Origin of the sequence: Rhodococcus sp. IEGM 1305 (assembly GCF_030058635.1) — a bacterium.
In the GTDB taxonomy this organism is placed as follows: domain Bacteria; phylum Actinomycetota; class Actinomycetes; order Mycobacteriales; family Mycobacteriaceae; genus Rhodococcus_F; species Rhodococcus_F opacus_D.
Window position 1 is genome coordinate 575,452 of the sequence record NZ_JASHKX010000002.1, and the last position, 57,671, is coordinate 633,122.

The window sequence follows — 57,671 nt, forward strand, 5'->3', positions numbered from 1 at the left end:
ACCAGGTCGTACGCGGCGTCGGCCGAGGCGGCCGGGTAGGTGGGGGTGTCGGCGACGTCCTCGATCCAGAACGGTGCCAACCGGGTGCGCCGGAGCGCATGGTCGACGACCTTCGCGTTCGGTTGATTCTTCTCGAACACTGTCTGCAGCATGGAGCACCTTTGTTGGTGGAATGACCGAAAGGCGGCGTGTGAGGCACGTCACCGTGGCTCCCATCCTGACCTACGCCTGCCACTATTTCAATAGCAATAGGCGAGAAATGTTGCGGATTCAGTTGTAGAAGTAGGAATCGGACACCGAATCGGTTGTTCCTTGCCGGCTGGCCTCGTCAGCGCGCGACCGTGCCGAGGTGCAGCGACACCGAGCGGACCGGGCTGATCCTGGCCTCGTCGCCGGACTTCACGGCGTGAACGGTGCCGAACTCGACGGTCTCGTCGGGGAAGGTGCCCGCGAAGGCGTAGGCGTAATAGGTCCCCGCGACCGCATCTCCCGGCACCGTGTAGGCGATGGCGTCCTCCAGGACCTCGCCGGGCTGCAGGTCGACGTCGATCGGCCCGAAGAACGGATCGCTGGTCTGGCCGTCCGGGGAGACCGCGCTGACCCACACCTGCCCTGCATAGGGACGGTCCTCGGGTGCCTCGACGAGCATGGTCGTGTCGACGGTCCCGCCGCCCGCGGGCAGTGTGGTGTCGGAATCCGCGCGCAGCGTGACCCGCACCGGCAGGTCCGTGTCGGGGTTCGCCGGCCCGGTCGACGCGGGCGAACCGTCGCCCACCTCGGGCCAGCCGTTCGCCCACACGATCCGGTCGATCATCCCTTCGCGCCGGCGGGCTCCGCTGGGCAGATCCCGGTTGTCGCGCGGAATGGCGTGGTACACGATCCAATCCGAGCCCGCGTCGTCGGAGACCACCGTGTTGTGGCCCGGCCCTGCCCACGGTTCGCTGCCGGCGAGGATGAGGGCGCCGCCACCCTCGTTCAGGTCCTGGCCCTTCCGGTCGAGGTACGGCCCCGTCAACGACTCCGACCGGCCGACGAGGACGCGGTAGGCGGTGTCGGCGCCGTTGCAGCAGTTGCCGGCCGAGAGGAACAGGTAGTAGTAGCCGTCGTGGAATTCGACGAACGGGCCTTCGAAGCGCTCGTCCGCGACGCGTACGGGTTCGCCGGCCGCCGCGGTGCCGTCCGGGCTGAGCGGGATGGCGTGGACGCCCTGGAAGTTGCCGACGAACATCGTCTTCGTCGTGCCGTCGTCCCACACGAACGGGTCGATGGTGCCGCCGACGCCGACGTCGTGGGCGCAGAACACGGGGCGGCCGAGATCGGTCCACGGTCCGGTGGGCCGGTCGGCGGTGGCGAGACCGATGCACGGGTTCGACTCGTCGTAGAGCGAGTAGTACAGGCTGAACTGGCCGCCGGACTCGAGCACGTTGGGCGCCCAGGCGAGCTTGCCGTCCGGATGCCACGCGGGCCGGTCGGGGAAGACGTCGCCGAGGTACATCCAATCCATGAGGTCGGCGGACTTGAAGATCGACATGTTGTGCATGCCCTGGCCGTCGCCCCAGTCGTCGGCGGTCGTGTACATGTAGAACATGCCGTCGGATGCGCGCACGACGCTCGGGTCGGCGGCCACCGGTTGCACGATCGCTTCGGCCGTCGCCGACGGGGCAGGCGCACCCATGAAGACGAGAAGCGTCAGAGTCGCCACGATCCACCCGCGCCGCGGACGGTGTCGGGTGCCGGACTTGCGCAGCGCAGCATCGTCAGTGTCCACGTCACTCCCAACCTCGCCCGCCCGGAACCCGCAAATCTATAAGGGTGAGGTCGAGGTTAAGGGTGGAACCGGCTCACGGCGCCGGACTGCAACCGAACCGTGTTCTGCCGGCGGTGACCGGCGTCAGGTCGTCGGGTCGAGCAGTACCAGGGGGATCTCGCGGTCCGTTTTCTTCTGGTAGCCGGCGTATCCCTTGTATGCAGCCGTCACTTTCGGCCACAGACGGGCCCGCTCCTCGGGCGTTGCCACGTGAGCGCGCATGGACTGCGCGGGGTTTCCCTGCAGCGACAGCTGAACCACCGGGTTGGCCTGCAGGTTCAGGAACCACGCGGGGTGGCGGTCATCGCCACCACGTGAGGCCACCACGACGAGCGTGTCACCGTCCCGCACCGGCACCGTCAGCATGACGCTGTGCACCTTCCCGGTCTTGCGGCCGACGGTGGTCAACTCCACCGCAGGCATCTTGCCGAAACTCCGCCCCACCCGCCCACCGGTAATGCGCAGCAGGGCGCGGTGGGCGGCGTTCATGAACTTGAGTCCGCGGTCCGTCGGCATGGTGTCAGCCTAACGGTTGATTCCTCGAAGGGTGTCGCTACAGGACGGGCACACGGAGGGTTTCCAAGATCAAAGTGTGACAATTGAACGGGAAACCCTCCTGACCGAACCGTCGCGGGCGGTCTGACTACAAACGAACGTGGCGGGGCCGCACGAGGGTTGCTGTGCAGGCCCATTCAGACTCTGGCGCGGATCTCACGAAGTCAACAGTGCCGGATCACCGCAGGTAGGGTCACAATGCGCTGGTGTCCCACTCAGTGGACCCCTTTCGGGGGTCAGTTGGGCGGGGCGGCAGTAGCATCGGGCAACCATCACCTATCGGCGGCAAGCGGAGGTCGGGTCTAGAATACGGCGATGAGGCGTCCGTCAGGTGCGCCCTGCTTGAGGCGGTGAAGGCCTTCGGGAATTTCACCGAAGCGGATCTGCTCGGTCTTCGGCTGCACTGCCCCTTTGGCTATCAGCGCGAGTATTGCGCTCGCTTCGGCTTTGGTGCCGTTCGATGCACCGACGATATGTACTTCTTTCATAGTGATGCTGGGGATCGAAACGGATGTGGCTTCGACGCCCAGCCCAACCTCGACGATGCGGCCGCCATGCCGAATGGCTCCGATTGCGGAGTCGAGAGTTCCGTCCGCGCCCGCGAAGTCGATGATCACGTCGAGATCCTCGGATTCGAAGACGCGGATGTCCTTCGAGCACGACTCGACACCCAGATGGCGTGCGAGTGGCCACCGTGCCTCATTGACGTCAGCAACGAACACGGAAGCTCCTGCGGCCTTGGCGATCTGGACACCAAAGTAGCCGAGGCCGCCGAATCCGACTATACCGACCTTCATCCCGGATTCGATCTGTCCAGCTGTGTGCACTGCCCTGTACGCGGTGCGACCCGAACAAGTCGCCGACGCCGCGTCGCGAAACGACAACCCATCGGGTAAGGCTACGGGGAGGTGGGACGGAACCCTGACCTTCTCGGCGTAGCCGCCGTCCATCGCGGTCCCTGGGCCGTCCGTGGTTGCAGGTATCCCAACACGGTCACCGAGGACGAACTCGGAGACGTTCGATCCGACAGCAGAGACGGTGCCGACTATCTCATGGCCGAGTGTGATGGGGACGTGTCCGAGTAGGTGCGTGATAGTTCCGTTCATGAACCCGATGTCGGAGTGGCACAGGCCGACCGCTCCGGTGTCGATGACGATGTCTTCGGGGCCGGGCACCAGTTCGCCGACTTCTTCGTGTCGCAGTTTTTCGTTGACCGCGGTAAATCGCCATGCCTTCATTGCTTCGATCCTTTACGCTATGCCGTCGATGGCGGCTTGTGGTATATCGAAAAGTGTTGTTGCAGTTAACCACAGCTGTGCAACTATCATCAACGAAGTGGACGACTCGGTCCGTGATCCGCCTCGGGCAGCATTCGTTATCACGCTTGCCGGGAGCCGAATTCAATCTGAAAGAAGTCAGCATGCAACTCGAAGGAAAACGCATCCTGGTCACCGGTGGCGCCCAAGGTATCGGTGCTGCCATCGTAAAGGCATACGCCATGGAGGGTGCGACCGTGCGTTCGTACGACCTGAACGAGGAGGGCGGTAGAGTCGTCGCGAAGGAAGCGAGCGACGCTGGGCCCGGAGTGGTCGAGTTCTCGCGTCTCGATATCACCGACGGTGATGCTACCGAGTCGTTGTTCCGCAGTGCTGCAAGAGAACTTGGTGGAATCGATGTCCTGGTGAACATCGCCGGTCTGCAGCGCTCCGCGATGGCCGAGGAGATCACCGATGACTTGTTCGAGAGCATCTACCGTGTGAATGTGCTGGGAACGATTCATACCAACCAATCCGCGTACCGGATCATGCAGTCGGCAGGCACGGGGGCGATCATCAACTTCGGGTCGATGTCCGGATTTACCGGGGAATTGGCCAACGCAACCTACGGCTCGTCCAAGGGTGCCGTGCATACGTGGACCAGGACTGTCGCCCGTGAATGGGGTCCATCCGGAATCCGCGTCAATGCTGTTCTGCCCTATGTAAACACACCGATGTTCGACAAATACACCAACTCGCTGGGGCCGGAAGAGCTTGCCGCTTATCAGGAACAGCTCCGGAAGGACATTCCGCTCGGTGGAACGTTCGGAAACGCCGAACGCGATCTGGCTCCGGTGCTCGTATTCCTGGCGAGCGACGCGTCGCACTTCATCACCGGTCAGCTGCTTCCGGTCGACGGAGGATTTGCAGCCGTACGGTAGCGGAAAAGCTCTGTGCCCCCTGGTCCAGTGGACCAGGGGGTGCGACCTTCGTCAGAGCTCGAGTTCCTCGCGGTGTTGCGAGCGTTGTGCGCCACGAATCGTCAATAGCGCAACAACACTGATTGCTGCACATCCAAGAGTGTAGTAGGCCGCCGACAGCGGATCACCTGTGGTGGATGCAAGCCAAGTGATGATGTACGGCGCCGTGCCGCCGAAGATCGCCACCGACAGCGCGTAGGTCACGGATACGCCGGTAGCACGGTTGCGGGTACGGAAACGTTCGGACAGGAATGCCGGCATCGGGCCACCGACGACGCCGATGAGCAGACCGGCGATCACGAGTGCCACCAGTCCGCCGCCGAAGCCGAGATTCAGCATGAAATAGAGGGGATAGGAAAGGACCACCACCGCGACCGATCCGAACATCAGCACCGGGCGTCGTCCCACGCGGTCGGACAGTGCACCGAACACCGGCATCGACAGCCCGGCGATGAGTCCGGTGACGAGTGCAAGGAAGTAGGACCGCTCGAAGGTCATGTCGTAGCTGGTCGACAGGAAAGTCGGCATTCCGACCATGAAAGTGTTGCCGACTGCGTTGTACACGACCACGACGCCCATGGTTGCCGCGAGAAACGTCAGTGGTCGTCGCTCGATGGGTTCCCAGACGGCAGGTTTGCCTGAGTCGACCTCGACCTGGATCTGCTTGAAGTGCGGCGTCTCGTCGACCTTGAGCCGTAGGTAGAGGACGATGAGGCCCATGGGAGCCGCAATGAGGAACCCGACCCGCCAGCCATAGGAAGCCATGGCGTCGTCGGAGAGAAGGACTGCCAGAAGTGTCGCGACACCGCCGCCGAGCACGAAGCCCAAGGTGGTTCCGACGAACGACCAGGAGCCGTAGAGCCCGCGTTTGCCGGAGGGAGCGGACTCGACCATCAGGGACACCGCTCCGCCCATCTCGCCGCCCGCGGACAATCCCTGGGCGATGCGGCACAGCGTCAGCAGCAGGGGCGCGAGGATTCCGATCGAGGAGTGCGTAGGCAGAAGGCCAATGCATGTCGTGGCAATGGTCATCAGCACAATGATCAGCGCGAGTACGGGCTTACGTCCCAATCTGTCCGTCATCCGCCCGAAGATCACTGCCCCGACAGGGCGCAGGAAGAAGGCGAGGGCGAAGAGCAGGAACGTCGAGAGAATCGACGCAGTCGGGTCGTCCGACGGGAAGAACAAGGGCGCGATGATCGGCGCCATGTAGGCGTAGATCGCGAATTCGTACCACTCGATGAGATTGCCGAGCGAACCTGCGGCAAGTGCCTTTCGCGACTTCTGGACGTCGAGCACCACCTCGGTGCGCGGCGTGGAGCGGACTGTGTTCGGCATGGTGATGTCCATTCGGGTGAGTGGCGCCAGAGGCGTGTGCCCCGGGTCCGACGTATGTATGTGACGACTGACACACGGAAATCAACACGAATGTTGCCCGCCTGGGCTGACGTTGTCAACGTTTGTGTAGATGGGCGCATCTTCTGCAACGCGGGCGTTGACAACTCTCCGCGACGGCTGCCACCATGAGTCGAAGGCTTTTCAACGTCCATGTTGAAAGTTCTTGATCTCGGCGAGGAGCGACTCACAGCTCCGGACGCCGCACTCGACGCGAGAGGTGCTCAGATGAAGGCAGCGCAGCAGGTCCAGGAGGCAGGCGCAGCAACCGACGATCGAATCAATCCCGATCGGCTCACCGAATCCGAGATTCGAACCGCGGTTGCACGGGCAAATGTGCCCTCGCTGCTCATGGTCGTGTTCCAGACGACGGGTGACGAGAAGTGGCTGGCACCGCCATACAGGCCGACGAGAGGCAAAGGTCTCGGCGACCACGACTCGGGCGGTCTCGACGAGCCGGTTCAGGATGAGATCAGGGAGGCCGCGGTCAAGGCCATCCTCGACTTGCAGAACGGCGCTCTTCCCGCGGTGGAGACTCCCTCTCCGGAACTGACGGTGCGGATGATCAGTGTCTGCACGGGCGAAGAAGTCGGGGAGGAGTACGGACCCATGCTCTCTCTCGAGCTCGCTCGCCGTGCCGCGCCCGATGCTCCGAGCCTCGCACTGGAGCCTGTCGATGCACCGGAAGGATACTCGGTGGTCGTCATCGGTACAGGCGTTGCGGGAATAGCTGCGGCGCAGCAGCTCGAGGACATGGGCATCGACTATGTCATTCTGGAGAAGCAGCCGGAGGCCGGCGGAAACTGGTGGCAGAATACGTATCCCGGCGCGGGTGTCGATACCCCCAGCCACCTGTACTCGTTCTCATTCGCGAAGAACGACTGGACGACACACTTTGAACTCCGCAACGAACTGCAGGCCTACTTCGGAGCCGTGCTGAAGGACCTCGGTGCCGGTGAGCGTGTTCGTTATGGAACCGAGGTGCGGTCGACGCGGTATGACGAAGCCGCCGCGCAGTGGTCAGTCGACGTGATCAATCCCGATGGCTCGTCGGCGACGCTGAGGGCCGATGTGGTGATCAGTGCGGTGGGAGTATTGAATCGTCCGAAGACGCCGAACGTCCCTGGGATGGACAGCTTCACCGGAACGAGTTTCCATTCGGCTGCGTGGCCCGACGATCTCGATCTGGATGGCAAGCGTGTTGCTATCGTGGGCACGGGTGCCAGCGCCATGCAGATCGCACCGGCCATCGCGGACCGCGTCGCCCATCTCAGTATCTACCAGCGCTCGCCGCAATGGGTCGCGCCGTTCGAGAAGTTCCGCGCCCCGATACCCATGGAACTGCGCCGCCTCATGCAAACTTGCCCGATCTACCACAGCTGGTACTGGATTCGCTTGTTCTGGCAGTTCGGCGACAAGGTGATCGAGTCGCTGCGCGTCGACCCGGAATGGGAGCATCCCGAACGCTCGGTGAACGCCCGCAACGATGCCCATCGAGAGTACTTCACGCGGTACATCACGGCGCAGGTCGGAGATCGAACGGATCTGCTCGACAAGGTGATGCCCGACTACCCGCCGTTCGGTAAGCGGATCCTGCTCGACAACGGCTGGTACTCGACTCTGCGCAAGGACAACGTCGACCTCGTCGACAGGTCCGTCACCGCCGTCCGCCCCGAGGGCCTGGTCGACGATCAGGGCGCTGAGAACGACGTGGACGTGATCGTGTGGGCCACCGGATTCGAAGCAGCACGATTCGTGAGTTCCATGGACGTCGTGGGAACGGACGGCCGAACGCTCCGCGAGGTCTGGAACGACGACGACCCCAAGGCCTACCTCGGTGTGTCGGTTCCAGGGTTCCCCAACTTCTTCATGCTTGGTGGTCCCAACTCGTTCCCGGGTAGCGGCAGCTTCATGTTCTTCATGGAGGTCCAGATGCGCTACATCCGTGGGCTACTGACCGAGATGTTCAAGAAGGGAATCAAGGCGATCGATGCGCGCCCCGAGGCGAACGACGAGTACAACGAGCTGGTGGACTCGACTCATGCGCGCACGGTCTGGACGCATCGTGGAATGTCGACGTACTACCGGAACTCGCACGGACGGGTGGTGTTCGTGATGCCGTTCCTCAACGTCGAGTACTGGCAGATGACGCGGCGCCCTGATCTGGAGAACTACACTGCGCGATAGCGCACCGCGAATTCTGCCCCGGAACCGAATCGGTTCCGGGGCAAATTCGTTCGAGAACGACCGTTACCACGCGTCGATGCGCCTGCGAACCTGAGTCGGGCGGTCGGGACGCGGAGCGGCGAGGACATCGACGATCCGTGAGCGAGTCGAGGCGGGATCGATGACGTCGTCGATCTCGAACACGGACGCCGCATTGACGGCCTTGCCCTGCGCCACGTAGTCCTCGAGGTGCTGTTGGTAGACGCGCTCCCGTTCCTCGGCGTCCTCGATCGCAGCCAGCTCACGACGATAGCCGAGACGGACGGCCCCCTCCGGGCCCATGGCACCGAGTTCGGCCGACGGCCATGCCACGATGGTGTCCGGGACGCGGAAGCTTCCGCCTGCCATGGCCTGGCCGCCGAGCCCGAATGCCTTGCGGACGATCACCGTACAGAACGGAACGGTGAGAGCAGGCGCTGTGACGAAAAGCCGGCTCACATGACGTACCGAGGCGGTGCGTTCGGCGTCGGGTCCGACCAGGAAACCGGCTGTGTCACAGAGCGAGAGAACAGCGAGGCCGTACGCCTCGCACAGTTGCAGGAACCTGGTCATCTTGTCGGCTTCGGCGCTGCCGATCGTGCCGCCTGCACGGCTGCCGTCGTTGGCAACGAGCCCAATGGGATGTCCCTCGATCCGGACCAGCGCAGTGATCAAGCCGGCGGCGAATCCGCGTCGGAGTTCGAGAACGGATCCCTCGTCTGCAATGGTGTCGATCAACGTGCGGATGTCGAACGGCCGATTGCGTCGTTCGGGGACGATGTGGCGCAAGATTCGCTGGTCCGCGGCGGTCCACTCGATCTTCGGGCCGGCGAAGTATCCGAGATATCGCCGTGCGACGTCGATTGCCTCAGATTCGTCGGCCACGACGATGTCGATGACCCCGTTGGCCTCCTGGACGGACACCGGCCCGATGTCGTCCGCGGCGAACACTCCGAGGCCGCCCCCTTCGATCATGGCGGGCCCGCCGAGGCCGATCGACGAATCACGAGTCGCGACGATGACATCGCACGATCCCAGCAGCGCAGCATTTCCGGCGAAACAGCGACCGGACGCGATCCCCACGGTCGGAACCGAACCGTTGAGCCGTCCGAGTGCGACGAAGGTCCCGAGATCCATCCTCGTCGCCCGAGACATGTCGTCGGTGTCCCCGGGGCGGCCCCCGCCACCTTCGGCGAACAGAACTACCGGCGTTCCTCTGCGGCCTGCCAGCTCGAACATTCGCTCGGCCTTCTTGTGGCTCTGAAGGCCCTGGGTTCCGGCGAGCACCGTGTAGTCGTACGCGAGCACTGCCACTGGCCGTCCGGCGACCCTTCCGAAGCCCGTGATCAGGCCGTCTGCCGGAGTTTCGGATTCGAGTTCGTCCAGAGACCGCCGTCGTCGCTGCGCAGCCACGACCAGAGATCCGTGCTCGTGAAAGCTCCCTTCGTCGACGAGATGGTCGACGTTTTCGCGCGCGGTGCGTTTGCCGCGCTCGTGCCGACGCTCGATCGCCGCCGGACGCGACTCGTCCAGTGTTCGGCGCTGCCGCACTTCGATCTCGGCAAGGTCCGTGCGCTCGGCCGTGACGTTCACGCCGACGGGCTCTGTCGATGCGTCGTCCTGACTCACATCGAGCCTCAGGGTCACGAGCAACTGGCCGGCTGTCACGGTATCGCCGACCGCAATCCACACGTCGGCGACGCGCCCTGCTGTTGTCGCGCTGACGTCGGTCTCCATCTTCATGGCTTCGAGCGTGATCAGCGCGTCGCCGTTTTGCACGACCTGTCCCGGCACCGCGGCCGTCGCGACGACGGTGCCCGGCGACGGGGCCCGCAGATCGAGTTGTGTCACCAGCTCCGCCGGTGCATCCGGTATCGAGAGTGTTGCCAGATGATCGTCGATCGTTCGTGTCGTCACCGTGCCGGACCGGAACTCGTGACTGCCCAGCAGCCACGCCGACGTCGTGACGTCGGTATCCATGTCGTCCAGGGTCAGATCCGAGAGTGCCTGGATCAGTTCTGCTGCGGCTGAGTCGAAGTGGCCGTCGTCCCGGTGCACGATGACCTTTGCCAGCAGTGGGTCGTATCCGGTTCCCACTCGCATTCCTACGTGTGCGTGAGAGTCGACGCGGATCGAAGATCCGGACGGAAACCGAACGTCGGTGAGTACGTCGGAGCCATCGGGTCTCGGGCTGCCGGTGACCCGCGCCTCGATCGCGACACCGTTCGGTTCGCCGAGCGTTGCCGGTGAGAGTTGTACGTCCTCGAGCGTGCGTCCCTGTGCGACGTCGAGTTGCAGACCGACCAGGTCGAGGCCGGTGATCGCCTCGGTAATTCCGTGTTCCACCTGGAGGCGTGGATTGGCCTCGATGAAGTACCACCGATCGAGATGGTCGGACTCCACGAGGAACTCGAATGTGGCAAGTCCCCTCAGCCCGACTGAGGACGCCAACGTCAGTGCTGCGGAGTAAAGTTCCTTGCGAGTGGAATCGGGAAGGTTCTGCGCGGGTGCGATCTCCACGACTTTCTGGTGGCGGCGTTGCGCCGTGCAGTCGCGGTCGAAGAGATGCATCGGTGTGCTCACGCCATCGCCCACGACCTGGACTTCGATGTGCCGTGCGCGCGGTAGGTAGGCCTCGACGTAGACATCGGACAGGCCGCAACTGCGTTCCGCCTCGGAACGGCATCTGTCGATGGCACGATCGAGTTCGGTGAGATCCTCTACTATTCGCATACCACGACCCCCGCCGCCTGCGGTGGCCTTCACGATTACCGCGCCGGCAGGAAGTGACTGCGCGAACTGACGTGCGTCGGTTTTCGATGTGGGACCTGCGGTGGCAGCGAGTACGGGTACTCCGCAGCCGGTCGCGAGTTCACGTGTGGCGGACTTGTCCCCGAGAGTTCTCAGCGTGTGAGCGTCGGGTCCGACGAAGGTCAGCCCCGCCTCGGCGCAGGCCTCGGCCAACTCGGCGCTCTCGCTGAGGAATCCGTATCCGGGGTGGACCGTCGATGCCCCCGACGCCAGTGCCGCGTCGCGAATGGCCGTGACATCCAGATACGCGGCGGGGCCCGTTTCTCGAAGCGGACGTGCGTGGTCGGCAGCAGCGACGTGCGGGGCATCGTGCTCGTCCTCGCTGTACACCGCAATCGTCTTGATTCCGCGTGCTGTGGCGGTACGGATGATTCGAAGCGCTACTTCACCGCGATTGGCGATCAGAATGGACGTCATACCGCTTGCCGGTCGGCGGCGAACCCGCCGTAACCGCCCTGGAAGAAGATCAGCGGCGACTCGGGTGTGTCGAGTTCGAGGTGTCGCACGCGGCCGACGACGATGTGGTGATCGCCGGCGTCGTGCACGGCATCGATCTCGCAATCGATCCACGCCAGCGCACCCTCGATGCGAGGCATACCGGAGGGCGTGGGGGCCCACTCGACGTCCGCGAACTTGTCGGTTCCCTTTCGGGCGAGGCTGCGGCAGATCTGTTGTTGCTCGGAGCCGAGCACGTTGGCGCAGAAGCGTCCGGCCGTGCGGATCTTGGGAAAAGTGGACGACGACTTGTCGGGCAGGAACGCGACCAGTGGCGGATCGAGCGACACCGAGGTGAAGGACCCGACGGCCATGCCCGTCGGGTTGTTCTCGGCGTCCATGGTGGTCACCGCTACGACTCCGGTGGGGAAGTGGCCGAGAACGTTTCTGAAGCGCATGGGGTCTATCGTGTGAAAGTCGTCGACGATCACGCCGTCGGGGACAGCGGTGCGCGAGTCGGATTCGTGTGTCTCGACCTTGCCCTCCATCGTGGAGCCCATGGTAATTCCTTTCGTCTGTGAAGCCGGGTCCGGCGTCGAGGCCACCCGACACCTCATCCGGAGACTGATTGCAGCTTCCCCCTCGAGCCGGAAATCTGTCAACTATCTTGTTGAATGAATCTACGTGTGTGTAGATTTTCCGATTGCGGCCGCAGGATTGAAGGTTGACATCTGTGGCGCAGGGCACAATGATCGAGACACCGATCTACACTGACGTTGATCGAGGACTTCGGGGTTCGGCCCTTTGGTCGAGTCGCCGGATTTCCTTCACTGCGCAAAGGAGTGCACATGTCCGACATCGAGAGCAGGGTGCGTCGACTGGAGGACAGGGCGGAGTTGGAAGACCTTGCGGTCCGCTACTTCCTTGCTTCGGATTTCGACGATTTCGACGCCATTGCCGATGCCTTCGCGGAGAATGGGACGTTCTCGGCTGGGGGATTTCCCGGCGCGAGTACCGGCAGCGGGATCGCGGACATGATCCGCCAAGCGCGTGCCGCGTTCGGAACCACCATTCACACCCCGCACTACGTCCTGATCGATTTCGTGGACGACGATCACGCGACAGGGTTGGTGGGCGCGCACCTCGAGATCGCAACTGGAGGGACGACGGTGTTCGGCGCCGTGCGTTACGAAGACGAGTACGTCCGCGAAGATGGACGTTGGAAATTTGCGTCTCGCAACATGCGTACCGTGCATCTCGGTCCGTGGGACGAAGTGGCTACGTCGCTCACCTCGGACCTGCCTGTTCGGTGGCCGGGTGCCGAACCTGCGTCCTCCGACTACGCGGTGCGCGTCTGACGGAATGCGCCCGTCGCCGACGGGTGCGCTCTGTCCTCAGAATCTACATCAATGTTGATTTCCCGTCTCGTGACCGAGGCGGGTGATCGAACCGTACATCAAGAAATTCACACCCGGAGGAGATCGATATGACTACAACCCATGAGGTATCCACCAGAGAGCTCGCCGAGCTCGTGGAGGCCGGCAAGATCGAGCGCGTCCTGATCGAGTACGCCTACAACCTCGACATGAACCGCCCCGACGATCTCGTCGAATTGTTCACCGAGGACTGCTACGTCGCATATGGACCCAACTTCGGTGCCGAGGGTCGCGCCGCCTATCGCGAGACCCTCGACGGCATCGGTACGTTTTTCACGGCAACCAGTCACCACGTGTCCAACATGGTCGTCGACTTCTCCGATGATCTGATGTCGGCCAAGGTCCGTTCGGTCCTGTATGCATGGCATCGCTATAGCAAGGAAGGCAAGGCCGACGGGTACTTCTTCGGCCAGTATCACGACGATTTCGTGCGGGACGACGAGCATGGTTGGCGCTTCTCGCGCCGCGAGTTGCGCGCGTCCGGTGTCGTGGACTTCCACGTCAAGAAGCAGATCCCGATCGGGCGGTCATGACGGCGATCGCGGACACGCCTGCCGAGACCCGCTACGAAAATCTACGCATTGAGCACCGGGGACCGATCAGTTGGATAGTGCTGAACCGGCCGGACAAGGCCAACGCGCTCTCGAACGAGATGCTGGACGAGTTCAGTGCGGCGTTGGCCGCTCTGGCGACCGACGGCGGCCCGATCATCGGAATTCGTGGAGCAGGCAAGGGATTCTCGGCAGGCTACGACATCGGTCAGGTCGGAAAGGTCGTCGCCCAGCCGGACCCGGTTGCAGACCGAGAGCGATTGGCTCGCAACGTCAACCGATTTCTCGCGATCTGGGATCACCCGAAACCGGTGGTTGCTGCAGTACACGGGTACTGCATCGCGGGAGCCACCCAGATGTGTGTCTTTACCGACGTGACTCTTGTGGCGCGCAATGCGAAAATCGGTGAGCCGGCGATCCCGCTCGGTGGTGGGTACATCGCGCCCTTGTGGGCGCCCCTCGTCGGCCCGAAACGGGCCAAGGAACTCGCGTTCATCCCGGGCAATTCGATCGACGGCGCGACTGCGGTCGAGTGGGGTTGGGCCAATCACGCGGTGGCCGAGGAAGATCTGATCGCCGAGACCGAGGCACTTGCCGCTCGTATGGCGCGCATGCCGTCGGACATCCTGCGGATCAAGAAGCTGTCCATCAACAAGACGATGGAAGCAATGGGCGTGCGTACCGCCGCCCAAGGCGGTGCGGAAATGGATGCCCTGCTCCATCTGTCGCCGTCGGTGGCCGAGGTGCGCAAGTTCGTTGCCGAGGTGGGACTGAAGGCGGCGATGGCTGCCTACCGCGAACCCGTGGCGTTATCCGATCATGCGGTCGCAGAACAACTATGAGAGAGGACCTACCGTGAGCAGCGGAATCTTGTTCGAGGTCGACAACCATATCGCGCGGGTGACACTCGACCGCCCCAAGGCGTTGAACTCCATCGATCCCGAGATGGACGCGGCACTGTTCGAAGCCTGGACCGAGATCAACTCGAATCCGGACATCTGGGTGGCCGTGCTCGGTGCTACGGGGGAGAAGGCGTTCTGCGCCGGCGCCAACGTGAGCGGTGGGACCGAAGGCGACGGCCGCAGGATGGCGCTCGGCGGCGGTCTCACCGGTGTCGGCGGGCCGATGCTGACGCTTCGTAAACCATTGATCGCGGCAGTGCAGGGATACGCAATCGGCGGTGGATTCGAACTGGCGATGTGCGCCGACATCATCGTCGCAGCCGACAACGCTCAGTTCGGCATTCCGGAGACGAAGGTCGGCATCATCGGCGAGGCCGGCATCATGCATCGCGCGATACGGCAGCTGCCTCATCACATCGCGATGGCTTTGATTCTCACCGGAGAGCGCATCGACGCCCAGCAGGCAGAGCGCTACGGACTGGTCAACGAGGTCGTGCCGTACGAGAAGCTGCTCGAGACCGCGTGGTCGTGGGCGGATCGAATCGCGTCGGCGTCACCGCTTGCTGTCCAAGCAGCAAAGGACGCAGTTCTGTCGCGTGCAGGATGGCCGCTGGATATCGCGTTGGCAACTCGCTACGAGCCCATCGAGGCGTACGCGAACAGCGCGGACCGCATCGAGGGACGTGCGGCGTTCGCAGACAAGCGTGCTGCGCGATGGAGCGGTCGCTGACACTGCTTGTTGTCTGGGCGCTGGGCCCGGCGTCCGCGTCGCGGTTCCAGCGCACAGCACTTGCACCCGGCGCCGTGAACGGATGGCCGCGTGATTCCCCGGCGAGCATCCGACCTGGTCGCCGACAACCTGAGATTGTAAGGAGCACTTGGCTATGCAGCTGGACGGAAAGAAGATCATTGTCACAGGCGGATCCATGGGCATCGGCGAGTCGGTCGTCCGGGCCTACACATCGGAGGGTGCTGACGTCGCCTCTCTGGATCTCGCTGACGAGCTGGGTGTTGCGGTAGCGCAAGAAGCGAGCCGATGCGGACCTGGCAAAGCAACCTTTCACTCGTGCGACGTGCGTGATCGCGACCAGGTTGAGAAAGTCTTCGAGACCGCTGCTGACCAACTGGGAGGCCTCGACGTAGTCGTGAACGTGGCTGGTGTACACAAGCACTGCGATCCCGCTGGAATCTCCGCTGAAATCTACAGATTCATTTTCGATGTCAATGTGTTAGGGACAATCAACACCAACGGTGCCGCACATCGCCTGATGAAATCGAATCGTGTCGGGAACATCATCAACTTCGGTTCCGAGTCGGGACTGACGGGTGAGATCAACAATGCTCTGTACGCCGCGTCGAAGGGTGCGGTCCATACATGGAGCCGGAACGTCGCCCGTCAATGGGGGCCGGATGGGATTCGGGTAAATTACGTACTCCCGTACATGTGGACAAAGATGTACGACGAGTTTCGCGCCGCCTTGTCTCCAGAAGAGCTGAAAGCGCACGACGACCAAACCGCTGCAGACATACCTCTCGGTGGGGCTTTCGGTCGAGCCGACCGGGACTTGGCTCCGGTCATGGTTTTCCTCGCCAGCGATGCTTCACACTTCATCACTGGACAAATGTTCCCTGTCGACGGAGGGCTGATCTCGGGACGGTAAAAGTGCGGTGACAGGGCGCTGTGTGCTGGGTCCGACCTCGCGTCGCGGCCCAGCACACTGTCAGTTCTGCGTCCGCGCACCGTCGAAGAACAGAGTGCAGAAGGCTTCGGTGGTCTGCTTGGCGTCCACGCTGCGCATTCCCGGCTTGAGCCACCGATGCGTCCAGTTGACCATGCCGAACAGTGCCTTGGACATCAACTGCACCGACACGTCGCTGCGTAGAGTTCCGTCGTCGACTCCCTGCTGCAGCACGTCGAGGACAATGGTTTCGAAGCGTTTGGTCTTTCGTGCCATGTCCTTGCCCCAGGACGTGGTGTCCAGCTGTAGCTGCGCCATGTCTTCCTGGATGTAGAGGTAGACGAAGGGGTAGTTCTTCTCGTACGAGTTCATCTGTTGCTCGACGAGGCGGCGAAGCTTCTCGGGTGCGTCGTCGTCGCCGGCGAGGATCTCCTCTGCGACCGCGATGTTCTGATCCAGAACATCGACGAGAACGTCGTGGAAAAGAGCCTGGAACAGTTCCTTCTTGCTCGCGAAGTAGTAATAGATCGACGCTCGGTCGGTCCCGAACCGCTCGGCGATATCGTTGAGGGTCGCTCCTTCGAAGCCCTTCTCCTTGAAGACATCAGCTGCTGTCCGCAACAGTTCCTGGCGCTTGGCCTGGTAGTTGGGGCTGCTGTCGTTCTGAGCGCTGCGACGGCGTCGGCTCATGCCGCTGTTGGCTGCGGTCGAAGTTGGCATTGTCGGATGATACCTCCGGATCGAGGGCATTGATCAACGTTGACGTCGATCGACCTCGGCGTCGATCGAGGTCGAGGTGGGGACGGGTAAGGCCCCGGGAAGTCGCTGTTTGTCGACAACTTCCCGGGGCCCTGTTATCGGTGGGGTCAGCCCACTGCGACGGTTTCGTGTGTTCCTTCGACCGGAACGTTCGGTACGACCTCGGTGGCGAAAAGGCGGAGGGATTCGATCCACGGCTCGGGATCGTCCATGGCGTCGTGAGTGTTGACGGCAAGCTGTCCGTACCTGAAGCCGGCCAGGTCGAAGGTCTTCTCGATCTTCTCGATGACGGTGTCCGGGCTTCCGCAAAGCCACACGTTGTCGGCCAGGTAGTCGAGATCGACGTCGTCGATGTCGACCTTGTGGTCGGCGTCGTCGATGAAGCCCTGCAGGATCCGGTACTTCTGGTAGACCGGCATCAGGTACTTCTGCCAGGCGAGTCCCAGTGCACCGTTCTTTGCCTTCTCCTTGGCCTCTTCGTCGGTCTTCGCCACGAACACATCTCGTGCGATCTTGAATCGAGATCCCTGCGGGGTTCCGCCGATGGACTTGACCGCCTCCGAATATGTGTCCCACTGCGATCTCAGCAAGGCCGAACCGCCGTAGAACGAGATTGGGGTCCAGCCTCGTTCGCCTGCGAGGCGATGCGACGGCGAGTTCTTGCTCAGGCCTGTGACGGCAATTTCGAGGCCGTCCGCGCCACCATGGGGTGAGTGATCCGCGGTCAGGTGGTACTCCTCGCCTTCCTTGACCTTGAACTCTCCATGGGACGCGACACTACCGGGATCGATCTGTCCGTCGAGGCGGGCGGCCTTGTAGTACTTGCCTTCGAAGTCGAATGGCTCCTGGCGCCACACTTTGTCCATCACCTCCAGTCCCTCCATCAGGCGGGGGTGAGCTTCGGACAGGTCACCGGGCTGGCCGCGAAGCACTGCCTCGTTCTCCCACGATCCGGCTCCGACCCCGAGGAAGTACCTGTCCTCGAGCAACTGCGAGGTGTAGCCGATCTGAATGGCGAGCGTCGACGGGTTGTGCAGGGGCACGATGTGCGCCATGGGCGCGAAGCGCATGCGCTCGGTGATCTGTGCTGCCGCGACGATCAGCAACTCGGGATTCGGAATATTCTCCCATGCCTGCATGCCGTGCTCGCCGACCATGAAATCGCGGTAGCCGAACTTGTCGCATGCTGCTGCAAGCAAGAGTGAGTATTCGAAGGTGTCCTTGTCCTTGCGACCGGGACGCATGTACGGGGTGTGGAAAACGCCGCATTCCATTTGTGAATCTCCAGCTTCTGGTCGTTGTGAAGGCACTCTGCTGCGGTGTCCGACACGAGCCTGACAGTGGTTGTGGACAGCCCCTGGAAAGCGAGGGTGGGTTCGTGGAACGTGCATGAAGGGCTGTTCTGTCCGATCGATCCGTCACATGTCGTGGCGGTCCGCCAGGCGAAATGCTCGCGTCGGCGCATTCCCAACGTAGGGTGATCCGGGTCACTTTGTCAACTGCAACGTTGACGTTGAAGTTGGGTTTAATCAACACTCGTGTAAATCAACTTCAGCGTTGACAGTGTGACGTGAGTCGCTTAGCGTCTACGTCGACACGTTCCCCTGGTGCGCGCGGATCAAGCGCCGCTGATCAAGACAACTTCGGTGGCGCATCCGCTGCCGACGATCGATGATTGAGGACGAGATGACTGACATCGGCGACTGGTGCAACGTAACCCCACTCGGCGACCTGCTGGTGCGCGGTGCGCACCTGTGCCCTGACCGCGACTTGATCGTATTTCCCGAGGCGCGGTTCACGTATGCCCAGGTGCTCGACGGCGCGATGGCGGTCGCGCGAGGTCTATTGGCCATGGGCGTCGGGTCCGGTGATCACGTCGCGCTCCTGGCGCCGAACGGTATCGAGTTCGTCGAGGGGCTCTTCGGATCGGCCTTGATCGGGGCGGTAGTCGTACCGCTCAACGCGCGGCACAAAGCGAAGGAGCTCGGCTACATCATCGAGAACGCGGACATCACCGCGTTGCTGACGGTGTCCGGTCCCGACGACTACGTGGACTTCGTGCAGGTGCTGCACGAAGCGCTACCCTCCTTGGCCGCGGCGGCCTCGGGTGATCTCGATCTTCCCGAAGCACCGCGGCTGCGTCGAGCCGTATTGCTGAAAGGAACCGAACGGCCCGGTTTCACGCCCAGGGCGGCCCTGGATGCGGCAGCAGAGACCGTCGACGCGACTCTCGTGCATCGTCATCGCCGCCGGGTGCGGACGAGGGACATCGCCGCAATCCTGTACACGTCGGGGACCACCGCCAACCCCCGTGGATGCCTGCTCACCCACGAATCGATGACGCGTGGCCCGGTGGAGCGCGCGACCGGCCGCCTCTCGGCAGGAGAGCGCCACATCAGCTGGGCCGGCGGACCGCTGTTCCACATCGCTGCGCTGGCCCCCCTCATCGGCGCAATCGGTGCCGGGGGAACGTTCCTGACCGACACGTTCTTCGAACCTGGCCGCGCCATCGAGCTGATCAGGGCCGAACGGCCCACCTGCGTCTGGCCCTGGTTCCCCGCACCGATGCAGATGATGATGGCGCACCCGAACTTCGACGCAGCGGAGTTCGACTCGATTCGGTACCTGTTCCTGATCGGTCCCCGCGTCCTCATCGAAGAGGTTCAGAATCTGTTCCCGGCCGCCGAGCTCATGGCTGCATGCGGAATGACGGAAACGACCGGCATCTATGCCCTCAGCGAGCCGGACGAGTCGTTCGAGGATCGAAGCGGTGCGCAAGGAAAGGCCGTACCCGGCGTCGAGATTCGAATCGTCGATCCGTTCAGTGGTGCGGAGCAGCCGGCCGGAGTTCCCGGTGAGATCTTGATTCGCGGTTACTGCGTGACCGATGGGTACTACAAGGATCCCGCAAAGACCGCCGAGACGATCGATTCCGATGGCTGGTTGCGGACCGGCGACCTCTACAGCCGTACCGAGTCGGGGTGCCTGGTGTTCCACGGGCGGCTCAAGGACATGCTCAAGGTCGGTGGTGAGAACGTCGCGGCCATCGAAGTCGAGTCCTTCCTTTGTGAGCATCCTGCTGTGTTGACGGCCGCCGTCATCGGCCGCCCGGACGACCGGCTCGACGAAGTGCCGGTGGCGTTCGTCGAGGTCCGAGAAGGACATCAGCTGACAGAAGCGGAACTGATCGAATTCTGTGACGGCAAGATCGGCCGGTACAAGGTCCCGCGCGCAGTGTTCTTCGTCGAGCCCGGCGAGTGGCCGATGTCGGCGACGAAGATCAACAAGCGCGGACTCAAAGCGCAACTGGCGACGCTGGCCAGCTCGCTGAGTGCAGCCGGATGACCTCCATGACAGTCGAGTTCGACATCGGAGATCTTCGTGTGTTGGCCGAAGGGATTTTGAAAGACGTGGACGAGGGTCCAGCCCTCGATGAGCAGACGCGTGTGCTCACCCACATCGCGGTGTGTTCGGCGGCCACGACGATGGATGTGGCGGGTACCGGCCGCCATATCGAGGAGGCGCTCGATCTGGGTCTCGACGCCACGCAGATCCAGGAGGCTTTGACGGTGGTCTCGGGCCTCGGTGTGCACACGCTGTTCGAGGCGTCCAGGCAGTTGTCGAGTGCCGTTCTGCGCAGAGGCGGTGGCGAGGCCGAACCGCTCGATGCTTCGCAGCAGGACTTGTGGGACCGCCACATCGGTACCGATCCCTACTGGCAGCGGATGGAGGACGAGCTTCCGGGATTCTTCGATGCACTGCTGCGGATGTCACCAGAAACGTTCGTCGCGTTCTTCGACTACTGCGCGGTGCCGTGGAAGAATCGGGCATTACGGGCCGTGACCAAGGAATTGATCTCTCTCGCTGCCGATTCCACTCCCACCCACCGATACAAGCCCGGGTTCCTGTTACACCTGAAGAACGCCCTCGACCTCGGAGCAGGCGCCCGCAGCATCCGCGAAGTTCTCGATATCGCGGCAGCTGCTCCTGAGCACCACGGTGTCGGCTGACATTTCTCTTTGCACAGGATCGGCCCCGATACGAACTTTCGTATCGGGGCCGATCCGTATCGTTCAGCCGGCGATCAGCGATCGTGTCCGCACCACGTCGGCGGCGAGGGCGGCGACCAGTTCCTCCTTCGACGCAAAGGTCACCTGTCCGCGCATCCACTGGTGGAGGCTCACCTCGAGAGTTGCGTCGTAAAGATCACCATCGAAGTCAAGCAAGTGTGCCTCGAGCAGTCGAACTCCGGACCTGCCGTAGAACGTCGGGCGCCGGCCTATCGATATCGCAGCGATCGCGGTCGAGCCGTCGGGGAGTGTGCACCGGCCTGCCCACACACCGTCCGCGACCGAATTCGAATCTTCCAGCTCCAGATTCGCAGTTCGGAAGCCAAGCTCTCGTCCGCGTTGATCGCCGTGAACGACCGTGCCGACGATGGAAGGATTCTCGAATCCGAACGGCGCCGGAGCGTTACCGCGCGCGAGCGACGCAGAGCCTCCGGCGCTGATGCTCAATCCGATGTGCCACATCATCGTCCGCGACTCGGGTGGAAAATTGCTCAGCGAGGGGGAGTGGTAGCCGCACTCGCGCACCACCTCGGCGAGGTCGCCGTGCGTGTCGGCCGAGATGTAGTTGTTCGGGGCGTATCTCGCCACCACCACGGCTCCGTAGCCGTGTTCGGCCACCTGCGCCAGTGCCACTCCGATCGGGCCGTCCTGACGCAGATGCGGTGCGGGATCGCTCTCTTGCTGGAAGCAGACGAGCGGGGTTGTGCCGGCGACGGCCGGTCCGATGGAGTAGGTGAGATATTCCGAGTCCGTGACGTCACTGCGGTAGCCGACGCAGCGAACCGGGCCGTGGACGCTGTCGCGCTCGAAGGTGAACTGCGTCAGCATGTGCGGTTCGGCCATTCGCCGATACGTCGCGACGTCATCGATAGACAAGTATCCGAGTTCGTGTGCACGAGCGAATGTTTCGGCTTCAGCGGAGTCGGCGATAGCTGTCGGATCGAGCTCGGAGACGAGGGCGCTGTAGGCGCAGGTCCGATGCAAACCTGCCACGGACATGAGATCCACGGCAGCTTCCGCTGGTCCGCGGAACTCGAGCACTCCGCCGGGTACGGACCGTGCCGGAAGCACGTGCCCGGGCCGGGTGAACGCGTCGGGGGTGCTCGCCGAGTCGGCGAGTAGGCGCAGTGTGTCCGCCCTGTCGGACGCCGAAATGCCGGTGCCCGGTCCGATTGCATCGATGCTGACCGTGAACTCCGTTCCGGCATGATCTCTGTCCGCGCCGACCATGTTCGGGAGCCCGAGGCGGTCGCAGTCCGAGCCGACCATGGCGGCGCAGACCAGCCCCGAACCGTGGCGAACAAGAAATGCGATCGATTCCACGGTTGCCTTCTCGGCCGGGATCAGGATGTGGGCGTCGCTGGTGGGGGAGTTGCCGGTCAGCACGACTGGACGTCCGGCGCTCATGTCCGAGAGCGCTCGTTGCACGCGGGTTGTTGGACCATCCATTGTGGGGAACCTCGCTTCGATATGGACGACTGACGTCTGCACTGTGACGAGCGTCGCAAATTGTGCGCGCCGTGTCAACATCAACGTAGACATTGAAAACGGGCCTCGACGCTCTACACCCTGCGGGATGAAGGATTTGCAAGCGCGGCAGCCACCTGGTGGCGGCGGGGGACACCCAGCTTTCGGAGCACGTGTGCGACGTGCCCCTCGACCGTTCTGACCGACAGGACCAGCCGATCCGCGATCTCCTTGTTGGTGAGCCCGTCCGCAACGCACTGTGCAATGTCCAACTCGCGAGGGGAGAGCCCGACTGCCGGGTACGACGACGGCACGGGCCTATCGGAGAACTCCTCGTCCAGGGCGTAAGCGATGAGTTCGGCCATCGACAACGTGGAGCCGCGACGATGGGATGCGGAGTAGGCCGTGTCGCCGAGCGAAGTCCGCGCGCGCGATTCGTACACTGCTCGTCGTTGGACCCAGTGCCGGGATCCGTATAATTGCATGCCGAACGAATCCCACATGGACGACGCTGCGCCGAGAAGTACGGCTGCACGTTCGCCGGAACCGGCCGCGGCTTCGGCCCACGCGAGAAGGTCTGTGACCAGTGTGGCTCCGACCGTGTCGTCGAAGGCGCGTTTGAGTGCGAGGGCGTCGATCGCAAGGGTGATCGCCTCGTCGTGACGGCCGCGCATCAGCGCTACCAAGCCCAGTCCGTACACGGCATACGACAACATCCATTTCTCTCCCGTGGCCGATGCCTGGGTGTGAACGAACTCGAAATGTTCGGCAGCGCGGTCGCTCTCTCCGTTCGAGCTGCACAGCATTCCCATCTCGATGTGGGCGGTCCACATGAGATCGGTGATGCCGGGCAGGCGCTCGTACAGTGCCAACGCCTCCGACAGGTTGTGTTCGCCGGCCTCGAAATCACCGCCGAGGTAGGTGTTGAGGCCTTGCGTCTGCAGGGCGAACGCGAGGGTCGCATCGTCGCCGAGTTCGCGTGCGCCGTGCGCGGCAGTGTCGAGTGTCCGAACTGCCTCGACCCGGTCACCCTGCATCGTCTGCAGCACGCCCAGGGTGGCGTAGAGCTGGGGTACGACGTCTTCGGCCAGGTCGGAGAGCGCGAGGAACTCTGTCACCCACATGCGGTGTTCTCGTACCGAAAAGGCCGACGACCACAGAAACCACGTCGCGACGAGGCCAGAGGCAAGGTGCAGCGTCTCGTGGTTCTGGCCCGTCAGCGCCGTCTGCAGTGCGGACCGCAGGTTGGCGCGGTTCTCCCGAAGCCGGTTGCTCGCACTCTCCTGCTCGGCCCCGGTCCATGACCGGCGGGCGGTACGTACCAGCTCGGCGCACCAACGGAGGTGTGCCACCCGTAGCTCGGCCTTCTCGTTGTCGGACAGTTTGCTCGCACCGAAGTGCCGGATCGTTTCGAGCATCTTGAACCGGACATGTCCTTCGCCGGTGGTGCGTTGCAAGACCGACTTCCCGATCAGACCGGTGATGGTATCCAGAATGCTCGCGGCGTCGACAGGGGCTCCAGCGCAGATGCTCTCGGCCATGGCGAGATCGAAGCCTTCGGAGAAGATGGACAATCTCGCCCACAGCACCTGCTCCTGAGTAGTGCAGAGGTCGTAGCTCCACTCGACCGTCGCATGCAGGCTTCGATGTCTGCTCGGCCCGCCACGATTACCCGTCGTCAACAACGCCAGCCGGTCGTCGAGACGTTCTGCGAGATCGTCTACGGACAGCGCGGTCAAACGCGCACACGCCAGTTCGATGGCCAGCGGCATGCCATCCAGCTGCGTGCACACCCGGCGCACAGCGTCCCGGCTCGAATCCGTGATCGAGAATCCGGACAGTGCCGCCGATGCGCGGTTCTCGAACAACTCGATGGCGGCACCGGGCATGTCCGGGTCGCGGTGGTCTGTCGTGGACAGCGGCTCGAGGACGTGCACGTGCTCGTCCGGAATCGACAGCACTTCACGACTCGTGACCAGGATCTTCACGTGTTCGGTGTTTCGTAGAATCAGCGCGACCAATTCGGCGCATGCGCTGACGAGATGCTCGCAATTGTCCAGCACCAGCAACAGGTGCTTGTCGCGGAGCGATTCGAGGAGCGATTCGGTTGCACTTCGTTCCGGTGCGTCCCGCTCGTCGAACCCCAGGACGTCCAGAATGGTCTGGGGGAGCAGGGTTTCGCTTCGCAGTGACGCCAGCTCCACGAAGCGGATTCCATCGGCAAATGCCCGCCGGTACGCGGTTGCGGCCTCTGCTGCGAGTCGGGTCTTGCCGATGCCACCGGGGCCGGTGACGGTGACGAGGCGGCTGTCGCCGAGCAGCACCCGGATTCTGTGGAGTTCTTCGCTGCGGCCGACGAAACTCGTCGAGAAGAGTGGAATATCGGTTGCACTGGACATGCGGGTGCTCGACGTGCGCGTGCCGGACGTTCGCGGCGAACGCTCCTCCTTGATGCGGCGGACCGCGCTCGCCAGAGTATTCCGCGATCCGCTCCATTCCAGTTCCCGATGCAGCTGGGCCACCGTGACGTCGGGGTCTGCGTCGAGCGCCGCGGCGATCCGGGGTCGGAGGGCATCGGCCGACGATCCGGACCGTGGCCGGTGGTCCTGGGGTGGTGCCTCGAATTCGAGGGCGCGGCGCACCGTGTTGCGCGAGATCTTCAATCGCGTCGCGATGCCCGAGATCGATTCACCGGATTGTCGAAGCTCGACTATCTCGCGCCACTCGTCAGCGTTCACGGTGTCCTCTCTGTTGCACGCGGGCATCTGTGAGCGGTGTCACTGTTTGATCATGTCGCGCCCTGACCGCGTGGTCAAGTTCTGACAACACGCGTATTGACCGATTGCAGCGGCGTGCCGCGGCGTGCCTATCGGCTCTGAGCTGGTCGGATGCCGGCAGATTCGGGAGGGGTGGGGAATCGAGTATTACTACGGTTTCGCCTCGAGCGCCGCCGGCGGACAGTGATCCAGGTCATAGAGGAAAGAAACGGAGCATCCATGACTACGCCGGAACAGAACATCGACTTGGCGAACAACTTCGCAAAGGTCTTCTCCACGGGCGACGTGGAACAGATTCTCGACACTCTCCATCCCGAGGCGACCTACTGGGTCTCGGGACGGATCGACGGGATGTCGGGCAGCTATGACAAGGAAGGTCTCGGCGCGTTGCTCGGCGGGGTCACCTCCGTGTACGAGAACGGCGCGCTCGAAATCACCCCGACTTCGGCAATCGCGCAAGGCGACAAGGTGGCTGTCGAGGCGACGTCGTACGCGAAGTTGAAGAACGGCAAGGTCTATCAGAACGCGTACCACTTCCTGTTCGAGTTTCGCGACGGCAAGATCCTGTCCGTCAAGGAGTACATGGATACCCAGCACGCATACGACATCTTCTATGCCTGACAAGGGGTTTCGTACCGCCACTGGGTAATCGACCACAAGTTAGTTGAAAGGCAGTTCACGATGGCAATGGAAACCGGACTCATCGTCCACCCGTACATGCGCCCTGAGCGGACCGCGCGCCAGACCTTCGACTGGTGCGTGCAGCAGGCCGTCGAGGCCGACAAGATCGGCTTCGACTCGATCATGTTCTCCGAACACGCTTCACAGCGTTGGGAGAACATCCCCAACCCGGAGCTGATCATCGCAGCAGCCGCACGCCAGACCGAGCGGATCAAGTTCGCGCCGATGGCTCACATCCTTCCCCATCACAATCCGGCGAAGCTCGCGATCATGGTCGGCTGGCTCTCGCAGATCCTCGAGGGTCGGTATTTCCTCGGCGTCGGTGCGGGTGCGTACCCGCAGTCCACGTACATCCACGGCATCAAGAACGGTGAAGACACGCAATTCACCAACGAGATGGTCCGCGAATCGCTCGAGATCATGGAGAGGATCTGGAAGCGTGAACCGTTCTTCTACGAGGGACGGTTTTGGAATGCGGGCTACCCCGAAGAGTTGCACGGCGAAGAGGGCGACGACCAGCACATGCTCGCGGACCTCAGCCCGTGGGGTGGTGCACCGGAGATCGCGGTGACCGGATTCAGTGCCAAGTCGCCGTCGATGAAGTTTGCGGGCGAGCGCGGATTCCGACCGATGTCGATCTTCTCCGGTCTGGACGCTCTGAAGACGCACTGGGAGACCTACTCTACGGCTGCGGAGGCCAATGGGCACGTCGCGGATCGCGCGCGCTATCACGTGTCCCAGACAGTGTTCGTCGCCGACACGGACAAAGAGGCGAAGCGGCTCGTGATGGAGGGGCCTATCGGATACTGCTTCGAGCGCTACCTCATTCCCATCTGGTGGCGGTTCGGGATGATGGATGGATTCATCAAGGACGCCGGCGCGGACAGGGCCGACGTCGACCTCGAGTGGGTCGTCGACAACGTGTTCTGTGTGGGCTCACCGGACACCGTGGTGGACAAGATCAATACTCTGTTCGAGGCCAGCGGCGGTTGGGGCACCCTGCAGGTCGAATCGCACGACTACTACGACGATCCCGCGCCCTGGTTCAATTCGCTGGCCACGATCCAGAAAGAAGTGGCTCCCAAGATCTCGCTTCCTGTGTCGGTGACGTCGTAGTACTCGGATCGAACGAAGGGACAGAAATGACAAAGCGGTTGGAGGGCAAAGTGGCCCTCATCACCGGCGCATCTCGGGGCATGGGCGAGTCGCACGCGAAGGCATTCGTCGCGCACGGGGCGAAGGTCGTACTGGCGGATGTGACGGACCATGCAGGGGAGTTGCTCGCCAAGGAATTGGGTTCGGATGCACTATTCGTGCATCACGACGTCACGCAACTCGATTCATGGACAAATGCCGTCGAACAGAGTGTGAAGGCGTTCGGCGAGATCAATGTGCTGGTGAACAATGCAGGGGTTCTCGGCCCGCTGGCCACGACGGCAGAGCTTACCGAGGACGACTACCGGAAGGTGTGCAGTATCAACCAGGACGGTGTGTTCTTCGGGATGAAAGCCGTTCTGCCCTCCATGGAACGAGCCGGTATCGGCTCCATCGTCAACATCTCGTCGATCGCCGGCATGGCCGCGAACTACGGGTTCCCCAGTTTGGCGTACGTCGCAAGCAAGTTCGCAGTCCGCGGCATGACGAAAGCGACAGCCGTCGAATACGGACCCAAGAACATTCGCGTCAATTCCGTGCACCCGGGGTTCATCCAGACTCCGATGATGGTGGAGGCCACCAACGAAGAGGGCGGCGACGCCTTGGCTCAGATTCCCCTCGGTCGCATCGCAGATCCGCAGGAGGTGTCCAACCTCGTTCTGTTCCTCGCGTCGGACGAATCCTCCTACATCACCGGATCGGAGCATCTGGTCGACGCGGGCATGCTCGCGCAGTAGGCGTTGAGCCCAAGGTTGTGGAAGGTCTTCAACGGGACCTTCCACAACCTGGTGGCAATCGGAGGGTGTTGTTCGGCACCCGATTCGGCGGCCATGTGAGGTTCGGTGAATCCACGTCCAGGGTCTGGTCAGTTCGTCCGGTCGTGGACGAGTTCGCTCGGGCCGATTCCGGCCTCGCCGGCGATTCCGGCGAGTTCCGCGCCGACCGACTCGTGCGGCTCGTCCGCCGTCGCCTTCTTCTGCGGGCCGGTGAGCAGCGAGGCGATTCCGCCGATCACGCACGCGACGATCGCGAAAGCGAACGCCATGGCGAGGCCGTCGGCGAACGGGCCGGAAATCAGCTGGGGGAAGAAGTCCAGGCCGGTGAGGTGCGCCTGTTGCTGCTCGGTGAGCGAGGACAGTTGGGGTCCGAGCAGTTCCTGGATCGGGTTGACGCCGAGGAACGCCGCGAACAGCACGGCCACGGCGGGGAGATTCGCGATCTGGTTGGCCTGCGCCGCGGATACCCCGTTCGCCATCAGTCCGTCGCTCATCGCGGCCGGAAGGTGGGAGCTGAGGCCGGCGATCATCAGACTGAAGAAGAATCCGATCGACAGCACCATCGCCGCGTTCTGGAACGTCGTCATCATGCCCGCGCCGACGCCGCGCGCGTCGGCGGGAAGGCTGTTCATCACCTCCGCCCGGTTCGGCGCGGAGAACATCCCCATTCCGATGCCGTTGATCAGCAGCGTCACGGCGAAGGCCCAGTAGTCGAAGTCGACCGGCAGGGCGATCAGCAGTCCGAACGTGCCCGCGGTGATGAACATGCCGGTGCTGGTGAACCACTTGGTGCCGAACCGGTCGGAGATGACCCCGGATACCGGTGCCGACAGCAGGAATCCGATGGTCATCGGCAGCATGTAGATGCCCGCCCACAGTGGGGTGCGGCTGTAGTCGTAGCCGTGCTGCGGCAGCCAGATGCCCTGGAGCCAGATGATCAGGATGAACTGCAGACCGCCGCGGCCGAGTGATGCCACCAGGTTGGCGATGTTGCCCCAGGTGAACGACTTGATCTGGAACAGATGCAGATTGAAGAGGGGATTCGCGACCCTGGTCTCGATGACGCAGAAGACCGCGAGGACGGCGAGGCCGCCGACGAGGCACCAGAGCACCAGCGGGCTGCCCCAGCCCATCGAGGACGAGCCGTACGGCTGGATGCCGTAGGTGATGCCGACCAGCACGGCGATCAATCCGACGGCGAACGTGATGTTGCCCCACCAGTCGATGTCGGCATGCCGGCGGACGCCGGTGTCGCGGAGTTTGAGATAGGCCCAGATCGTGCCGACCACGCCGAAGGGAACCGACACGAGGAAGATCAGATTCCAGTGGATCGGCGCGAGGATGCCGCCGATGAGCAGGCCGAGGAAGGATCCGGCGATCGCGGCGACACCGTTGATCCCGAGCGCCAGTCCACGCTGATCGGCGGGGAAGGCGTCGGTGAGGATCGCCGACGAGTTCGCCATCAGGAACGCTCCGCCCACGCCCTGGACGACGCGCCATCCGATGAGCCACAGTGCCGCCTCGGTCCCGTCGAACCACGTCACCGCCAGGAAGATCGAGGCGATCGTGAACACCGCGAAGCCCATGTTGTACATCCGGGCGCGACCGAACATGTCGCCGAGCCGTCCGAAACTCACGACCAGGACTGCGGTGACGACGAGGAAGCCCATCATCATCCACAGCAGGTAGCTCGTGTTGCCGGGTTCGAGTGGGTTGAGGTGGATGCCCTTGAAGATGTCGGGGAGCGCGATCAGCACGATCGACGAGTTGATCGTCGCCACCAGCATGCCGAGGGTGGTGTTCGACAACGCAATCCACTTGTAGTGCGGGCCGAGTTCATCGAGTGTCCGGTTGTCGTCACCGACTGGCGCGGAAGGTTCCTTCGTGTGGGAGACCAAGGGATTTCACCTCTCGGGTTTTCATAGTTTTCAAAAGTAAGTAATCGGAAGGCAAAGTGTTCGGTTGTCGCGTGTTTCTTGGGGTGGGCAATCGGCTGACCGCGGCATCCCCTGAATGGAAATGCCCGGTTTGTCCGTTATGTCGATGTCGCTCAATCGGTTCCGTCGAGACGGTCGATCAGATTTGTGATGATACGACGTCTCGTTCCACCCCGCACCCAGGCGCTGTGGCCTGATCGGGGGACAGTCGAAATCATCCCATTCAAGGCCCGATCGGGGGACAGTCGCGACGCCCGATACGCGACAGGATGACTCTCATGCGAGTCGGACGCAGGAACAGGACGAGGTAGATGTCGACGATTGCGAGCACCACGTTGGCCGAGGTGGCGTCCGAGTGGTGCACCGAGGCGGAGATTCAGGTGCAGCCGTCGGCTGTCGCGGGCGGGCGGAATGTCACGCGCAGCGTGCTGTTCATCGGTAACCCGTCCACCGTCACCGAGGTGACGCACTGGGCCGCCGTGCGGCACTGGACGGTGGAGCAGGGACTGAAACCCGTACGCGAACTCCAGGGTGACGTGCTGTGCGCGATCGTCACCGAGGCCGTCGCCGACGGGACCGGTGCGTCGGCGGATGCGGCGGTCGTGGAGCGCGTGCGCGCCCGAGGCCTGGACTGCATCCCCGTCTACGACATCGAGCCGTGGGGGACGGCCCGGTTGCACGGTGCGTTTCCGCGTACGTCGGCTCCGTGAGCGCGCGTTGGGCCGCCGGCCAGAATTCGAAACCTGCGGTCATCAGTCCGCCGAGCCCGATGATGATCACCGCGGCGTCGACGCTGGTCCGCCCCTCCTTCGCCCAGTAGACGTCTTGCAAGTCCAGCAGCAACGCCAACTCGTCGACGATGAGCGCGGTGCCGACGCCGTACGAGATGGGCACGGTCGGATGGCGACGTTGCTTCTCGGAGCCACGTACCGCCACCGCCCCGACTCCAGCCAGCGCCGCGATGCCGAGGTTGTAATGGTGGAAATGACGGCCGTGGAGACTCAACCCACCGCCGGCGGGCCCGTGCCCACGCCTGATCCAGTGAGTCAACGCCCGCACCCCCGCGAATGTCAGCGTGAACGCACCCCACGACACCACCGCCGACTGCTCACTCTTATCGAGCTTCCTCCGCCACGCGGCACGCAGGCGGCGCCAGCGGCCGCGGTGGGTTGCGTCTTCGAGCGGGCGACTGGTCACGGCGTCAATCGTGCCACTGACGCACGCGGTCCATCTGGAATTCGGTCACAGCGCGACGGATAGTCCTAATGGAGCAACCGGAAGGAAGACCCATCCCCGTTAAACGATTCTTGCTGCGCCCGCCCTCCCCGGCGGAGGGCGGGAGTTTCTCAGCTAGGCATTGACGCTTCCGAAATTCAGTGCGTGCACCAGTTTCGAGCCGAACGAAAAAAGCATTCCCCAGGGGGTATTCCAAATGCTGTCTCTATCCACATGAACACTCTCCCTTTGATCGTGATGGTTCGACGCCCGATCGTAGAGCGGCCAGTCGGTCGCCTATGCGGTGGTCCCGCAGGATCATTCACGCAAATGACAGAAGTGCCAGCGGTATCGCGCCCTTTGGCATGCCGCGGAGCGCCGCATGGGTGTACGCCGGTTCGGGGCGCGGAGCTGCGTGAGCACAGCACGCAGGCACCAACCTGATCTGACTCTCGAGTAGAGTTCGCGCAAAATACCGGAACTTTTTTCGATACGCCAGGACCTTAGGCCCTATTCGCGGTGCCAGGTGTGGTGTAGGCAGTGTCATTCAATCGGTGTACAGCGCCGTGACCTGCACAGGAACCTGTTCTCGCCGTTCGGATCTCGCGGTTGTGACGCTCATCACTCCGGTTGTAACGAAGTTGGTTGAAGGTGCGATCATCATGTCGGCAGCAATACAGGGGGGCGGTCGTCATTCACCGCCAACAGTCGGAAGACAGCAACGCTTGCCGGCTTATTGGTTCTCAGGTGGAAGGCAACGAATGTGACCGCATTCGATGTTCCGCTCGGCCCCGCATCGGGTGTGCCGGGCGCGACAACGGTCTCTTCGGAGACAGGACGACTCGGGAGTCGTCGAGAGTGGCAGGCGGCGTACATCCGGCGTCTGTTGATCTCCGACACCCTGGTGGTGATCGCTGCTGTCGCGTTGGCCCAGTGGATTCGCTTCGGCGACAGTGGTGTTCTGACGACTGGCCAAGCCATCCACAATCTGAGCTACACGCTGGTGTCGGCCCTGCTGGTGGTCGCGTGGCTGGTGACGTTGGTCATCTTCCGAACCCGCACTATCCGGGTAATCGGCAGTGGTCCCGACGAGTACCGCCGGATCTTCGTATCGACAGTGCGTCTCTTTGGATTCATCGCGATCCTTGCTCTACTTTTCAGGCTCGACTTGGCACGCCTCTACCTGGCCATCGCGTTCCCGGTGGGCTTGATTGCCCTGATGGTGAACCGCTGGGTGTGGCGCAAGGTGGTAGCGCGGAAGCGTTCGCGGGGTGAGTTTCAGACCTCCGTCCTGGTGGTCGGCGGGGAGCGCTCGGTGCGAAATCTCGCCGAATCGTTCGCCCGCGGCACTGCTGACGGCTACCAAGTTGTCGGCGTGTGCATACCAGGGCACACCGGCAAATATGCGGACAAGATCATCGTGAACGGGCGCGAAATCCCAGTCCTCGGAGACGAGCAGGATGTGGTGGAGTCGCTGGAGTTCTGCCAGGCAGACACCGTCGCGGTCACGGCCACCGAGCACCTCGGTCATGACGGTATGCGTGACCTGGCATGGGCGCTGGAACCGCACCACGTCGATCTCGTCGTTGCTCCGGGGATGATGGACGTCTCGGGTCCCCGACTCTCGATGCGGCCCGTTGCCGGCCTTCCCCTGATCCATGTTGAGAAGCCGCAGTACCACGGTGCGCAGCGGTTCTCGAAGCTGTCCTTCGACTTCGTGTTCGCGACACTCGCGTTGATTCTGATCAGCCCGGTTCTGTTGGCGGTCGCAATTGCGATCAAGCTGACCAGTAAAGGACCTGTCTTCTACAAGTCGGAGCGGATGGGCCTGGACGGTAAGCCGTTCCCGATGCTCAAGTTCCGCAGCATGGTGGTGGACGCTGACAAGCAGGTCGCCTCTCTGATGAAGGCAAATGACGGCGCCGGCGTGCTGTTCAAGATGCGGGAAGACCCACGTGTGACAAAGGTCGGCCGGTTTATGCGCAAGTTCAGCATCGACGAACTGCCCCAGTTCATCAATGTCCTGCGGCGTGAGATGAGCGTGGTAGGCCCCAGGCCGCCGCTGCGCCGTGAGGTGGAGGCGTACGACGGCACCGTGCGCCGCCGGCTGCTCGTGAAGCCCGGCGTCACGGGATTGTGGCAGGTGAGCGGGCGATCGGACCTGTCGTGGGAAGAGACTGTGCGGCTCGATCTTTCGTATGTGGAGAACTGGTCGATGATGGGCGATTTGCTCATCATTGGCAAAACGTTGAGGGCGGTGGCAGCGGGTGACGGAGCATACTGAAATGCAAGTCATGCGCATGATCCATATCGGAGTGGCCGGATGCGGGTTGCGAATGCGTTTTAGAAACCCCTTGGTACGCCCGATGCTGGCACGGCTCTATGGTTTCGGGAACACACGCATGGCAGCCGCAGGATGCTGAATCAACATGTGCCGGACTCAAAGCCGGCACATCCTGGCCAATCGAACATCGACGGCGCCTTACGGCGGCTCGTAAAATCGGCTGGCGTGCGATTTCTCGTACTCCCGGTAAGCGGATTTGCAGCAATCCTTACGACACGAGTCTTTAATGCGCACTACAGTGTCGAGGAGTACGCGATATTTACGCTTGTGGTGTCGTTGCCGTTCCTTCTTCCGCTGTCGGATCTAGGAATAGGTGCTGCAGTCACGAATTCTGCCGCAAGACTCCCCGCTGCGAGCATCGAATTCTCCCTAATACTGCGGAAATGTCGACGAGTTCTTTGGTCTGTGGCTGGCATTGGATCCGCCGCCGCGATTCTCGTCCAACTTGGCCCAGGATGGTCGAGATTACTGAACCTGCCCGCCGCTGCGGCGACGGGATGGGGAGTGACGGCCGCAGTAACGATCTACTGTTTATCAATCCCCGGATCTCTTGGTGCTCGACTATTACTGGGATTACGCCGGAATGGCGAGGCAGTGGCTATCCAGGGGATGACTTCTGTTGTAACTCTGGTATTCATACTGATTCTTTCCGAATCCGGTGCCTCGTACGCGCTATCATTGCCTGCTGCGCTGGTTGGTATCGTCATCACAAGCTGGATCTGCCTCGTGCGCGGATCCAGGGACCCGCGTGTTCGAGACGCGAGAAACGCATTTGTGCGTTCGCGGGCGTTGTCAGCAAATCGTCGAGTCCAGATTTGGTCCACTGCACTGCCCATGCTTGCGATTTCACTTGCGCTTCCGGTTACATTTCAGGCAGACCGATTGATACTTGCGTGGACAACTGAACTGACCGACGTCGCGACGTATTCCGCGGCAGCCCTTGTCTATTTGCCCGCGCTCTCCGTCGTGCAACTTGGGGGACGTTCGCTGTGGGGAGATTTCGCCGCCAACCGCGGAGCGGAACAGCTTCCAGTTCTATTCAGTCGATCGCTCTTCGCCAGCACAGCAATAGCAGCATTGGGAGCGGTAGGCCTCGTCTCGATAGGTCCACTAATCTCAAGCATCGCAACCAGTGGATCGGTCATTGCTTCACGTGAAATATTTGTCGCGTTTGCGCTTCTACTCGTTGTGCAGGGCATTCATATGCCGGCAGGAATGTATTTGACGGATACTGTCGGGTTGAGGTTTCAGGCGATGTCTGCCGCGCTAATGGCTGTTATCGCCCTACCGTCGGGCGTTCTCCTTGCGAAACAAATTGGCGTTGCAGGGCCGATAATATCAACCTCTATTTCCAGCATCGTAATTCAAGTGATCCCATGTATTGTTTTCGCGCGGATGAGAATGAGGAAGCCCGATGGAATCTAGTGGAAAGAAACTCAAGACGGCCATCGATAGTCGCTCCGTTCTCGCGGAATACAATAGGCTCGATCTCGAAGCGCATGGCGTTGAACGCTGGCGACCCATATATCGCGTGACCAGACCGGAGATTCGGTTTCAGCGAACGCTTCGAAGTGTTGAATACTGGTCGAACAGGAAATCATTGATATCTCGGATGGTATGGGCAGTCCGACGTCTGGCTCTCTTTCGAAGCAGCCTTCTTACTGGAATATCGATTCCGCCGGGAGTGTTCGGACCTGGACTTGCCGTCGCTCACATAGGAAGTGTGGTCGTCAATTCGAACGCGGTTGTTGGGCGCAACTGCCGCTTGCATTCAGGGACAAATATTGGAAGCAACAAGGATGGTGCACCGCGTATCGGTGACAATGTCTATATCGGACCCGGTGCGGTGATATACGGACCGATAGTTATCGGCGATAACGTAGCTGTCGGCGCCAATGCGGTCGTCAACAGAGACGTTCCTGCCAACGTGACAGTCGCCGGTGTGCCCGCAAAGGTTATTGCCAGTACTGGATCCGAGAGTATTCATCCGAACAACTCACGAGCTGCGAGAAAATAATGACGAGTAAAGCTCTACGTATTTGCATTGCTATACCGAGCCTAAGTGGCGGGGGGGCCGAATTTGTTGCACGAGAGTGGGCCGCCTGGTTGGCGCAAAGTGGTCACACCGTCTCTCTCGCTGTGACGCACCCGAAGGATTCTGATGGGACCATTCCCGGAGTTGACGTGGTGCATCTGACTGGAAGTGGCCTTATGGCACATACAAGATCGCTGCGGGAACACCTTCGCCTAGGAAAAATTGATGTAGTCGTTTCACTTTTGCCGTATTACAATCTAATGGCAATTCTGGCAACTCGATTCGCTGGAAACGATATCAAGGTCGTAATCAGTGGTCGTAATGTGGAAGTTCCGTACCCAGAAGTGCATGGCAGGAAGGTGCGGACTACCCGGATACTGTCGAAATGGCTGTATCCGCTTTGTGACGCATTTGTGGCCATATCTCACCCGGTAGCAGCAGAAGCTGGCGCTCTCTATAAAATCGATCCGTCGAAGATTGTAGTCGTGCCCAACCCGGCAATCGCAAAGATCGAGTCCGAGGACGCCTACGATACAAACGCGGCTGTATCGAGCAGAACTGCTGACCGCGAACACAGAGCGCGTCTCATTAACATCGTCCTACCGGGTCGTCTCGTAGATCAAAAAGAACCGGCTATTGCTCTCAGAGTTGCTGAAATCCTTCAGCTAGAAGACCATGAAGTAACCGTTCACTATTTCGGCGACGGCCCTCTGCGTTCTCAGATTCTTCAGGACGCCGCGTCGAGCGGGGTAAACGCCATTGTTCACGGTTGGATCGAGGACTGGTATCGCCACCTCCCACCATGTTCTGTGGTGCTTCTTCCCTCGCGTGCTGAGGGATTTGGCAATGTCCTGCTTGAGGCAGCCGCCGTCAGTGTGCCTGCGGTTGTTTCGTCCCAAGCACTGGGCTCTGCAGACGCACTAGTTCCGGGTATAACTGGCGAGTTTGCGCCATTTAGAAGTGCCAAGTCTTATGCCGATGCTGTCCGATCTGCGGCAGAAATAGAAATTGTGGGTGCAGGGGCGTGGCTGAAACGGTTTAGTCGGGAGTCTAGCGGTTCCGCGCTGATTGCTGTATTAGAGTCGGTGGTTCGGTTTGAGTCTGCGTAGGAATATACCGATGCCGAGAATTCAGGAACCGCTAAAGATAAGCATTGTGACCGTAGTTTGGAATAACATCGGTGGCTTAGTTACAACGTGTCAAAGTGTCAGCGAGCAAACCTATGCGAACTACGAGCACGTTGTGGTGGATGGAGCTTCCGTCGATGGTACTCAGGAATGGGCGAAAAACTATGCTTTAGACCCTCGAGTTAGGTTCTTTAGTGAGCCTGATAGCGGAATTTATGACGCGATGAATCGTTCCCTCGCGCTGGCGTCCGGTCATTTAGTCGTATTCATGAATGGTGGCGACCGGTTTTACGGTTCCAATACGCTCCAGACAGTCGTGGATAGCTGGAATTCTGAAAGATGGTCCTGGGCGTATGGAGGTGTGGAGTATGTCGATCGGCTCGGAAACTCTATCGAGTGTTATAGACATGAGCCGTTTAATCGCCGGGATGTCGAGTTGGGTATGAAGTACGTGCCACATCAATCGACGTACGCGAGTCTTGAGGTCTTGCGAGACTTGTGCGGGTTTAGTGAGAAATTTGGAACTTCGTCCGACCAGGAACTCATAATCCGTCTATCGATGCGGTTTGAGCCGACTGTAATTAGCCAGAACTTGTCAAAGTTTCTTTCCGGAGGGGCGCATTCGCATGGAACGATGTTCGATCGCGCACTGCGATACCATGCAATCCGTCAAGAAAACGGCTGTCTAATACTCTCGAATAGCGTTGCGGACTTGGCATATTCGATTGGCGAGGGATTTTGGTGGTCGGTGCGATCAGTACTTGCGAAACATGTTAAGAGAAAGCAACCCTTGTGAGCACAGCTTCCGCAGCGAATTCAGTGGACGAATTTGATGGTAAAGGATCGTAGGGTGTCAAATATTTCTCTCGGCCCTTGGTCCGACACATTTCCGGTCGCCGGCGTGCCGTTTGTTGCGAGTCCTTTCGCTACATCGGTGTCGTATTTCTTAGAGTCATCGAGGGATACGCAAGTCAAAGGCCGAGCCATCCGCTTGGCTAATGCATACAGTGTTGCGTCCGCAACAAAAGACCCTGACTATCGGCGAGTGATGCTCAGCGGTGGTGTAAATTTGCCAGACGGTGTTCCGGTCGTCTGGTACATGATGCGATCGAGGAGGGGTGCGCCACACCTAGTTGTTGACCGCCACCGAGGGCCGAGCTTTTTCTATGAGTGCCTCGACCGTGGGCGTGAGTTTGGGACGAGACACTTTCTCCTCGGCGCAACTGAAGAGACAATTGCCCTTTTGGGGGATCGACTTAAGCACAGATATCCGGGTCTTGTGATCTCCGGAACTTGGGCGCCACCGTTCGGCCCACTCGATGATAATTTTTTCAGCCGAGCGTCGGAGTTAATTAATGCGAGTCAACCAGACATTGTTTGGGTAGCCATGGGAACGCCTAAGCAAGATTTTGCGGCGTTACAAATATCAACCCTTACTGGGATTGACTCAGTGGGTGTCGGCGCTGCTTTCGATTTCGGTGCAGGTACTGTCGCTGAAGCGCCCAAAGCATTCCAGGATAGTGGTTTCGAATGGTTGTATCGGTTGTATTGTGAACCGAGACGTTTGTGGAAGAGATACCTGTTCGGAAATGTGCGGTTTCTTGTGCACGCCGAGGTTGCGTTGATTCGCGAGAGAGCGTGGGGGCGTTTTCATATGGATAGAGTTCGTTCTATTCGGGCACGTGCTGGAAAGGTTCGAGATTAGGTGGAAGAATGAACAATGACATTAATCTGCTGATGGTCGACCAAATTGATCCGCTCACTGTGTCGCCGAATGGTATCGATACTGTGATTCGTGGTTTGATCAAGCACTCTGCCGCTGAGCGAATTGGGATTATTGGCTCTACATCCTCCTTGTCGACTCGGATCGGGGATTGGACCGTCATCGAGGTTGAGGGCAGACAAGTGCCTTTTTTGCCAGTGTCCAGGGCGCGGTCTACGCATCGGTTGCTTGCGCGTGTGCCAGACTCGATGCGACTCACGTTTGGTTTGCTTAGGTTCCGCAATAGAATCCCGCGTGTCCGCGCGCATGCGCATCGTGTCGAGATTGGTTTCGTTTTTTGGGTATTGCGTGGGGCTGAGTACGTTCAGTTTATCCATAACGATTCAAGTGGGTTGTTGGGTGCCGAATCAGACTCGTTGTGGAGACGATTCGCCATCGCTTATCGATGGATTGAGGACCGAGCGCTGAGAAAGGCATCAGCGGTCGTCCTCTTCAACAAGTCGGATGCGAATCGGTTGAGGGCGATTCGTAGCGATTTGGTCGTAGCGACGACGTGGTACGATCCGTCGCTAGTCTATACGCGTGCTCCTGGGAATTCCTCGGGAATCCTTAAGTTATGCTGGGTGGGTCGCTTCGAAAGTCAAAAGGACCCTGTTTTAGCGGTCCACACGTTAGCTTCTCTGGTTGAGCGCGGCGCGGATGTGCGGATGACGTTTATCGGCAGTGGGTCAATGCTTTCTGAAATGCAATCTGATATTCGTGATCGTGGTCTTTCAGATTACTGCACATTTACTGGGCCAGTATCACGCGCACGTGTCTTGGAAGAGATGGCTCGACACACCGTTTTGCTCGTCACATCTCACTACGAGGGTTCACCTACCGTGCTGGTTGAGGCGGGTGCCTCAGGTTTGCCCGTAGTCGCCACGTTTGAATCCGACCCTGATCAACTCGTGACTAACTACGAAAATGGCTTAATCGTAGATACACGAGATCCGGATGCTTTAGCGGATGCGGTTATTGCGGCTCGGAGTTGCGAATCAGCCGCGTGCCGTGATGCGGTCTCGGGCAGGTCCGGCGAGGAGTTGGTTCCAAGGATTCTGGCGCTCGGTCGGCGGTAATGGATCGGCGTTAGGTCAGGTGAAATTTAGAAGCTTGACAGTGTTTTCGTACGGATTCTATATTCGGCATTTTGAAGTCAGTTAGAATTGAGGGTAAGTAGCATGAAGCGAGCGTTAATTACTGGCATCACCGGTCAGGACGGCTCCTACCTGGCAGAGCTCCTTTTGCGGAAGGGATATGAGGTCCACGGTTTGATTCGTCGCTCGTCGACGTTCAACACGGCGCGGATCGACCATCTCTATGTAGACCCGCACGATCCCGAGGCAAAGCTGTTTCTCCACTACGGCGACCTGAGCGACGGTGCACGTCTGGTTACGCTGTTAGCGCAGATACGTCCGGACGAGGTCTACAACCTTGCCGCGCAGTCGCACGTGCGGGTCAGCTTTGACGAGCCCGAGCATACCGGCAATACAACCGGGGTCGGTTCGATCCGGCTCCTTGAAGCTGTCCGATTGACAGGCTTAGACTGCAAGTTCTACCAGGCGTCGAGTTCTGAGATGTTCGGTGCAACACCGCCGCCCCAGAACGAGGAGACCCCGTTCTATCCGCGGTCCCCATATGGTGCCGCGAAGGTTTACTCATACTGGGTGACGAGGAACTACCGTGAGGCGTACGGGATCTTCGCGGTAAACGGAATCCTGTTCAACCACGAGTCGCCGCGCCGTGGTGAAACATTCGTCACGCGAAAGATCACTCGCGCGGTCGCCCGGATCAAAGCAGGGGTCGAGAAGAATCTCTACATGGGCAATCTGGACGCAATTCGTGACTGGGGTTATGCACCGGAGTACGTCGAAGGCATGTGGCGAATGCTTCAAGCTGAGGATCCGGACGACTACTGCCTTGCCACCGGTGGCCGGTACTCGGTGCGTGATTTTCTCTCGGTCGCTTTCGAACATGCTGGACTTGATTGGGAAAAGCATGTGCGATTCGACGAGCGCTACCTTCGCCCGACAGAAGTCGACGCTTTGATTGGGGATGCGAGTAAGGCGGAGGAAAAGTTGGGCTGGAAGGCATCTGTGCATACGCCGGAGTTAGCCAAGATCATGGTCGACGCGGATATCGCGGCGCTTGAGCACGAAGGTCGGCCGTGGATCGACTCGCCGTCGCATCCTGACTGGGAAGTCCTGTGATGGCTGAGGCATTCACACCGCAGCTGCTGGATCGTGGATCACCGTTCTATGTTGCGGGTCATCGCGGGCTCGTTGGTTCTGCAATCTGGCGACACCTTGAAGCAAGTGGGTTTAGCCTGCCTATTGGTCGTACCTCGCGTGAGCTCGACCTTCGGGATCGGGGCGCAGTGTTCGCATTCTTCGCGGAGCAGAAGCCTCGATATGTTGTCCTCGCCGCCGCCAAGGTTGGCGGCATCTTGGCGAACAGCACGCACCCAGTCGACTTCCTGTCAGAGAATCTTCGCATTCAGGTGAATGTGCTTGACGCCGCCCGGGAAAATGGTGTCGAGCGGCTTCTGTTTCTCGGATCGTCGTGCATCTACCCCAAGCTTGCTCCGCAGCCGATCAAGGAGGAATATCTCCTCACCGGTCATCTGGAGCCAACCAATGATGCCTACGCGATCGCGAAGATCGCTGGCATTTTGCAGGTCCAGGCTGTTCGTCGGCAGTACGGTCTCCCGTGGATCTCGGCTATGCCAACGAACCTGTACGGGCCGGGCGATAATTTCTCCCCCCAAGGGTCACATGTGTTGCCTGCTTTGATCCGTCGGTACGACGAAGCTCGCATCTATGGGGCGGAGTCGCTGACGAACTGGGGGACGGGGGCACCCCGCCGCGAATTCCTGCATGTTGAGGACATGGCCGCCGCATGCCTCCACTTGCTTGAGAATTATGATGGGCCCGAGCAAGTTAACGTCGGTACCGGCGAGGATACGACGATCAAGGAGGTTGCGCAGATCGTTGCCGAAGAGGTTGGCTACACCGGTCGGGTCGAGTGGGATTCGTCGAAGCCGGACGGAACCCCGCGGAAGCTGCTTGACGTGACCAAGCTACGAGAGTCCGGTTGGGAACCGAAGATCGGCGTCCGCGAAGGTGTCGCGTCGACGATCAAGTGGTATCGCGAGCACATCGAGTCAGTGCGAACTTAAGTTTATTTTTCTCAACCTCTGATCGCATCAACGTCTTCTGATAGTGAGTTCGCAATGACAACACGGATCGCCGTATTCGGTACTGGCTATCTTGGGGCTACACATGCAGCGTGCATGGCTGACCTTGGGCATGAAGTACTCGGTGTCGACGTCGACACGTCGAAACTTGCCATGCTCGCCTCTGGCGAAGTTCCCTTCTACGAGCCCGGGCTCGAAGAAGTGCTGCGACGCAACGTCGCTTCGGGTCGATTGCGGTTCACGTCCTCGTACGAAGACGCGGCGGAATTTGCAGATATTCATTTCCTTGGCGTCGGTACTCCGCAGAAGAAGGGGGAGTTTGCTGCTGATCTCAAGTTTGTCGATGCGGTGATCGAAAGGCTGGCACCTCTTCTGACCGGCCCCGCCGTGATCTTCGGAAAGTCGACAGTCCCAGTAGGAACCGCCGAGCGCCTAGGCGTTCGGGCGCGCGAGCTGTCGCCGGCCGGAGACGCCGTTGAGGTGGCCTGGAATCCGGAGTTCCTTCGCGAAGGCTTCGCAGTTCAGGACACACTTCATCCGGACAGATTGGTGCTTGGTGTTGACCGCAATCGTCCGGGCAGGGCTGAGGCCGTCGCCCGCGATGTGTACGCGCAGCTTCTGGAAGAAGGCATCCCGTTCTTGGTGTCGGACCTGGCAACAGCCGAGTTGGTCAAGGCGTCTGCGAACGCTTTTCTTGCGACCAAGATCTCGTTCATTAACGCCATCGCAGAAGTATGTGAAGCAGCTGGTGCCGACGTGACCGTGCTGGCGGACGCAATCGGCCATGACGCCCGGATCGGACGGCGTTTCCTCAATGCCGGCCTTGGCTTTGGTGGAGGTTGCCTACCGAAGGACATCAGGGCATTCATGGCGCGAGCAGGCGAGCTCGGCGCCGACCAAGCCCTCACGTTTCTTCGCGAGGTCGACAACATCAACATGCGTCGTCGGACACGCATGGTCGAACTCGCCCGCGCAGCTTGCGGATCGTTGCTCGGCGCAAGGGTTGCTGTCTTGGGTGCGGCCTTCAAACCCGACTCCGACGATGTCAGGGATTCTCCGGCACTCAACGTGGCCGGCCAGATTCAGCTACAGGGTGCCGCCGTCAACGTGTATGACCCTAAGGCGATGGACAACTCGCGTGCTTTGTTCCCGACACTCGGGTACTCGGAAACGGCGTTGGATGCTTGCGAGGGAGCGGACGTTGTCTTGGTACTGACGGAATGGTCGGAGTTCTGCAAGCTTCAGCCTGCGGACCTCGATGCAGTGGTTCGAAAGAAGGTTCTAATTGACGGGCGTAATTGCCTAGATCCACAGCAGTGGCGCGACTCAGGTTGGACGTATCGCGGCCTCGGGCGCCCGTGATGCTGGTTGGGTGTATTGCGGTCGCCGCGCTTATTGCCGTTGCCGTGATCGTTAAACAGTTCCGTACGGATGCACTGACCTGGGACATGGGAAGTACCTATATCCTCGTTGTAGGTATCGCATTTCACATGGGGCTTGGGCTGTCGAAGCTGACTGGAAGCGATGAGTACCGAGTCGACTCGTCGGGGGTCCGGCAACTTGTGAATCCCGGCTGGATCAGTAGCGTCGTCCCATCGCACCAGGTAGTAGTTCTGGTGGCTGCGGCGGTAGTCGGATGGTTGGCGTTGGCCAAGCGACGTAGCGTCGTGATTCCCCTCCCAGCAAGCCTCTGGACGAGCTTCATAGTTATCGCACTGGCTGTCGACTACCTTCGCTATGGCAGTCTTCCGTCCGGGGAGCCACTGCTTATGCTCGTTTCCCTGATCGCTGCGTGCGCCGCAGTCCGTTCAAGGGCCGGTGTCATCACAGGCGCGGCGACGTTCGTCCTTGGCATGTGCATCCTCGGAGCCCTGATCGCGGTGGTCAACTCTGCTGCGGCGATCCAGACGTGCACGGTGAAGTGCAGTATTGGCGGGATCATCTTCTCCGGACCGACCAGCCACGGAAACTCGCTCGGCCTAATCTTGGCGTGCGGCCTTCCATTTGTCTGGATGGCATTCCGGGGCCAAGCCCGGGTTTGGCTCGTTATCTATGTCGCCGCGAATCTCGCGCTCTCAGGCAGCCGCACCGCAATGCTGGCAGGCGCCGCCGGGCTTGTTGTCCTAGTGGTGACGAATCCATCAATTCAAGGGCGCATTGTTAGTGGCCGAAACCAGTGGTTCGCGATCGGTTCCGCCACTTGCCTTGCAGTGACATCGCTTCTAGTTCCCCGTCTTATAACGGATCCAAACTTTGCGACCGGCCGTGGACGCCTATGGGAACTTGCCTTTTCGCGAATCGAAGGAACGCCGCTCTTCGGCGAAGGGTCCACTGCCTGGTACCGAGAGTTCACCGCGGGGTCATTCGGCAGCGCCTCGGCTTACTCCACCCACAATCAGTGGGTGGAGGCTACGCTCTTCCTCGGCATGGTGGGTGTCGTCCTTTTTGGGGCGATCGTATTTGCGTTCATGATGCCACGTTCTGCGAACAGTCGTTTTCTGATCGCCCCCGTCCTGGCCGTCATCTTCTCGCTGGGAGTCACGGAGAGACCGATCGCGCTGGCGCTGGTGGACCTCATAAGCTGGGTATTGTTTGCCCTGATCATGATCTCGGTGGGAGATAGTCCACTGCAGGGGAAGGCATCCCCGTATCTGCAAGCTGTGCCTGGGATACACACTGTCGGCCAGATTCCGTCGGAGTCAAAGAAGCGCCTGTCCATGCGCGGACGGAACGTCATCGCGTAGCTCGAATCTGAACTTTCAAGAAGCAGCCGGTGGGCGAGCGCGCCGCCGTTTACACGGGGGCTTTCCGTGTGGCACAAGTCCGTCAAATCGATCCGCATTACGCTGCCAATCGCGGATCCTGCATCCGCAGATGCCTCACTGCGCGTTCGCCAGAACCACCAAGGGCAGCGACACTGTCTCCGAACCCTGTTTAGCCACTGACAGGCTCGGTGATTAAGCGGGTAGGACAAGGCACCGGCCCGTCCGGGGCTCCTATTAGTCCTGCACAGCGTCAGTGCTCATGAAGGGTCGGAACTCCTTCTCTGTGATTGAGTCGACCTGGTCTCGGCGGTTGTCACCGACCATGTCGGATTCAGTCGGCCACTTGTCGACGCGGGCGATGAAGTCTTTCCAGGTGGTGACGATCCGCGCTGGGTTGCCTGCTACCACGTGACCACTGGGAATGGACTTTGTGACCACGGAGCCCGAACCCACGACGCACCGATCGCCGATCTTGACGCCGGGCATGATTGTGGCTCCAAGTCCTACGAATACATCGGACCCAATCTCGATCGGAGCGATTCGGTAACGGCGCCCCTTCTCATCTCGGTGAAGCCAACCGCTGCCGTCGTGCGTGACGAAGTTGACTCCCGAGCTAATCGTGACTCGGTCGCCGATCGACACGAGCCAGGGTTCGTTCGTGCTGATGTCTGAGTAGAGGCGGCACCCTTGGCCGACTGTGCACCCGGCAGCACGTGCTGCGACTACCGGGCCTTTCAGCGACTTGAGTGCACGAAACTTAATGCGATCCAACTTCATAGGCGAAATCTTGCCCCACGGGGTTTCGTTCCGCACCTCCACCCCGCCAAAATTCTTGATCTAGCCCGGCGGATCGGCGCAGCCCTGAGTGGAATGATGGGGATCGGCCGGCAAGTACCTTACGTTCACGTCGCCGAATGGCAACCACTCATGTCGTTCACTGTACGTGATGACGCCTCCGGGATCTGCTGACGCAGTCGCATTAGGCGGCAGGTGACTGGCGCGACGTGCTGACGGTGGCACGGAACCCCAGGAAGACCTGCTTCACATCCACCACGCGTTGATCCTAAACCGGGCGTTCTGCGTCGACCAGACACCGATCAGCGGCGGATCGGAGAGGTGGGATAAGGCCCTGATGGTGGCAATGCTGCTAGTTCCCCGAGGAGGTGGTCCGAGGCCGCTCTACTCCACCTTCCGAACGTCTAGTGCGCGGTAGTGGTAGCCGTCCTGCGTTCCGCCCACCATCGTCTCGGGCTCGAATGTCACCTGATGTCCTGGCGTCAGCGAACGAAAGCCCGAGCCGGCGACGTTGCTGAAATGCGCCCACGCGCCACCCGGTCTGGCCTCGGAATCGATTACGCCCCAACCCTCTTCGTCGCTCCAGGTGCGCACGATCCCAGTAGTGCGGTCGGCGGGGATGCGTGGGGGCACAGGAGGGAGGTCCGCTTCTGTGAGCTCCCTCGCCGTGCCATCGGGAAAGGTGAGCCACATGTGAGACGAGTAGGGGCTGTCCGACGGTGGCGCGACGTATGGTTCGCTGCCCGCGGGCCACGCGCGAGTCGTGGCGAAGTTACAGCCGTTCATCGGGTTGTCGAGCGCGTTCCACTCGAACTCCACTTGCTGGCCCTCGCGTAGCGCGGGAAAGCCCTCGACCGCCACGCTGTGGAACAACGTCCAGCACCCGCCCGGAGTTTCGTCAGAATCGATGATGCCCTGCATCTCCTCGATGTTCCAGCTACGGACGACCCCGGTAGTTGTCATGCCGCCATTGTCCCTTGGCGCGTGATGGAATGGCCGAGTTTGCGCTCGCCATTGACTCGAACAAGTGTTCGAAGTAAGATTCGAACATGGGGCTCGGGGGAGATATCCAGGGGGCGTTGTCGGATGAGATTCTCGCGACCGCGGTCGGTGATGCGTGGCGTCTGGCCGAGGCGGAGTTGCTCGACTCAGTGGTTCGTATCTCGGAAGAGATTCAGCGACTCGAAGCCTTGCGCGTCAAGCTCGTCGGTGCCGTCGACCACCGCTGCAAGGTCGATGTGCTGGGGTTTCCGAACGCCAAGATGTGGCTGGCCTCCAAGACGTTGCTCGAGGTAGGTGCGGCGGGACGAATCGTGCTGTTGGGCCGAGGTTTGCGTCTCCAACCGGAGATCGCGGACGAGTACTTCGATACGAACATTTCGGCGGAGCATGCTGCGCTGATCATGAAGTTCTGCGAACGGCCGCCCAAGGGCATGCCACCCGAAGCGATGGATGATTGCCGAAATGCTTTGCTGTTCGCCGCAACCGGTCCCACCGCGAACACGGATGCAGTGCGCGCCGTCATCGCCAGACTGGAACGCGCCTTCGAATCCGACGACCCGCCGCCCAGTGAAGACACCGAACTCAACGAGTTCCACGCCTCCAAAACGCTCAACGGACGCGTCGCTGTCAGAGGCGACCTGGACGCCGTCACCGGCGAGATGCTGCTCTCGGCGCTCTCCGGACTGTCCAAGCCCCGGCCCGCGCAGGCCGGAACCAAAGACAGCCGCACCCCCGAACAGCGACGGGCCGACGGATTCACCGAACTCCTTCGCCGTTACCTCGACTCCGGGATCGCCGGCGAAGAAGGCGGAGAACGACCACACGTCTCCCTCCACGTCAGCCTTCGCGATCTAACCGACCACACCGACTGCAGTGCACGAGCAGAGCAGGATGCCGCCGCCTCACCGGACGACTCACTCTTCGCCGTCGACGGAGTCGCATGGACCGAGTGGATGGGGCCACTGAGCATCAAAGCAGCCCGGCTCCTCAGCTGCGACTCGATCTACACGCCGATCGTGCTCGACGAGAACGGGGCGCCACTCGATCTCGGTATTTCCACCCGGACCGTCACGAAAAGGCAGCGAAAAGCGTTGGTGGCGAGGGATCGGGGATGTGCGTTCCCCGGATGCGGTGCGCCGCCGTCCTGGTGCGAAGGTCACCACATCGTCCACTGGTCCGAAGGAGGACCCTCCGACATGGGCAACCTCGTGCTGCTCTGCGGATTCCACCACCGACTGCTCCACCACAGTGAGTGGGAAATAGAAATGGGAGCCGACCGGCACCCCACATTCATCCCGCCCAGGCAGGTCGACTGGGAACGACAGCCGATACCGGCACACAACCGGGGTCGGCCCCGAGCGTCCTGACTCGAGGGCGCCGCACACATTGCCGACTCTGCAACAGGACGATTCCTGTTGCAGAGCCGGCATGTCGTCGTGCCCAGAGTCCGGGCACGACGCCAGCGAACCGTGGTGCCCATCGACTCGGCAAGCCCACTGCGATCGGCGACATCGAGCTTCATGCGCGCACGGAAGAAATGACCCTCCACCGTCCACGCCGACACGAACAACCCACCCGCGATCTGCCGGTTCGACTACCTGCCGCAACCATGCACCCCAACTCACGTTCACGACTCGTCAGGGGAAGTGATGGGCTGCCTCCACGAGAGCGGGGGAGGACATCTGATCGCATAGGGCGGACAGAGCCTCGGCCGTGGCAGCACAATCGCTAGAACGCCGTTCGCCCCCAGCTTGCGTACAGGCAATCGCTGCCGAGCATATGCATCAGCGGCATCGGGCAGGGGGCCGATTCTTTCGAACTCGCTGCTGCCGATGCCCATCGCACACGTTTCCCGACTGCACTGCGGCGGCATGCCGGGCCCCAACTCGACAAATGCCTTCGCAGATGTCGGCCGATTCCCGGCGAGACGAGCTGCAGTAGTCGTGTCAGCGAACCCAGGTGGCAAATCGTGATGCGGCCGTCCGGCGGGTACGACTCGAGCGTCGCCCACCTGGACTAACTCTACATCTGCCAAACGGTCGGCTTCGTCAAAGGTAATCCTCCAGGGGCGATGCTGCGTTCTCCATTCCCTTGGATGAAGGTGTCCGACGCGCAGCTCTACTCCACATTCCGGACGTCCAGTGCACGGTAGCGGTAGCCGTCCTGCGTTCTGCCGACCAACATCTCGGGCTCGAACGTCACGTGCTGTCCCGGCGTCAGCGAACGATGCCCCGAGCCGGCGATGTTGCTGACGTGCGTCCACGCGCCACCCGGGGCTGTGTCGGAATCGATCACGCCCCAGCCCTCGGCGTCGCTCCAGGTGCGGACGACGCCGGTGGTTCGGTCGGCGTGAACCGTCGTCCCCATCGCCTGCGCAAATCCTTTACGGTCGGTGACATCGAGCTTCATGGACGCACGGTAGATATGACCCTCCACGGTCCGCACCGAGACGAACAACCGCTCGGCGATCTGCCGACTCGACAGGCCGGCCGCAACCATCGACCCCACCTCCCGCTCACGGCTCGTGAGGGGGAGTGGATGTGCGGCCTCCACCAGAGCGGGTGACGACATGTGATCGCATCGGGCCGAGAGGGCTTCGGCCGCCGCAGCGCACTCGATCGAACGCCGCTTGTCTCCGGCATGCGTAAACGCGATCGCCGCCCGAGCGTACGCGTCAGCGGCATCCGGCAAGGCACCGATCCTCTCGAACTCGGCTGCTGCCGAAGCCACACCGCATCCGTTTACGGCCGCGACTGCCGCCGCATACCGCGCAACGATGTCCACAAGCTCGCCGTCGCAGATGTCGGCCAACTCTGCGAGCCGCGTAGCGGTAGTCGTGTCGCCGAACCGGGTGGCAAGGTGAAGCGCGACCGCCTCGATGCCGAACTGTCCTGATTTATAAGCGCACTCTGCCGCCGACCGCGATAGGTCGACGGCCCGCGAGGTTTCACCTTGCGCTGCGGCGAGCCACGCCTGCGACATCATGAGTTGGGGCCCGAACACGGCAACGTGCCGGCCGTTCCGAGCCTGCGCCGCGGTGATGATCCCGTCCGCCTCGTGAATGCGACCGAGTTCCGCATACGCCTGACCGAGGACGATGTAGGCGGGGAAACTCCACGAGATCGCATCGGCAGTATCGCCGACGTTGAGGGCGGCGATCGCCTGTTCTAGTCGACCCGCGGCGTCGGTGAACCGACCGCGGGCAAGTTCCACGGTTCCCACCAGGATGTTCGCGAGCCCCCACGCAACGTATCGGCCGCTCGACGCCAACGAGAGGTACTCCTCGGCCCGGCGCTGCGCCGGGGTGAACTGTCCGGTGAGGGTCAACGCGAGGATCTCGCCGTGCGCGGCAGGGAACCGAAGCAACCCGTCGATCTGATCGGCCACCGCAGCGCTGCGTGCCGCCAGTTCCGGCACTTGGGCGCCGCGCCCCATGAGTGCCAGGGACAACCCGCCACCGAAGTACGCCCACTCGATCGCCCATGGCAGTACTCGGTCGGCGGCCAGAATCGCCTTCGCCGCCGCGGCTGCTTCCTCGGGCCGATTCTCGAACACCGCGCACACCGAGCCGATGCCCTCGATGATCGGAACGAGACTGGGATGCGTGACCTTCTCGCGGAGAACCGCGAGGACCTCGTCGGCCTTCTCCGACTCGCCGCTCGCCCAGAACAGGTTTGCGATCCGCGACGTACCCCAGCGCACCAGCTGCACCTGGTCCAGGCTGTCGGGCGAAAAGGACAGCAGCAACGATTCGGCCTCCGTGGCGTGCCCCTGCCACAGCAGAGCACGGGCCAGGAGGTCGGCCGCCTCGAAGCTGCCGGTCTGGTCGAGTGCCGCGCGCGCGAGTCGTTCCCCCAGAGGAACATTCGCCAAACCGATCGCGTCCTCGGCAGCGTTGACCAACAGATCGGGTTCGACCGACCGGTCGCTGTCGAGCGCCAACTCTGCCAGGCGAATTCGATTGGAGGATCCGACCACGGCCCGGCTGCTCAGCGCCTCCACGAGCTGTCCCCGGAGCCGTCGGCCCGCCGCGCGCCCCACCCGTCGTCGAATCACCTCACCGAACAGCGGATGCGTATAGCGGACGTCGAGCCGGTGTCCATCCTCGACGATTCTGACAAGGCCGCGTCGCTCGGCCTGCTCCACCGCGTCCTCACCGGCGAGCTGACCGAGGGTATCCAGATCGAGCGGCTCGCAGAAAGTGAGGAGCTGCAACGCCTGCAACACGTCGTGGGGAATCTGATCGATCCGGTGCTCCAGCAGGGAAGCGAGTTCGGACGTGATGGCGGCACGCCCCCGTAACTGCCAGACGCCACCGGAGCGGCGCAGCGTCCCCGCTTCGAGAGCGCCCTCCACCAGATGCCGGACGAACAACGCGTTCCCGCCGGACGCCTCCCAGATCATGTCCGCACTCAGCCCCTCGAGGGGGCCGTCCAGCACGGACTCGATCAACTCGATGCTCTGTTGCCGGCTGAACGGCGCCAGTTCGAGCCGCAGGAGGTGACCGTCCTTCCACAACGACGTGATCGCGTCGGGCACGGTCTCGCCGTTGCGAACGGTGGCGACGATGTGCACAGCCCGGTCGAGGGCAAGCTGATGAAGGAATGTCGCCGAGAGCTGATCGAGGAGGTGCGCGTCGTCGACACCGATCACCACGTGGCCACTGTGGCCGTCGTCGAGGAGCGCCTGCCGCGCCGCGGACAGAAAGGCGACCGGATCCCGGGAGGTGGATGCCCCGACCAGATGGGCGAACACACCTAACGGGATGCTTCGCGCCGATTCGGTGCCCGCCACCCATTTCACGTCACGTGGCAACGACTCGGTGGCGAACCTTGCGAGAGTGGTCTTGCCGACGCCGGGATCGCCCGTGAGGACGACACCGCATCCCCCGGACCGAGTCGTGAGCGACGCGGTGATCGCGTCGAACTCGACTTGCCGCTGAATCAAAGGCCACACCGGACCCATAGGTCTGATTCTAGATTCTCGCGCCACTGGTGACAGCGCCGAGTCGAGAATTGGACGCGAGTTATCCAGCGAAGCAGTGCAATACAACCTTGGAGCCGCTTTAGGCCGCAGTACTCCAGAGACTTCGATGGGTTGAGTAGGAAGACACGGGCACGAGTTCGGTTTCGAGATCGACCGGAGGCGTGTCCCGCACGATCGGGTAGGACGCTACTCGCGAGATTAGCCGACATCCCGGCCACGCTGAATGGGTACCGCGGAAAGTTGTTGCGTCGAACTACAGGAGCATGTCATGACCGCGCGGCCGGAGCCCTTCTTCAGTTGGACAGCGAGACGAGTCGAACTCGACGAAGTCGAATCCGCTGTCCTGGTGTTGGACGAAGTCGTACCGGTGGGAGCGGGCACGGCGCGACTGATCGCCACCCGCGACGACGACGTCGACTACCTTGCACTGATCGTCGGCGACGTGGCCGACCGACACGACGTCGCGGTCCGCGTCGTCGACGAGGAAGCACTCCTCATCGAGGGCAGTCGATTCGAATCTTCTCCGGAGATCCTGATCGGGTTGCGGACCGCACCGAGCATCTGCGGGTGCTCCGATGCTCGGCACGTCGATAGCCAGCTGTGCCTGGACGGTCCGATCCGGACGATGATCGCATCGATCGGCGTGCGGTCAGTCGTCGTCGACTGGTATCACACAATGTCTGCGGTCGCGTGAACCGAACTACTCACCCCGACAGCTCGGCCCGCGCAAAATTCGGGTAGCGCGCCACTCGCGGAATTCGGGACCACGTGCCGGACCGTGGAGAACGTCCGACGAGCGCCACCCCGGCGCAGCACGTCACTCGAAACTCACTCATCGCAGCCAAGGACTACATCGTGATATCACACGGAAATTCATACAGCGACAACGACGGCGACAACACACTCGCCGCCCCCTCCGAGCCTGAAGTCACAGGCAGCCACGTCGTCGTGTTCACCGAAGGCGGCAACCGAACGGACGCTGGGCAGACACTGCGCACCGTTGCAGGGCTGTCGAACGTCGCACGCAGCACCGAATTCGAATCCAGCGCGGTAGACCTGTCCGAGACTCAGGCATCCGACGCCGTCGTGTTCGACGAACTGGGGATTGCGGTGGTCACCGTCGATCCCGACCAACTGGCGGCACTGCAGGCGGCCGCGGCCACCGATGGCCCCGTGCTCTCCGTCGAGCCCGAGCTGATGCACTATGCCCTCTCGATCGGCACCGATCCTCGCGTGCAGGCCGAAGCGGCGAGCTTCAGCGACACCTCCGAGCTCACGTGGGGACTGCAGGCAACGAATGTCACCGCCTCGGCGTGCGGTGGCTTCGGCGTCAAGGTTGCCGTCCTGGACACCGGCCTCGATCTGACGCATCCGGATTTCGAAGGCCGCGCCATCACCGCCCAGTCGTTCGTGCCGGGTGCCGGCCCGCAAGACGGGCACAGTCACGGCACGCACTGCGTCGGAACCGCGTGCGGCCCCAAGTCCCCGAGCGGCACCCGCCGCTACGGAGTCGCCCACAAGGCGGACATCTTCGTCGGCAAGGTGTTGTCCGATCAGGGACGCGGAGCCGACCGCAGCATTCTCGCCGGTATCGAATGGGCGATCGTCAACGGCTGCCAGGTCATCTCGATGTCCCTCGGGGCGAACGTCGAGGCGGTGTCGGTTGCGTACGAGACGGTGGGCAGCCGGGCGCTGGCCTCGGGGTCGCTGATCGTCGCGGCAGCGGGCAACAACGCCAATCGCGCGGCAGGGAACATGGGATTCGTCGGTCCACCCGCGAACAGTCCGTCGATCATGGCTGTCGCAGCACTCGACTCGACACTGGGGCTGGGCAACTTCTCGGCCCGCAGCAACCCTGTCATCGGCGGGCAGATCGATGTGGCGGGGCCCGGGGTGGGCGTGTTCTCGACCGTCCCCGTGCCCACGCGGTACGGCGCGAAGAGCGGGACGAGCATGGCGGCCCCACACGTCGCGGGCATCGCCGCGCTGTGGTGTGAGGCAACCGGACGCACCGGAACCGAACTGTGGGCCGTCCTCACCCAGCAGGCCCGGAGGCTCATGCTGCCCTCCCTCGACGTCGGATCGGGATTGATTCAGGCACCGGCATGATCGGGATCACCGTCACCGTCGACGCCGACCACCTCGACAACATCGAAGCGGTCGGCGCGGCGCTGCGACTCCGCGGAATGCGTGTCGATCAGGTGCACGACACCATCGGAATCATCTCCGGCGCAGTCGGAGAAGAGGAATGCGCCGTGCTCGAATCCGTGCCCGGTGTGCAGTCCGTCGAAACGGAGAACACCGTCCAGATACCGCCGCCCGACGCCAACCCGCAGTAGCGGCGGCATCCGAAACGATCAGCTACCGCAATTCGGCACGTCGACCGTGATGTTCGGCGAATCGACCAACGGCTGCACCGGAACCCGGGCCTCGCCAGGGGCGGTGGGCTCGGTGAGCTCGAACTTCACCGCGGTCGTCTTGCCCCGAGGAATCATCGCTCGGACGTTGAAGACGGGGTGACCGAGTTCGGTGCCGGTGAAGACGAACTGCTGGGCGCCGTTGACGGTCACCTTGCCGAGCGTCGCCCCGCGGGTGGCGAGCAACGACAGGTCGACGGCGTTCGTGCCCTTCGCGACATTGCCGACGTTCTCGAACAACCCCGCAACGTAGTCGGGGAACTCGTCGGCAGGTGTGTTGTTGGTCAGGCGCACGGTGACGGTCGACGATCGGGTGTCGTCGACACAAGTGTCGGCCGCGTACTCGATCTCACGCGACAGGTAGTAGTCGAGCTTGTTTCCGCCCTGGTTGTTCACCACGACCCCCGCATATGGCGCCGCATCGTCCGGAACGATATTGCCGACCTTGGTAGTCGAAAGCACCTGTTGGAGGACGGGGTCTGCGCTCCACACCGCGATGCGACCCTCGCCGGCGGCCTTGCCCAGCGCGTCGAGCAGGGCCTGCGGGGACGAGATCTTGCCGGTCATCTTGTCGACCACTCGTGCTGCGACAGTCTGCAAGTACTGCTTGCGGGCCTTGTTGTCATCGGCGAATCGCACGTACGCGGTCGATTCGGTGAGCTCCACAACGTTGTCCTTGGTGAGCACCTCGCCGTCCGGCATCGTGACCGGGCCGATGGCACCGAGAACATAGCTGAGTGCGACAGGATCGGTCGCGACGACTCCGTCCACCTGTTCGCCGGACTCCTGCGCCCACAGCGACTTCCAGATCTGTGCGGCATACGGGAAGTGCGAGCTGAGGTTGCTGTTCCGGAAGTCGGTGGTGGGCCGGCTGGCGCCGTAGCGAGCCTCGAACTCGGGACCGAGATCGAGCGGTTGCTTGGCCAGTGACAACTCCGAGTTCGAGGCGAGCGTGTCAACCTTGGCGCCGCCGTCGTTGGCGCGAACGATGCCGAATCCACCCAGCAGGCCGCCGGTTCCACGCGCCTCGGCGTTCGTCTGGAATCCGAGGAAATAGTTCCGCGGCCCGTCCCCACCGAGCATCGCCGGCACCACCTTCGCGGCGATCGCGGTGTTGCTCAGCAGATTCGACAGCTCGGCCGTCTGATCCTGCAACGCCGTGCGCGCCTCGTTCACCACGTCGAGGTAGGTGGCCTCGTCGATGGTTTGTGCCTGATCCGACAGTGATTGGGCGGCAACGGATGTCTGATCGAGCACCGGGACGGCGTTCCGCAGCGACTGCACGTTGACGCGGCCACCGCTCTGGATCAGCTGATCCGGGGCAAGGGTGCTTCCGGCGTCCACGGCAGGAGTCAAGACGTCGTGTGTGAGCCCCCGCACGACCTCGGAGATCTGCTGAGAAGTTGCTAGCGGGCTACCGAGAACGGGGACGGCGGCGGTGATGCTCCACGGGATCGAGTGCGTGTTCTCGTAGGCCCGCGACGCGTACTTGTCGGCGTCGGCCGCTGACCGCTGGGCGTCCGCGGTGTTGCCGTCCAGCAGGGCGTCCTTGGCGAGCTGCGCATGACTGCGTGCTTCCTCGAGGTTCGCCTGCGCCTCGCGGGCGGTGAAGCCCAACCACGCGCCGAAGGCGACGACGACCACCACGGCCACCGAGCCCCCGATGATCACGCGGCGCCGCAAGCGATGCGACCGCACCTGGGGTTGGTGTGTCCGGCGTTTACGGACACGTCGAACCGGGTCGCTGTCCGCCGCCCGAGCTCGGTCGTCCGAGCCGGGATTGTCCGGGCCTGACGTGCCGAAACCCGACGGGCCCGTGACGTTGTCGTCCATTGCTGCTCGGCTCCTGTCTGAGGGTGTGGAGAGATTATCGTGACGTATCGCTCACCGCCGCCCCTCGTGTGGAGGGCGGGTGATTTGCCCAGTATTGTCTAGCCCACGTAACGAACCACGAGGCGCCCACGATGTAAGTCCCGTCGAGGCGCTGCCTCATAACTTTCGAGGTACGGCTGAGTGGCGGGACAAATGTGTGTCAGGGCCCTGTGAGGGCGGGGTGGCGGAAGTGAGACCCTTTCCGCTTTCGCGTGCGCAACAAGCGCTGTGGTTCGCTCAGCAACTCGACCCCGACGTGCCCTTCAATATCGCCCAATTCGTCGAGGTACGCGGACGGCTCGACTACGACCTTCTCGTGTCGGCTACCGATCGCGGTTGTCGCGAGTTGGAGTCCGCTGTGGTCCGCCTCGTCGATGTGGCCGGTGAGCCCCATCAGGTGGTCGATCAGAGCATCGAGGATGCCCTCGTCTATCGGGATCTGCGGGATCACGCGGATCCGGTCGCCGAGGCGCACCGCTGGATGACGGACGAATACAGTCGGCCACTCGACCTGATGGCCGACCGGTTGATCTCCGCCACCCTGCTGCACCTCGGCCACGACCACTACTACTGGTTCTCCCGCACCCACCACCTGGTGATGGACGCATACGGCGCCATGGTGCTGATGAACCGTGTAGCGGAGCTGTACACCCATCTCGTCAGCGGCACCGAGGCGCCGCAGTCCAAGGCCATGAGCATGCTCGCGCTGCACGACGCGGAGAGTGAATACCGGACCACCGACCGGTACCTCCGCGATCGCGAATACTGGGCGGAGCGGACCGCTGAACTGCCCGAACCTGTCCGGTTGACGGATCGGCACGCGCGACCGACGTCGCCGCCTCGGGTGTCCAGCCGTGTCATGGATGCTGGCGTCGCGAGCCGGATCGAGGCACTGGCGCGCGCGTGGAACTCGTCCGAGGTTCCCGTGATCGTGGCCGCGTTCGCCGCATATCTGGGACGAATGACCGCCGCAACCGACGTGGTACTGAGCCTTCCTGTTTCGGCTCGAACCACTGCGTCCGCGCGCCGTTCGACGGGAATGATGGCGAACATCGTGCCCCTCCGGGTTCATCTCGATCCGGGCGAGAGCGTGGAGGAACTGGTTCGGAAGGTTCAACTCGAACTCACCGGGGCGTTGCGTCGTCAGCGGTACCGCCACGAGGACATGTGGGAAGGCCGCGTCCAACCGTCGCGCCACGGGTTCGGCCCGACCGTCAACATCATGAACTTCCATCGCGAGATCGTGCTCGGCGAACTCGTGGGCGAGTTCAACGTACTGACGACGGGGGTTGCCGACGACCTGTCGCTCAACCTGTACCCGTCGGTGGACGGTCGCACCGTGCGCGTCGACTTCGAAGCCAACCCCGGCCGCTACGAAGAAGAGGAACTCGACCGGCTGTTGTCGCGGTTCGTCGAATTTCTCAGCGCCTTCGCAGCGGTCGAAGGCGACGCCCCGGTGGGCGCAGTCGACGTGCTCACTGCGGACGAGTGGGCCGAAGCGACGGCTGGCAACCCCGGGGTGGAGCCCGACGTCGCGTCACTGCACGAGTTGTTCCTCAGGCAGGTGGCCGGCCGCCCGGACGCGGTGGCAGTCACGTTTGGAGACGAGACGCTGACGTACGCCGAACTGGACGAACGGTCAGCGGCGGTCGCGAGGTCGTTGAGCGCGGCGGGCGTCGTCGCCGGCGACATCGTGGCCGTCGCGTTGGCGCAGTCGCCGGATCTGATAGCCGCGATCATTGGAGTGGTGCGCGCCGGCGCCGTCTACCTGCCCGTCGACCCGCAGTACCCGGCGGAGCGCATCCAGTACCTGCTGGACGACGCGAAGCCGGTGGCGGTGATCGCCGATGCGGCTGCGCCCCCCGTGAGTACTTCTTACCCACGGGCGGTTAATAAGTACTCACGAGCACGAAGTGCATATGTGATCTACACGTCCGGGTCGACCGGCCGGCCGAAGGGTGTGCTGGTGACGCACGCCAATGTGCTGTCGTTGCTGGCGAATACGCGGAACGAGTTCGGGTTCGGGCCGGACGATGTGTGGACGATGTTCCACTCACCTGCCTTCGACTTCTCCGTGTGGGAGATGTGGGGTGCCCTCACCACCGGTGGCCGACTGGTTCTCGTCGACCACTTCCTGGCGCGTTCACCCCGTGAGTTCCAGGACGTGCTGGTCCGTGAGGGCGTCACCGTCCTCAATCAGACGCCGTCCGCGTTCGGTCAGCTGGCAGAGGTCGACGAGGACGCGGATCTGGCCGTGCGGCTGCTGATCTTCGGCGGCGAAGCACTCGACCCGACACCCGTGTGGCCGTGGCTCGAACGGCATCCCGCAGTGCGTGCCATCAACATGTACGGCATCACGGAAACGACCGTGCACGTCACCCGCTCCGAACTCGACCCCTCGACGCCCGATGCATCAGCGACCATCGGCCGCGCGCTACCGGGTGTGCTGACGTACGTGCTCGATTCCGCGCTGCGACCGGTACCACCGGGCGGCGTGGGGGAGCTGTATGTGGCGGGGGCC

45 protein-coding genes and 1 pseudogene (2 of these 46 only partly in view) are annotated in these 57,671 nt (G+C 62.0%); 29 read left to right on the forward strand and 17 right to left on the reverse strand.

The features are described 5' to 3' along the window. The 4 genes from QM693_RS06235 to QM693_RS06250 all read right to left on the reverse strand — a co-directional run. On the reverse strand, window positions 1–152 hold the beginning of the coding sequence (locus QM693_RS06235; RefSeq protein ID WP_283351740.1) for an NAD(P)/FAD-dependent oxidoreductase. 1,273 nt of this gene lie to the left of the window's left edge; the window shows 152 of its 1,425 coding nt (coding positions 1–152); it begins with the start codon at window positions 150–152; its stop codon lies off the left edge, out of view. 176 nt (window positions 153–328) lie between these two features. Beyond that, a complete protein-coding gene (locus QM693_RS06240) occupies window positions 329–1,768 on the reverse strand; it encodes a family 43 glycosylhydrolase (protein ID WP_283351741.1) in 1,440 nt (479 codons plus the stop codon). Window positions 1,769–1,891: 123 nt separating this feature from the next. Then, complete coding sequence (locus tag QM693_RS06245) at window positions 1,892–2,323, reverse strand: nitroreductase/quinone reductase family protein (RefSeq protein ID WP_283351742.1); 432 nt, start codon at window positions 2,321–2,323, stop codon at window positions 1,892–1,894. Between the two features lie 341 nt (window positions 2,324–2,664). Next, window positions 2,665–3,600, reverse strand: coding sequence for an alcohol dehydrogenase catalytic domain-containing protein (locus QM693_RS06250; protein WP_283351743.1), 936 nt, complete (start codon window positions 3,598–3,600; stop codon window positions 2,665–2,667). Window positions 3,601–3,713: 113 nt separating this feature from the next. Between QM693_RS06250 and QM693_RS06255 the strand changes: the two genes are divergently transcribed. After that, window positions 3,714–4,559 (forward strand): SDR family NAD(P)-dependent oxidoreductase, encoded by an 846-nt coding sequence (locus QM693_RS06255; RefSeq protein WP_257226214.1) that lies wholly within the window; start codon window positions 3,714–3,716, stop codon window positions 4,557–4,559. A 51-nt stretch (window positions 4,560–4,610) separates the two neighbouring features. Here the strand turns inward: QM693_RS06255 and QM693_RS06260 are convergent, their stop codons facing one another. Continuing rightward, the gene (locus QM693_RS06260; protein WP_283351744.1) at window positions 4,611–5,936 is read right to left on the reverse strand and encodes an MFS transporter; all 1,326 of its coding nucleotides are present in this window, start codon (window positions 5,934–5,936) and stop codon (window positions 4,611–4,613) included. A gap of 210 nt (window positions 5,937–6,146) precedes the next feature. Here QM693_RS06260 and QM693_RS06265 point away from each other — a divergent pair, with 210 nt between their 5' ends. Continuing rightward, entirely contained in the window at window positions 6,147–8,180 is a 2,034-nt protein-coding gene (locus tag QM693_RS06265) for a flavin-containing monooxygenase (protein ID WP_283351745.1), read from the forward strand. A gap of 63 nt (window positions 8,181–8,243) precedes the next feature. On the opposite strand, the gene QM693_RS06270 is transcribed toward QM693_RS06265, so the two are convergent. After that, window positions 8,244–11,426 (reverse strand): acetyl-CoA carboxylase family protein, encoded by a 3,183-nt coding sequence (locus QM693_RS06270; protein WP_283351746.1) that lies wholly within the window; start codon window positions 11,424–11,426, stop codon window positions 8,244–8,246. Next, entirely contained in the window at window positions 11,423–12,004 is a 582-nt protein-coding gene (locus QM693_RS06275) for a flavin reductase family protein (protein ID WP_120659547.1), read from the reverse strand. Before QM693_RS06275 ends, QM693_RS06270 begins: the two co-directional genes overlap by 4 nt. Before the next feature lie 216 nt (window positions 12,005–12,220). Here QM693_RS06275 and QM693_RS06280 point away from each other — a divergent pair, with 216 nt between their 5' ends. The 5 genes from QM693_RS06280 (at window position 12,221) to QM693_RS06300 (ending at window position 15,994) form a co-directional block, all read left to right on the forward strand. Beyond that, window positions 12,221–12,802 carry a nuclear transport factor 2 family protein gene (locus QM693_RS06280; RefSeq protein WP_283351747.1) on the forward strand — a complete coding sequence of 194 codons (582 nt, stop codon included), beginning with the start codon at window positions 12,221–12,223 and terminating at the stop codon, window positions 12,800–12,802. Between the two features lie 128 nt (window positions 12,803–12,930). Beyond that, window positions 12,931–13,413 (forward strand): nuclear transport factor 2 family protein, encoded by a 483-nt coding sequence (locus QM693_RS06285; protein WP_283351748.1) that lies wholly within the window; start codon window positions 12,931–12,933, stop codon window positions 13,411–13,413. Continuing rightward, complete coding sequence (locus tag QM693_RS06290) at window positions 13,410–14,273, forward strand: enoyl-CoA hydratase-related protein (RefSeq protein ID WP_283351749.1); 864 nt, start codon at window positions 13,410–13,412, stop codon at window positions 14,271–14,273. Before QM693_RS06285 ends, QM693_RS06290 begins: the two co-directional genes overlap by 4 nt. 13 nt (window positions 14,274–14,286) lie before the next feature. Next, window positions 14,287–15,063, forward strand: coding sequence for an enoyl-CoA hydratase-related protein (locus tag QM693_RS06295; protein WP_283351750.1), 777 nt, complete (start codon window positions 14,287–14,289; stop codon window positions 15,061–15,063). A 154-nt stretch (window positions 15,064–15,217) separates the two neighbouring features. After that, a complete protein-coding gene (locus QM693_RS06300; RefSeq protein WP_011597593.1) occupies window positions 15,218–15,994 on the forward strand; it encodes an SDR family NAD(P)-dependent oxidoreductase in 777 nt (258 codons plus the stop codon). A gap of 60 nt (window positions 15,995–16,054) precedes the next feature. Here the strand turns inward: QM693_RS06300 and QM693_RS06305 are convergent, their stop codons facing one another. After that, window positions 16,055–16,732 (reverse strand): TetR/AcrR family transcriptional regulator, encoded by a 678-nt coding sequence (locus QM693_RS06305; protein WP_011597594.1) that lies wholly within the window; start codon window positions 16,730–16,732, stop codon window positions 16,055–16,057. A 146-nt stretch (window positions 16,733–16,878) separates the two neighbouring features. After that, complete coding sequence (locus QM693_RS06310; protein ID WP_120659541.1) at window positions 16,879–18,045, reverse strand: LLM class flavin-dependent oxidoreductase; 1,167 nt, start codon at window positions 18,043–18,045, stop codon at window positions 16,879–16,881. 412 nt (window positions 18,046–18,457) lie between these two features. Here QM693_RS06310 and QM693_RS06315 point away from each other — a divergent pair, with 412 nt between their 5' ends. After that, entirely contained in the window at window positions 18,458–20,116 is a 1,659-nt protein-coding gene (locus QM693_RS06315) for a class I adenylate-forming enzyme family protein (protein ID WP_283351751.1), read from the forward strand. Further along, window positions 20,029–20,781: a carboxymuconolactone decarboxylase family protein gene (locus QM693_RS06320; RefSeq protein WP_283351752.1), complete on the forward strand. Its 753-nt coding sequence runs from the start codon at window positions 20,029–20,031 to the stop codon at window positions 20,779–20,781. The genes QM693_RS06315 and QM693_RS06320 overlap by 88 nt, the downstream gene beginning before the upstream one ends. 63 nt (window positions 20,782–20,844) lie before the next feature. On the opposite strand, the gene QM693_RS06325 is transcribed toward QM693_RS06320, so the two are convergent. Further along, window positions 20,845–22,290, reverse strand: coding sequence for a 3,4-dihydroxy-2-butanone-4-phosphate synthase (locus QM693_RS06325; protein WP_283351753.1), 1,446 nt, complete (start codon window positions 22,288–22,290; stop codon window positions 20,845–20,847). Window positions 22,291–22,403: 113 nt separating this feature from the next. Further along, entirely contained in the window at window positions 22,404–25,073 is a 2,670-nt protein-coding gene (locus QM693_RS06330; protein WP_283351754.1) for a LuxR C-terminal-related transcriptional regulator, read from the reverse strand. 231 nt (window positions 25,074–25,304) lie between these two features. Here QM693_RS06330 and QM693_RS06335 point away from each other — a divergent pair, with 231 nt between their 5' ends. The 3 genes from QM693_RS06335 to QM693_RS06345 are packed head-to-tail and all read left to right on the forward strand — an operon-like array spanning window position 25,305 to window position 27,658. Further along, on the forward strand, window positions 25,305–25,706 hold the full coding sequence (locus tag QM693_RS06335; protein WP_280780809.1) for a nuclear transport factor 2 family protein: 402 nt from the start codon (window positions 25,305–25,307) through the stop codon (window positions 25,704–25,706). A 60-nt stretch (window positions 25,707–25,766) separates the two neighbouring features. Continuing rightward, window positions 25,767–26,882 carry an LLM class flavin-dependent oxidoreductase gene (locus QM693_RS06340; protein ID WP_283351755.1) on the forward strand — a complete coding sequence of 372 codons (1,116 nt, stop codon included), beginning with the start codon at window positions 25,767–25,769 and terminating at the stop codon, window positions 26,880–26,882. Between the two features lie 26 nt (window positions 26,883–26,908). After that, the gene (locus QM693_RS06345) at window positions 26,909–27,658 is read left to right on the forward strand and encodes a glucose 1-dehydrogenase (protein ID WP_283351756.1); all 750 of its coding nucleotides are present in this window, start codon (window positions 26,909–26,911) and stop codon (window positions 27,656–27,658) included. 128 nt (window positions 27,659–27,786) lie between these two features. Here the strand turns inward: QM693_RS06345 and QM693_RS06350 are convergent, their stop codons facing one another. Further along, window positions 27,787–29,595 (reverse strand): MFS transporter, encoded by a 1,809-nt coding sequence (locus tag QM693_RS06350; RefSeq protein WP_280780811.1) that lies wholly within the window; start codon window positions 29,593–29,595, stop codon window positions 27,787–27,789. Between the two features lie 350 nt (window positions 29,596–29,945). On the opposite strand from QM693_RS06350, the gene QM693_RS06355 reads away from it, so the two are divergent. Then, window positions 29,946–30,344: a hypothetical protein gene (locus QM693_RS06355; RefSeq protein WP_283351757.1), complete on the forward strand. Its 399-nt coding sequence runs from the start codon at window positions 29,946–29,948 to the stop codon at window positions 30,342–30,344. Here the strand turns inward: QM693_RS06355 and QM693_RS06360 are convergent. Then, window positions 30,331–30,831: pseudogene (locus tag QM693_RS06360) on the reverse strand (hypothetical protein); the annotation flags it as partial. The gene QM693_RS06355 and the pseudogene QM693_RS06360 overlap by 14 nt on opposite strands. A gap of 781 nt (window positions 30,832–31,612) precedes the next feature. Here QM693_RS06360 and QM693_RS06365 point away from each other — a divergent pair. The 11 genes from QM693_RS06365 (at window position 31,613) to QM693_RS06400 (ending at window position 44,057) form a co-directional block, all read left to right on the forward strand. Then, entirely contained in the window at window positions 31,613–33,133 is a 1,521-nt protein-coding gene (locus QM693_RS06365) for a sugar transferase (RefSeq protein WP_502942597.1), read from the forward strand. A 654-nt stretch (window positions 33,134–33,787) separates the two neighbouring features. Next, window positions 33,788–34,618, forward strand: a complete 831-nt coding sequence (locus QM693_RS37575; protein WP_349307487.1) for a lipopolysaccharide biosynthesis protein — start codon at window positions 33,788–33,790, stop codon at window positions 34,616–34,618. 187 nt (window positions 34,619–34,805) lie between these two features. Then, complete coding sequence (locus QM693_RS37750) at window positions 34,806–35,210, forward strand: serine O-acetyltransferase (protein WP_502942602.1); 405 nt, start codon at window positions 34,806–34,808, stop codon at window positions 35,208–35,210. Continuing rightward, the gene (locus QM693_RS06375) at window positions 35,210–36,337 is read left to right on the forward strand and encodes a glycosyltransferase (protein WP_283351759.1); all 1,128 of its coding nucleotides are present in this window, start codon (window positions 35,210–35,212) and stop codon (window positions 36,335–36,337) included. Before QM693_RS37750 ends, QM693_RS06375 begins: the two co-directional genes overlap by 1 nt. A 10-nt stretch (window positions 36,338–36,347) precedes the next feature. Next, complete coding sequence (locus tag QM693_RS37755) at window positions 36,348–37,151, forward strand: glycosyltransferase family 2 protein (protein ID WP_502942598.1); 804 nt, start codon at window positions 36,348–36,350, stop codon at window positions 37,149–37,151. Between the two features lie 36 nt (window positions 37,152–37,187). Continuing rightward, window positions 37,188–38,060 carry a WecB/TagA/CpsF family glycosyltransferase gene (locus QM693_RS37760; protein WP_502942599.1) on the forward strand — a complete coding sequence of 291 codons (873 nt, stop codon included), beginning with the start codon at window positions 37,188–37,190 and terminating at the stop codon, window positions 38,058–38,060. Between the two features lie 8 nt (window positions 38,061–38,068). Next, window positions 38,069–39,196 carry a glycosyltransferase family 4 protein gene (locus QM693_RS06380; RefSeq protein ID WP_283351760.1) on the forward strand — a complete coding sequence of 376 codons (1,128 nt, stop codon included), beginning with the start codon at window positions 38,069–38,071 and terminating at the stop codon, window positions 39,194–39,196. Window positions 39,197–39,298: 102 nt separating this feature from the next. Beyond that, entirely contained in the window at window positions 39,299–40,327 is a 1,029-nt protein-coding gene (gmd, locus tag QM693_RS06385; protein ID WP_283351761.1) for a GDP-mannose 4,6-dehydratase, read from the forward strand. After that, window positions 40,327–41,295, forward strand: a complete 969-nt coding sequence (locus tag QM693_RS06390) for a GDP-L-fucose synthase family protein (protein ID WP_283351762.1) — start codon at window positions 40,327–40,329, stop codon at window positions 41,293–41,295. The genes gmd and QM693_RS06390 overlap by 1 nt, the downstream gene beginning before the upstream one ends. A gap of 54 nt (window positions 41,296–41,349) precedes the next feature. After that, on the forward strand, window positions 41,350–42,675 hold the full coding sequence (locus QM693_RS06395) for a UDP-glucose dehydrogenase family protein (RefSeq protein WP_283351763.1): 1,326 nt from the start codon (window positions 41,350–41,352) through the stop codon (window positions 42,673–42,675). Continuing rightward, entirely contained in the window at window positions 42,675–44,057 is a 1,383-nt protein-coding gene (locus QM693_RS06400) for an O-antigen ligase family protein (protein ID WP_502942603.1), read from the forward strand. Before QM693_RS06395 ends, QM693_RS06400 begins: the two co-directional genes overlap by 1 nt. 255 nt (window positions 44,058–44,312) lie before the next feature. On the opposite strand, the gene QM693_RS06405 is transcribed toward QM693_RS06400, so the two are convergent. Beyond that, complete coding sequence (locus QM693_RS06405) at window positions 44,313–44,855, reverse strand: acyltransferase (protein WP_283351765.1); 543 nt, start codon at window positions 44,853–44,855, stop codon at window positions 44,313–44,315. Between the two features lie 402 nt (window positions 44,856–45,257). Then, the gene (locus tag QM693_RS06410) at window positions 45,258–45,836 is read right to left on the reverse strand and encodes a cold-shock protein (RefSeq protein WP_283351766.1); all 579 of its coding nucleotides are present in this window, start codon (window positions 45,834–45,836) and stop codon (window positions 45,258–45,260) included. Between the two features lie 86 nt (window positions 45,837–45,922). On the opposite strand from QM693_RS06410, the gene QM693_RS06415 reads away from it, so the two are divergent. Continuing rightward, a complete protein-coding gene (locus QM693_RS06415) occupies window positions 45,923–47,242 on the forward strand; it encodes an HNH endonuclease signature motif containing protein (protein ID WP_283351767.1) in 1,320 nt (439 codons plus the stop codon). A 751-nt stretch (window positions 47,243–47,993) separates the two neighbouring features. On the opposite strand, the gene QM693_RS06420 is transcribed toward QM693_RS06415, so the two are convergent. Beyond that, on the reverse strand, window positions 47,994–50,840 hold the full coding sequence (locus tag QM693_RS06420; RefSeq protein WP_283351768.1) for a LuxR C-terminal-related transcriptional regulator: 2,847 nt from the start codon (window positions 50,838–50,840) through the stop codon (window positions 47,994–47,996). Between the two features lie 289 nt (window positions 50,841–51,129). On the opposite strand from QM693_RS06420, the gene QM693_RS06425 reads away from it, so the two are divergent. From QM693_RS06425 to QM693_RS06435, 3 genes are all read left to right on the forward strand, one after another. Continuing rightward, on the forward strand, window positions 51,130–51,555 hold the full coding sequence (locus QM693_RS06425; RefSeq protein ID WP_061042699.1) for a hypothetical protein: 426 nt from the start codon (window positions 51,130–51,132) through the stop codon (window positions 51,553–51,555). Between the two features lie 161 nt (window positions 51,556–51,716). After that, complete coding sequence (locus tag QM693_RS06430) at window positions 51,717–52,970, forward strand: S8 family serine peptidase (protein WP_283351769.1); 1,254 nt, start codon at window positions 51,717–51,719, stop codon at window positions 52,968–52,970. After that, window positions 52,967–53,200 (forward strand): hypothetical protein, encoded by a 234-nt coding sequence (locus QM693_RS06435; protein ID WP_283351770.1) that lies wholly within the window; start codon window positions 52,967–52,969, stop codon window positions 53,198–53,200. Before QM693_RS06430 ends, QM693_RS06435 begins: the two co-directional genes overlap by 4 nt. 18 nt (window positions 53,201–53,218) lie before the next feature. On the opposite strand, the gene QM693_RS06440 is transcribed toward QM693_RS06435, so the two are convergent. Then, the gene (locus QM693_RS06440) at window positions 53,219–55,111 is read right to left on the reverse strand and encodes a DUF4012 domain-containing protein (protein WP_283351771.1); all 1,893 of its coding nucleotides are present in this window, start codon (window positions 55,109–55,111) and stop codon (window positions 53,219–53,221) included. Between the two features lie 229 nt (window positions 55,112–55,340). Between QM693_RS06440 and QM693_RS06445 the strand changes: the two genes are divergently transcribed. Next, on the forward strand, window positions 55,341–57,671 hold the start of the coding sequence (locus QM693_RS06445) for a non-ribosomal peptide synthetase (protein WP_283351772.1). Its footprint extends 10,347 nt past the window's final position; only the first 2,331 of its 12,678 coding nucleotides appear in the window; the start codon lies at window positions 55,341–55,343; the stop codon falls past the right edge of the window.

Bases quoted from the DNA above. Each gene is read 5' to 3' on its own strand.
- QM693_RS06245 (WP_283351742.1), bottom strand. From the start codon at position 2,323: ATGCCGACGGACCGCGGACTCAAGTTCATGAACGCCGCCCACCGCGCC.
- QM693_RS06250 (WP_283351743.1), bottom strand. From the start codon at position 3,600: ATGAAGGCATGGCGATTTACCGCGGTCAACGAAAAACTGCGACACGAA.
- QM693_RS06260 (WP_283351744.1), bottom strand. From the start codon at position 5,936: ATGCCGAACACAGTCCGCTCCACGCCGCGCACCGAGGTGGTGCTCGAC.
- QM693_RS06265 (WP_283351745.1), top strand. From the start codon at position 6,147: ATGTTGAAAGTTCTTGATCTCGGCGAGGAGCGACTCACAGCTCCGGAC.
- QM693_RS06270 (WP_283351746.1), bottom strand. From the start codon at position 11,426: ATGACGTCCATTCTGATCGCCAATCGCGGTGAAGTAGCGCTTCGAATC.
- QM693_RS06275 (WP_120659547.1), bottom strand. From the start codon at position 12,004: ATGGGCTCCACGATGGAGGGCAAGGTCGAGACACACGAATCCGACTCG.
- QM693_RS06285 (WP_283351748.1), top strand. From the start codon at position 12,931: ATGACTACAACCCATGAGGTATCCACCAGAGAGCTCGCCGAGCTCGTG.
- QM693_RS06290 (WP_283351749.1), top strand. From the start codon at position 13,410: ATGACGGCGATCGCGGACACGCCTGCCGAGACCCGCTACGAAAATCTA.
- QM693_RS06300 (WP_011597593.1), top strand. From the start codon at position 15,218: ATGCAGCTGGACGGAAAGAAGATCATTGTCACAGGCGGATCCATGGGC.
- QM693_RS06305 (WP_011597594.1), bottom strand. From the start codon at position 16,732: ATGCCAACTTCGACCGCAGCCAACAGCGGCATGAGCCGACGCCGTCGC.
- QM693_RS06310 (WP_120659541.1), bottom strand. From the start codon at position 18,045: ATGGAATGCGGCGTTTTCCACACCCCGTACATGCGTCCCGGTCGCAAG.
- QM693_RS06315 (WP_283351751.1), top strand. From the start codon at position 18,458: ATGACTGACATCGGCGACTGGTGCAACGTAACCCCACTCGGCGACCTG.
- QM693_RS06325 (WP_283351753.1), bottom strand. From the start codon at position 22,290: ATGGATGGTCCAACAACCCGCGTGCAACGAGCGCTCTCGGACATGAGC.
- QM693_RS06330 (WP_283351754.1), bottom strand. From the start codon at position 25,073: ATGCCCGCGTGCAACAGAGAGGACACCGTGAACGCTGACGAGTGGCGC.
- QM693_RS06335 (WP_280780809.1), top strand. From the start codon at position 25,305: ATGACTACGCCGGAACAGAACATCGACTTGGCGAACAACTTCGCAAAG.
- QM693_RS06340 (WP_283351755.1), top strand. From the start codon at position 25,767: ATGGCAATGGAAACCGGACTCATCGTCCACCCGTACATGCGCCCTGAG.
- QM693_RS06345 (WP_283351756.1), top strand. From the start codon at position 26,909: ATGACAAAGCGGTTGGAGGGCAAAGTGGCCCTCATCACCGGCGCATCT.
- QM693_RS06355 (WP_283351757.1), top strand. From the start codon at position 29,946: ATGTCGACGATTGCGAGCACCACGTTGGCCGAGGTGGCGTCCGAGTGG.
- QM693_RS37750 (WP_502942602.1), top strand. From the start codon at position 34,806: ATGGTATGGGCAGTCCGACGTCTGGCTCTCTTTCGAAGCAGCCTTCTT.
- QM693_RS06375 (WP_283351759.1), top strand. From the start codon at position 35,210: ATGACGAGTAAAGCTCTACGTATTTGCATTGCTATACCGAGCCTAAGT.
- QM693_RS37755 (WP_502942598.1), top strand. From the start codon at position 36,348: ATGCCGAGAATTCAGGAACCGCTAAAGATAAGCATTGTGACCGTAGTT.
- QM693_RS37760 (WP_502942599.1), top strand. From the start codon at position 37,188: ATGGTAAAGGATCGTAGGGTGTCAAATATTTCTCTCGGCCCTTGGTCC.
- QM693_RS06380 (WP_283351760.1), top strand. From the start codon at position 38,069: ATGAACAATGACATTAATCTGCTGATGGTCGACCAAATTGATCCGCTC.
- gmd (WP_283351761.1), top strand. From the start codon at position 39,299: ATGAAGCGAGCGTTAATTACTGGCATCACCGGTCAGGACGGCTCCTAC.
- QM693_RS06390 (WP_283351762.1), top strand. From the start codon at position 40,327: ATGGCTGAGGCATTCACACCGCAGCTGCTGGATCGTGGATCACCGTTC.
- QM693_RS06395 (WP_283351763.1), top strand. From the start codon at position 41,350: ATGACAACACGGATCGCCGTATTCGGTACTGGCTATCTTGGGGCTACA.
- QM693_RS06400 (WP_502942603.1), top strand. From the start codon at position 42,675: ATGCTGGTTGGGTGTATTGCGGTCGCCGCGCTTATTGCCGTTGCCGTG.
- QM693_RS06405 (WP_283351765.1), bottom strand. From the start codon at position 44,855: ATGAAGTTGGATCGCATTAAGTTTCGTGCACTCAAGTCGCTGAAAGGC.
- QM693_RS06410 (WP_283351766.1), bottom strand. From the start codon at position 45,836: ATGACAACTACCGGGGTCGTCCGTAGCTGGAACATCGAGGAGATGCAG.
- QM693_RS06415 (WP_283351767.1), top strand. From the start codon at position 45,923: ATGGGGCTCGGGGGAGATATCCAGGGGGCGTTGTCGGATGAGATTCTC.
- QM693_RS06420 (WP_283351768.1), bottom strand. From the start codon at position 50,840: ATGGGTCCGGTGTGGCCTTTGATTCAGCGGCAAGTCGAGTTCGACGCG.
- QM693_RS06425 (WP_061042699.1), top strand. From the start codon at position 51,130: ATGACCGCGCGGCCGGAGCCCTTCTTCAGTTGGACAGCGAGACGAGTC.
- QM693_RS06435 (WP_283351770.1), top strand. From the start codon at position 52,967: ATGATCGGGATCACCGTCACCGTCGACGCCGACCACCTCGACAACATC.
- QM693_RS06440 (WP_283351771.1), bottom strand. From the start codon at position 55,111: ATGGACGACAACGTCACGGGCCCGTCGGGTTTCGGCACGTCAGGCCCG.